This window comes from Micromonospora sp. URMC 106 (assembly GCF_051386395.1).
Classification (GTDB): Bacteria; Actinomycetota; Actinomycetes; order Mycobacteriales; family Micromonosporaceae; genus Micromonospora.
In genome coordinates, this window is record NZ_JBPQTP010000043.1 from 1 (window position 1) to 49,394 (window position 49,394).

Annotated in this window: 45 protein-coding genes; 27 read left to right on the plus strand and 18 right to left on the minus strand. The window is 72.6% G+C overall.

What is annotated here, in order from left to right; all coding sequences use genetic code 11:
- Window positions 1-50: 50 nt before the first annotated feature.
- The 6 genes from ACSNOB_RS15615 (at window position 51) to ACSNOB_RS15640 (ending at window position 5,968) form a co-directional block, all read left to right on the plus strand.
- The gene (locus ACSNOB_RS15615) at window positions 51-956 is read left to right on the plus strand and encodes a carbohydrate ABC transporter permease (RefSeq protein ID WP_436687280.1); all 906 of its coding nucleotides are present in this window, start codon (window positions 51-53) and stop codon (window positions 954-956) included.
- A complete protein-coding gene (locus tag ACSNOB_RS15620) occupies window positions 953-1,855 on the plus strand; it encodes a carbohydrate ABC transporter permease (RefSeq protein WP_436687281.1) in 903 nt (300 codons plus the stop codon). Before ACSNOB_RS15615 ends, ACSNOB_RS15620 begins: the two co-directional genes overlap by 4 nt.
- Complete coding sequence (locus ACSNOB_RS15625) at window positions 1,852-2,856, plus strand: hydroxyacid dehydrogenase (RefSeq protein ID WP_436687282.1); 1,005 nt, start codon at window positions 1,852-1,854, stop codon at window positions 2,854-2,856. Before ACSNOB_RS15620 ends, ACSNOB_RS15625 begins: the two co-directional genes overlap by 4 nt.
- A gap of 55 nt (window positions 2,857-2,911) precedes the next feature.
- Window positions 2,912-3,793 (plus strand): Gfo/Idh/MocA family protein, encoded by an 882-nt coding sequence (locus ACSNOB_RS15630; RefSeq protein ID WP_436687283.1) that lies wholly within the window; start codon window positions 2,912-2,914, stop codon window positions 3,791-3,793.
- A 94-nt stretch (window positions 3,794-3,887) separates the two neighbouring features.
- Window positions 3,888-4,904 (plus strand): NAD-dependent epimerase/dehydratase family protein, encoded by a 1,017-nt coding sequence (locus tag ACSNOB_RS15635; protein ID WP_436687321.1) that lies wholly within the window; start codon window positions 3,888-3,890, stop codon window positions 4,902-4,904.
- Window positions 4,905-4,912: 8 nt separating this feature from the next.
- On the plus strand, window positions 4,913-5,968 hold the full coding sequence (locus tag ACSNOB_RS15640) for a dihydrodipicolinate synthase family protein (RefSeq protein ID WP_436687284.1): 1,056 nt from the start codon (window positions 4,913-4,915) through the stop codon (window positions 5,966-5,968).
- Between the two features lie 91 nt (window positions 5,969-6,059).
- Here ACSNOB_RS15640 and ACSNOB_RS15645 read toward each other — a convergent pair whose 3' ends face one another.
- Window positions 6,060-7,280, minus strand: a complete 1,221-nt coding sequence (locus ACSNOB_RS15645) for a hypothetical protein (RefSeq protein WP_436687285.1) — start codon at window positions 7,278-7,280, stop codon at window positions 6,060-6,062.
- Between the two features lie 81 nt (window positions 7,281-7,361).
- Between ACSNOB_RS15645 and ACSNOB_RS15650 the strand changes: the two genes are divergently transcribed.
- The 4 genes from ACSNOB_RS15650 to ACSNOB_RS15665 are packed head-to-tail and all read left to right on the plus strand — an operon-like array spanning window position 7,362 to window position 10,901.
- Window positions 7,362-8,534 carry a DegT/DnrJ/EryC1/StrS family aminotransferase gene (locus tag ACSNOB_RS15650; protein WP_436687286.1) on the plus strand — a complete coding sequence of 391 codons (1,173 nt, stop codon included), beginning with the start codon at window positions 7,362-7,364 and terminating at the stop codon, window positions 8,532-8,534.
- Window positions 8,531-9,427 (plus strand): dihydrodipicolinate synthase family protein, encoded by an 897-nt coding sequence (locus ACSNOB_RS15655; protein WP_436687287.1) that lies wholly within the window; start codon window positions 8,531-8,533, stop codon window positions 9,425-9,427. The genes ACSNOB_RS15650 and ACSNOB_RS15655 overlap by 4 nt, the downstream gene beginning before the upstream one ends.
- The gene (locus tag ACSNOB_RS15660; protein WP_436687288.1) at window positions 9,424-10,164 is read left to right on the plus strand and encodes an amidohydrolase family protein; all 741 of its coding nucleotides are present in this window, start codon (window positions 9,424-9,426) and stop codon (window positions 10,162-10,164) included. Before ACSNOB_RS15655 ends, ACSNOB_RS15660 begins: the two co-directional genes overlap by 4 nt.
- Window positions 10,161-10,901, plus strand: coding sequence for an amidohydrolase family protein (locus ACSNOB_RS15665; RefSeq protein WP_436687289.1), 741 nt, complete (start codon window positions 10,161-10,163; stop codon window positions 10,899-10,901). Before ACSNOB_RS15660 ends, ACSNOB_RS15665 begins: the two co-directional genes overlap by 4 nt.
- 87 nt (window positions 10,902-10,988) lie before the next feature.
- Here ACSNOB_RS15665 and ACSNOB_RS15670 read toward each other — a convergent pair whose 3' ends face one another.
- The 4 genes from ACSNOB_RS15670 to ACSNOB_RS15685 form a co-directional block, all read right to left on the minus strand.
- A complete protein-coding gene (locus ACSNOB_RS15670) occupies window positions 10,989-11,279 on the minus strand; it encodes a hypothetical protein (protein WP_436687290.1) in 291 nt (96 codons plus the stop codon).
- A 200-nt stretch (window positions 11,280-11,479) separates the two neighbouring features.
- Complete coding sequence (gene recD2, locus ACSNOB_RS15675) at window positions 11,480-13,684, minus strand: SF1B family DNA helicase RecD2 (protein WP_436687291.1); 2,205 nt, start codon at window positions 13,682-13,684, stop codon at window positions 11,480-11,482.
- A gap of 98 nt (window positions 13,685-13,782) precedes the next feature.
- Complete coding sequence (locus ACSNOB_RS15680; protein WP_436687292.1) at window positions 13,783-14,067, minus strand: DUF3817 domain-containing protein; 285 nt, start codon at window positions 14,065-14,067, stop codon at window positions 13,783-13,785.
- Window positions 14,064-14,528, minus strand: coding sequence for a DUF2269 family protein (locus tag ACSNOB_RS15685; RefSeq protein WP_436687293.1), 465 nt, complete (start codon window positions 14,526-14,528; stop codon window positions 14,064-14,066). Before ACSNOB_RS15685 ends, ACSNOB_RS15680 begins: the two co-directional genes overlap by 4 nt.
- Window positions 14,529-14,609: 81 nt before the next feature.
- Between ACSNOB_RS15685 and ACSNOB_RS15690 the strand changes: the two genes are divergently transcribed.
- The 5 genes from ACSNOB_RS15690 (at window position 14,610) to ACSNOB_RS15710 (ending at window position 17,259) form a co-directional block, all read left to right on the plus strand.
- On the plus strand, window positions 14,610-14,951 hold the full coding sequence (locus ACSNOB_RS15690; protein ID WP_393106745.1) for a helix-turn-helix transcriptional regulator: 342 nt from the start codon (window positions 14,610-14,612) through the stop codon (window positions 14,949-14,951).
- Window positions 14,948-15,652: a permease prefix domain 1-containing protein gene (locus ACSNOB_RS15695; RefSeq protein ID WP_436687294.1), complete on the plus strand. Its 705-nt coding sequence runs from the start codon at window positions 14,948-14,950 to the stop codon at window positions 15,650-15,652. The genes ACSNOB_RS15690 and ACSNOB_RS15695 overlap by 4 nt, the downstream gene beginning before the upstream one ends.
- Before the next feature lie 53 nt (window positions 15,653-15,705).
- On the plus strand, window positions 15,706-16,254 hold the full coding sequence (locus ACSNOB_RS15700; protein WP_436687295.1) for an Imm21 family immunity protein: 549 nt from the start codon (window positions 15,706-15,708) through the stop codon (window positions 16,252-16,254).
- Between the two features lie 85 nt (window positions 16,255-16,339).
- The gene (locus ACSNOB_RS15705) at window positions 16,340-16,774 is read left to right on the plus strand and encodes a VOC family protein (RefSeq protein WP_436687296.1); all 435 of its coding nucleotides are present in this window, start codon (window positions 16,340-16,342) and stop codon (window positions 16,772-16,774) included.
- A gap of 131 nt (window positions 16,775-16,905) precedes the next feature.
- Complete coding sequence (locus ACSNOB_RS15710; RefSeq protein ID WP_436687297.1) at window positions 16,906-17,259, plus strand: hypothetical protein; 354 nt, start codon at window positions 16,906-16,908, stop codon at window positions 17,257-17,259.
- 57 nt (window positions 17,260-17,316) lie between these two features.
- On the opposite strand, the gene ACSNOB_RS15715 is transcribed toward ACSNOB_RS15710, so the two are convergent.
- Window positions 17,317-18,450, minus strand: a complete 1,134-nt coding sequence (locus ACSNOB_RS15715; protein ID WP_436687298.1) for a citrate synthase — start codon at window positions 18,448-18,450, stop codon at window positions 17,317-17,319.
- 68 nt (window positions 18,451-18,518) lie between these two features.
- Here ACSNOB_RS15715 and ACSNOB_RS15720 point away from each other — a divergent pair, with 68 nt between their 5' ends.
- Window positions 18,519-19,718, plus strand: coding sequence for a citrate/2-methylcitrate synthase (locus tag ACSNOB_RS15720; protein WP_436687299.1), 1,200 nt, complete (start codon window positions 18,519-18,521; stop codon window positions 19,716-19,718).
- 48 nt (window positions 19,719-19,766) lie between these two features.
- Here the strand turns inward: ACSNOB_RS15720 and ACSNOB_RS15725 are convergent, their stop codons facing one another.
- Window positions 19,767-21,587, minus strand: coding sequence for a YncE family protein (locus ACSNOB_RS15725; RefSeq protein WP_436687300.1), 1,821 nt, complete (start codon window positions 21,585-21,587; stop codon window positions 19,767-19,769).
- A gap of 179 nt (window positions 21,588-21,766) precedes the next feature.
- Complete coding sequence (locus ACSNOB_RS15730) at window positions 21,767-22,756, minus strand: helix-turn-helix transcriptional regulator (RefSeq protein ID WP_436687301.1); 990 nt, start codon at window positions 22,754-22,756, stop codon at window positions 21,767-21,769.
- Between the two features lie 78 nt (window positions 22,757-22,834).
- Here ACSNOB_RS15730 and ACSNOB_RS15735 point away from each other — a divergent pair, with 78 nt between their 5' ends.
- The 3 genes from ACSNOB_RS15735 (at window position 22,835) to ACSNOB_RS15745 (ending at window position 25,913) form a co-directional block, all read left to right on the plus strand.
- Window positions 22,835-24,049, plus strand: coding sequence for an epoxide hydrolase family protein (locus ACSNOB_RS15735; RefSeq protein ID WP_436687322.1), 1,215 nt, complete (start codon window positions 22,835-22,837; stop codon window positions 24,047-24,049).
- A gap of 1 nt (window position 24,050) precedes the next feature.
- Complete coding sequence (locus tag ACSNOB_RS15740; RefSeq protein WP_436687302.1) at window positions 24,051-25,166, plus strand: winged helix DNA-binding domain-containing protein; 1,116 nt, start codon at window positions 24,051-24,053, stop codon at window positions 25,164-25,166.
- A 180-nt stretch (window positions 25,167-25,346) separates the two neighbouring features.
- Window positions 25,347-25,913: a hypothetical protein gene (locus ACSNOB_RS15745; RefSeq protein WP_436687303.1), complete on the plus strand. Its 567-nt coding sequence runs from the start codon at window positions 25,347-25,349 to the stop codon at window positions 25,911-25,913.
- 102 nt (window positions 25,914-26,015) lie between these two features.
- On the opposite strand, the gene ACSNOB_RS15750 is transcribed toward ACSNOB_RS15745, so the two are convergent.
- The gene (locus ACSNOB_RS15750; protein WP_436687304.1) at window positions 26,016-26,759 is read right to left on the minus strand and encodes an N-acetyltransferase; all 744 of its coding nucleotides are present in this window, start codon (window positions 26,757-26,759) and stop codon (window positions 26,016-26,018) included.
- Between the two features lie 102 nt (window positions 26,760-26,861).
- Window positions 26,862-28,685: an AMP-dependent synthetase/ligase gene (locus ACSNOB_RS15755; RefSeq protein ID WP_436687305.1), complete on the minus strand. Its 1,824-nt coding sequence runs from the start codon at window positions 28,683-28,685 to the stop codon at window positions 26,862-26,864.
- Window positions 28,686-28,951: 266 nt separating this feature from the next.
- On the opposite strand from ACSNOB_RS15755, the gene ACSNOB_RS15760 reads away from it, so the two are divergent.
- On the plus strand, window positions 28,952-29,203 hold the full coding sequence (locus ACSNOB_RS15760; RefSeq protein ID WP_436687306.1) for a hypothetical protein: 252 nt from the start codon (window positions 28,952-28,954) through the stop codon (window positions 29,201-29,203).
- Between the two features lie 76 nt (window positions 29,204-29,279).
- Window positions 29,280-29,696 carry a TraR/DksA family transcriptional regulator gene (locus ACSNOB_RS15765; RefSeq protein WP_436687307.1) on the plus strand — a complete coding sequence of 139 codons (417 nt, stop codon included), beginning with the start codon at window positions 29,280-29,282 and terminating at the stop codon, window positions 29,694-29,696.
- A 25-nt stretch (window positions 29,697-29,721) separates the two neighbouring features.
- Here the strand turns inward: ACSNOB_RS15765 and ACSNOB_RS15770 are convergent, their stop codons facing one another.
- Together ACSNOB_RS15770 and ACSNOB_RS15775 are read right to left on the minus strand one after the other, a co-directional pair.
- Window positions 29,722-30,342 (minus strand): hypothetical protein, encoded by a 621-nt coding sequence (locus ACSNOB_RS15770; RefSeq protein ID WP_436687308.1) that lies wholly within the window; start codon window positions 30,340-30,342, stop codon window positions 29,722-29,724.
- Between the two features lie 124 nt (window positions 30,343-30,466).
- Window positions 30,467-31,729 carry an NAD(P)/FAD-dependent oxidoreductase gene (locus ACSNOB_RS15775; RefSeq protein WP_436687309.1) on the minus strand — a complete coding sequence of 421 codons (1,263 nt, stop codon included), beginning with the start codon at window positions 31,727-31,729 and terminating at the stop codon, window positions 30,467-30,469.
- Between the two features lie 135 nt (window positions 31,730-31,864).
- Between ACSNOB_RS15775 and ACSNOB_RS15780 the strand changes: the two genes are divergently transcribed.
- From ACSNOB_RS15780 to ACSNOB_RS15795, 4 genes are all read left to right on the plus strand, one after another.
- A complete protein-coding gene (locus ACSNOB_RS15780; protein ID WP_436687310.1) occupies window positions 31,865-33,442 on the plus strand; it encodes a helix-turn-helix domain-containing protein in 1,578 nt (525 codons plus the stop codon).
- A 256-nt stretch (window positions 33,443-33,698) separates the two neighbouring features.
- On the plus strand, window positions 33,699-35,282 hold the full coding sequence (locus ACSNOB_RS15785; protein WP_436687311.1) for a DHA2 family efflux MFS transporter permease subunit: 1,584 nt from the start codon (window positions 33,699-33,701) through the stop codon (window positions 35,280-35,282).
- Between the two features lie 79 nt (window positions 35,283-35,361).
- Window positions 35,362-35,664 carry a GNAT family N-acetyltransferase gene (locus ACSNOB_RS15790; protein WP_436687312.1) on the plus strand — a complete coding sequence of 101 codons (303 nt, stop codon included), beginning with the start codon at window positions 35,362-35,364 and terminating at the stop codon, window positions 35,662-35,664.
- Between the two features lie 796 nt (window positions 35,665-36,460).
- A complete protein-coding gene (locus ACSNOB_RS15795; RefSeq protein ID WP_436687313.1) occupies window positions 36,461-37,696 on the plus strand; it encodes a sialidase family protein in 1,236 nt (411 codons plus the stop codon).
- Window positions 37,697-38,029: 333 nt separating this feature from the next.
- Here ACSNOB_RS15795 and ACSNOB_RS15800 read toward each other — a convergent pair whose 3' ends face one another.
- Complete coding sequence (locus tag ACSNOB_RS15800; RefSeq protein WP_436687314.1) at window positions 38,030-40,021, minus strand: beta-galactosidase; 1,992 nt, start codon at window positions 40,019-40,021, stop codon at window positions 38,030-38,032.
- Window positions 40,022-40,284: 263 nt separating this feature from the next.
- Here ACSNOB_RS15800 and ACSNOB_RS15805 point away from each other — a divergent pair, with 263 nt between their 5' ends.
- Window positions 40,285-42,216, plus strand: a complete 1,932-nt coding sequence (locus tag ACSNOB_RS15805) for an exo-alpha-sialidase (protein WP_436687315.1) — start codon at window positions 40,285-40,287, stop codon at window positions 42,214-42,216.
- Window positions 42,217-42,321: 105 nt separating this feature from the next.
- Complete coding sequence (locus tag ACSNOB_RS15810) at window positions 42,322-43,311, plus strand: acetylxylan esterase (RefSeq protein ID WP_436687323.1); 990 nt, start codon at window positions 42,322-42,324, stop codon at window positions 43,309-43,311.
- Between the two features lie 89 nt (window positions 43,312-43,400).
- Here the strand turns inward: ACSNOB_RS15810 and ACSNOB_RS15815 are convergent, their stop codons facing one another.
- From ACSNOB_RS15815 to ACSNOB_RS15835, 5 genes are read right to left on the minus strand one after another with little or no spacing between them, the layout of a single operon-like run.
- Window positions 43,401-44,336, minus strand: a complete 936-nt coding sequence (locus ACSNOB_RS15815) for a dihydrodipicolinate synthase family protein (RefSeq protein ID WP_436687316.1) — start codon at window positions 44,334-44,336, stop codon at window positions 43,401-43,403.
- A gap of 58 nt (window positions 44,337-44,394) precedes the next feature.
- Window positions 44,395-45,348, minus strand: a complete 954-nt coding sequence (locus tag ACSNOB_RS15820; RefSeq protein WP_436687317.1) for a dihydrodipicolinate synthase family protein — start codon at window positions 45,346-45,348, stop codon at window positions 44,395-44,397.
- Window positions 45,345-46,382 (minus strand): oligopeptide/dipeptide ABC transporter ATP-binding protein, encoded by a 1,038-nt coding sequence (locus ACSNOB_RS15825; protein WP_436687318.1) that lies wholly within the window; start codon window positions 46,380-46,382, stop codon window positions 45,345-45,347. The genes ACSNOB_RS15820 and ACSNOB_RS15825 overlap by 4 nt, the downstream gene beginning before the upstream one ends.
- Entirely contained in the window at window positions 46,379-48,370 is a 1,992-nt protein-coding gene (locus ACSNOB_RS15830) for a dipeptide/oligopeptide/nickel ABC transporter permease/ATP-binding protein (RefSeq protein ID WP_436687319.1), read from the minus strand. Before ACSNOB_RS15830 ends, ACSNOB_RS15825 begins: the two co-directional genes overlap by 4 nt.
- Entirely contained in the window at window positions 48,370-49,329 is a 960-nt protein-coding gene (locus ACSNOB_RS15835) for an ABC transporter permease (protein ID WP_436687320.1), read from the minus strand. Before ACSNOB_RS15835 ends, ACSNOB_RS15830 begins: the two co-directional genes overlap by 1 nt.
- Between the last annotated feature and the right edge of the window lie 65 nt (window positions 49,330-49,394).

Here is a 49,394-nt window from a genome sequence, read left to right on the forward strand (position 1 = left end):
CCCCCCCCCCCCCCCCCCCCCCCCCCCCCCCCGCCGAGAAAGGTTGTCAGATGGTTGCACTACCGGGGAGCCGCCGCCAGCGCGTACGCGTGCGCCGTCCCTCCGCCCGCGAGGCCGGCACGGCGCTGCTGTTCGTCCTGCCGTTCCTGCTGCTCTTCGTCGTCTTCCGGTTCGGGCCGGCGATCGCCGGGGTGGTCCTCGGCTTCACCGACTACACCGTCGGCGGCGACACGGGCTTCGTCGGGCTGGAGAACTTCCGCCGGCTCGTCGACGACCCCACGTTCTGGTCGGCGCTGCGGGTGACGGTGCTGTTCACCGTGTTGTCCGTACCGCTGTCGATGCTGGCCTCGCTCGGCATGGCGCTGCTGACCCGCCGGGCCTTCCGTGGCGCGAAGCTCTTCCGGTCCATCTTCTTCCTGCCGGTGGTGACCAGCCTGGTCCTGGCCGGCGTGGTCTTCACCTGGGTCTTCGCCGAGGACGGGCCGTGGTCGCGGGCGATGGGCGCGATCGGGCTGCCGGCCGGCTCCTGGCTCGCCGACAGCGTGCTGGTGGTCCCCGCGCTGGTGCTGGTCTCGGTCTGGTCCCGCTTCGGCTACGGCATGCTCATCCTGCTCGCCCGGTTGCAGGACATCCCGGCGGAGCTGGAGGAGGCCGCGCTGACCGACGGCGCCTCCGCCTGGCAGCGCTTCCGGTACGTGACGCTGCCCCAGCTGCGGCCCGCGCTGTTCTTCGTGGCCATCATCGAGACCACCGTGTCGGTCCAGGTCTTCGACATGATCTACGTGATGACCGGCGGTGGCCCGGTCCGCTCCAGCTACAGCATCGTCTACCTCCTCTACGACCAGGGCTTCAAGTACTTCGACCTGGGCTACGCCAGCGCCATCGGGGTCGCCCTGTTCGTCATGACGATCATCGTGGCGCTGATCCAGCGGTTGACCCTCGGGAGGGAAGAATGACGGACACGATCACGGCGCCGGCCACCGCCGTCCCCGCTGCGCCGACGGCGCCCAGGGGCTCCCGGCGGCCGTACCGACCCGGCAGGGCCAGCCGGGGCTGGTTGGTCGGACGCACCGCGCTGCTGCTGGTCGGCGCGGCGGTCACGCTGTTCCCCTTCTACGCGATGGTCGTGCTGTCGTTCAAGCCGACCGGGCCCGTGACGTTCCCCGACAGCCTGCTGCCCTGGCCGTTCTCCACCGAGGCGTACGACCAGGTGATCGGCGCCAAGAGCGTGCTGCGCTGGATGTGGAACACCGTCGTCTACTCGGTGGTGTCGGTCGTGGGCGTGCTGCTGTTCGCCTCGATGGCCGGCTACGCCTTCGCCAAGAAGCGCTTCCCGGGCAAGGAGACCATGTTCTGGTCGTTCCTGGCGATGCTGATGGTGCCGTACCACGTCACGATGATCCCGACGTTCATCATCATCAGCGAGCTCAACGGCGTCGACACCTACTGGGGCATGATCGTGCCGACCCTGGCCAACGCCCAGGCGGTGTTCCTCATGCGACAGTTCATCGCGTCGCTGCCCGACTCGCTGTTCGAGGCGGCCCGCCTCGACGGCTGCTCCGAGTGGCGGGTGTACGTCTCGATCGTGCTGCCGCTGATCAAGCCGATCCTCGCCACGCTCGGCGTGTTCGTCTTCCTGTGGCACTGGAACGACTTCCTGTGGCCGCTCATCGTCGGGCAGAGCCTCGACATGCGTACCCTCACCACCGGCATCGCCTCGCTGCAGCAGGAGAACGTGGCGCTGAACATGTTGCTCGCCGGGTCCGTGGTGGCGTTCGTGCCGATCTTCATGGCGTACCTGATCGGGCAGCGCTACTTCCAGGAGGGCGTCTCCACCACGGGTATCAAGGGGTGAGCGTCATCGCGGTGGCGGCGTCGCCGGAGGTCCGCGAGCTGTTCTTCGACGCCGACGCCTGGGCGGCGCTGCGCCGGCTGGGGGAGGTGCGGCTGCCGACGGCCGGCGCCGACGTCGGCGACGAGGCCACCCTGGCCCGGCTGCTCGCCGACGCCGACGTCGTCGTCACCGGCTGGGGGTGCGCGCCGCTGTCGGCGGCGGTGCTCGCCGCCGCCCCCCGGCTGCGGCTGCTCGCGCACACCGGGGCCAGCGTCAAACCGTTCGTCACCGCCGAGAGCTTCGCCCGGGGCGTGCGCGTCACCCAGGCCGGCGGCGCGATGGCGTACGCGGTGGGGGAGCAGGCTCTCGCGCTGACCCTCGCCCTGCTGCACGGGCTGCACCGCTTCGACCACGCGCTGCGGACCGGGGTCGACTGGGCGACCGCGAAGGCCGCGCCGCCCCGGCGGGAGCTGCGCGGGGCGACGGTCGGGGTCGTCGGCGCGTCCCGGACCGGCCGGGCCTACCTCGGCCTCGTCCGGGCGCTCGGCGCGCGGGTGCTGGTGGCCGACCCGTACCTCTCCGACGCCGACGCCGAGGTGCTCGGCGTCGAACGGGTCGGCCTGGACGACCTGCTCGCCCGCAGCCTCGTGGTGTCCCTGCACGCGCCGGTGCTGCCGCAGACGGTCGGGATGATCGGCGCGCGCGAGCTGGCCCTGCTGCCCGACGGCGCGCTGCTGGTCAACACCGCCCGCTCGGCCCTGGTGGACGAGGCCGCGCTGCTGGCGGTGCTGCGCACCGGGCGGATCGACGCCGCGCTGGACGTGTTCGACGCCGAGCCGCTGCCGGTGGACCACGCGTTGCGCCGGCTGCCGAACGTGCTGCTCACCCCGCACGAGGCGGCGGGGACTCTCGGGTCGCGGCGGCGCGCCGCCGGCATCGTCGTCGCCGAGATCGACCGGTTCCTCCGCGGGGAGCCGTTGCGCCACGAGGTGCGACCGGAGGACCTCGATCGCACCGGCTGAGCGGCGCTGACCTGCCCTGGCGCGGCGGGAGGCCGGATGAGTAGCCTCTGCGCTCATGCGCATCGCCCTCGCCGGACTGGCCACCAGTCACCCCTACACCGACGCCCGCACCCTGCGCGACGACGCGGAGCTGGTCGTGTGGGAGCCCGATCCGCAGCGGTTGGCGCGGTTCCGGGCCGAGCAACCGGACGCGGTCGTGGCGCCGGACCTGGCCGCGCTGCTGGCGACCGGCCCGGACGGTGTGGTGCTCACCGTCCCCACCTCGGACGTGCCGGACGCGCTGGCCCAGGTGCTGCAGCACAAGCTGCCCTGCTTCGTCAACAAGCCGGCCGCCGCCACCGCCGGGCAGCTCGAGCGGTTGGAGCGCGTCGTGGCGCGGGCGCCCGAGCTGGTGCTGACCTCGTCGGTGCTGCGCTTCGCGCCGGAGTTCGTCGCCTTCGACGTGCCGCGCGAGGAGGTGCTGTCGGTGCGCGCCACCGTCCGGCACGACGTCGGTCTCTGGGCCACCGGCTACAACCCGTGGCAGGACGATCCGGCGGTCGGCGGGGGCACCCTGGTCATGATGGGCCTGCACGGGGTCGAGTTGCTGGTCGCGCTGCTCGGGCCGGCGGTGCGGCTGGTCGGGGCCGCCCGCACCGTGCGCCGGCACCGGGGGCTGCGCTCCGAGGACACCGGGCTGCTGGCCGTGCAGTGGGACGACGGGGTGCCCGGCACGGTCGAGGTGCTCGGGGTCAGCGAGGGCGAGGCGTACGAGGTCACGGTGCACACCGCCGCGGGGGAGCGCCGGGTGGTGCTGCGCGGCGGGGCCGATGAGCTGGGCTACCGGGCCACCATCGACGCCTTCGTGGGCATGGTGCGGGGCGCGCCGAGCCCGGTGCCGTGGGCGCAGACCCGCGCGGTCCTGGACGTCCTCGCCTCGGCGCGCGCCATGGCCTGATCCCCGCCGGCCCGATCCGCGCGTCGGGTGCCTTGACGCCCCTCCGGTCGGAGGTTACGGTCATGACCGTTACTTCGGAAGGGGCGTGACTGGCATGCGTACGGTGGCGGAACTGGAGGAGCGGCTCTCGCGCCCGCGGGACGTCCTGGTGGACGACCTGCGCAAGCTCGACGGGGACATCCTGATCCTCGGGGCGGGCGGCAAGCTGGGGCCCAGCCTGGTCCGGCTGGCGCTGCGCGGCGTCGCCGCGGCGGGCACCGGCGCCCGCGTGATCGCCGTGTCCCGCTTCTCCGAGGCGGGGCTCGCCGACGCGCTGCGCGACGAGGGCGCCGTGGTGGTCGAGGCCGACGTCACCGACGACGCCGCCCTGGCCGCGCTGCCCGACGCGGCGAACGTGGTCTTCCTGGTCGGGGCGAAGTTCGGCACCTCCGGCCGGGAGCACGCCACCTGGGCCACCAACGCCTACCTGCCCGGGCGGGTCGCGCAGCGCTTCGCCGGCTCGCGCCTCGTGGCCCTGAGCACCGGCAACGTCTACCCGCTGGTCCCGGTGACCTCCGGCGGCTGCGTCGAGCGGACCCCGGTCCAGCCGGTCGGCGAGTACGCCATGTCCTGCCTGGGCCGCGAACGCATCCTCACCCACTTCGCGCTGCGCGACGACACCCCGCTGGCCCTGATCCGGCTCAACTACGCCGTCGAGATGCGCTACGGCGTCCTCGTCGACATCGCCCGCGCCGTGCACGCCGGCGACCCCGTGGACCTCACCATGGGGCACGCCAACATCGTCTGGCAGGGCTACGCCAACGAGGTCACCCTGCGGGCCCTGCACCACACGCGGACACCGCCGTTCGTGTTGAACCTGACCGGGCCGGAGCTGGTCTCGGTCCGTCAGGTCGCCACCGCGCTCGCCGCCCGGCTGGGCCGCGAGCCGGTCTTCACCGGCACCGAGGCGCCGACCGCGCTGCTGTCCAACGCCCAGCTCTGCCACCGGCTCTTCGGCTACCCCGACGTGCCGGTCGCCGAGCTGATCGACCTGACGGCGGACTGGGTCGCCGACGGCCAACCCCTGCTCGGCAAGCCGACCGGTTTCCAGCGCCGCGACGGCAACTTCTAGGAGAGACCGTGTTGACCGCATCGAGCACCCGACAGACCACGGCCCTGGCCCGGTTCCGGCGCGGCTGCGTCATCCCCGCGCACCCGCTCGCCCTGGACGCCGACCGACGGCTCGACGAGCGTCGGCAGCGCGCGCTGACCCGCTACTACCTGGCCTCCGGCGCGGGCGGCATCGCCGTCGGCGTGCACACCACCCAGTTCGCCATCCACGACCCGAAGGTCGGCCTGCTCGCCCCGGTGCTGGAGTTGGCCGCCGAGACCGCGGCCGGCTCGGACGCCGTGCTGGTCGCCGGCGCCTGCGGGGACACCGCCCAGGCGGTCGCCGAGGCGGAACTGGCCGCCTCGCTCGGCTACCACATGGTGCTGCTGTCGCCGTACGCGCCGCTCGACGAGGACGCCCTCGTTGAGCGGGCCCGCGCGGTCGGCGAGGTGCTGCCGGTGATCGGCTTCTACCTGCAACCGGCTGTCGGCGGCCGGGAGCTGTCCCGGGGCTTCTGGGCCCGGCTGGCCGCCCTCGAGTCGGTGGTCGGGATCAAGGTGGCGCCCTTCGACCGCTACCGCACCCTCGACGTGCTGCACGGCGTGTGCGCGGCCGGCCGCAACGGCGACCTCGCCCTCTACACCGGTAACGACGACCACATCCTCGCCGACCTCGTGGCCCCGCACCGGGTCATCGTGGACGGCCGGCCCGTCGAGGTCGAGTTCGTCGGTGGGCTGCTCGGCCAGTGGGCGGTCTGGGCGAACACCGCGGTGACGCTGCTCGACGACGCTCACCGGGCCCGCGCCGGCGACGACGCCGCGCTGCGCCGGCTGCTCACCCTCGACGGCCACCTCACCGACGCCAACGCCGCCATCTTCGACGCCGCCAACGGCTACCACGGCTGCATCCCGGGCATCCACGAGGTGCTGCGGCGGCAGGGCCTGCTGGCCGGCCGGTGGTGCCTGGACCCGGCCGAGGAACTCTCCCCGGGGCAGTTGGCCGAGCTCGACCGGGTGCACCGGGCGTACCCGCACCTGCGCGACGACGACTTCGTGGCCGCGCACCTGGACGAGTGGCTGGCCTGACCGGTCCCGACAACCTCGCGGGGTCGGCGGCGCGGCAGGTCTCCGCCGCCGGCCCCGAAACCGCCCGCCCGGCACAGGGGCGGGCGAGCGGTCAGAGCGTCAGGCGGTAGAGGGTCAGCGGGCGGCCGCTGGCGCCGGAGGCGAGGTTGCCGGTCCGCTCCGCCAGGCCGGCCAGCTCCAGGCGGTGCAGCATGCGCCGGGCGGTGCGCTGCTGCACGCTGAGCTGGTCGGCGACCTCCCGGCTGGTCAGCGGCTCGTCGCCGACCGCCGTGCGCACCTCGCGCAGCCGCAGCAGGGTGGGCACCGACAGGCCGACCCGCTGGGCGATGACCGCCAGGTTCACCTCGGCCGGCGGCGGGGCCGGCGCGGTCGACTCCAGCACGATGTCGGTCTCGCCGCGCAGCGACAGCACGGCCGTGGTGGCGCCGACCCGGCGGGCCCGGCTCAGGGCGCGGCGGGCCAGGTTCTCCGCCTCGGCGGCGCTGCGGCCCAGCCCGAACCCGATCTGCACGGTGTCGTGCCGGTCGGCGAGGCGGCGCAGCATCGGCAGCGCGGTGAAGCCGCCGGTGGCGTCGTGCAGCGGCCCGCGGGTGGTGACGATGAGGTACGTGTCGGGGGCGAACCGCGCGACGGTGCCGCCGAGCCCGGCCACCTCCTTGAGCAGCCCCTCGTCGCCGTCCGACAGGTTGGCCAGCCCGAGCGCGATCTGGGCGTCCTCCTGCGCCTGGCTGCCGACGTGCAGCATCAGCTGGCGCAGCGCGGTGCGCACCGAGTGGTTCGACGGGGCGAGGCGGAACGCCGGCATCTCGTGGCGCAGCACCTCGTACACCGAGCTGATGCAGGTGACGGCGACGTCCGCGCCGGACTTGCGCTGGCGGCGGTGGAAGGCGACCACGTCGTCGGAGCTCAGCCCGCTGCGGTACGGCAGCGACCGGACCCGGTCCACCGGCAGGTCGGCCTCGCCGAAGGTGCCGGCCACATCGGCGCCGGTGACGGTGTCGATCGACATGCGGGTGACGTCGTGCCCGTCGCGCAGCAGCCGCACGGCGGCCTGGAGCAGGGTCGCGCCGGTGTAGTCGACGAAGACCGCCGGCCGGTGCAGCAGGTTCGCCTCCCGGGCCAGGGTGTACGGCACGACGCCGGTGAACAGCCACGCCTCCACCTGACCGGCGTGCGCCTCCACGATCGCCGGGGCCTGCGACTCGTGGTCGTAGTGCAGCCGCCGGGCGTTGACGCCGGGCTGCTCCTCGCAGGTGGCGGCCACGTCGTCGACCAGGTCGTGCGGACCGACGACCCCGATCTCAATGGTCACCGCTGCCTCCTGTCGGGGTTGCGTTGTGCGCAGCACAAGATTACGGTCAGGCCCGGTATTACTGTAGCCCTGGGAGGGTGCGTGTCGTTTCCGAGCATGGCCGACGCCAGCGGCCGGACGATCGGCGCGGAGGAGCTGGCCGCGGTCAGCCGGGTGCTCCAGTCGGGCATGCTCAGCTCGGTCTGGGGCGCGGAGGTCCGCGCCCTGGAGCGCGAGATGGCTGACCGCCACGGAGTGTCGCACGCCGTGGCCGCCAGTTCCGGAACCGCAGCCCTGCACCTGGCCGTCGCGGCCGTCGCGCCCGACCCGGGCGACGAGATCATCACGTCTCCGATCAGCGACTTCGGCACGGTCGCGCCCATTCTCGCGCAGAACGCCGTGCCGGTGTTCGCCGACGTCGATCCGTACACCGGCAACCTGGACCCGGCGGCCGTCGCCGCCGCGATCGGGCCGCGCACCAGGGCGATCCTCGCGGTGCACCTGTTCGGCGCCGCCGCCGACCTGCGCGCCGTCGCCGACTCCGCCGGCGTGCCGCTGATCGAGGACTGCGCCCAGGCGTGGCTCACCCGCTACCCCGACGGCACCCTCGCCGGCACGGCCGGCGCGATCGGCTGCTTCAGCCTGCAGCAGTGGAAGCACATCACCTGCGGCGACGGGGGCCTCGCCGTCACCGACGACGCGGTGCTGGCCCGCCGGATGCGGCTCTTCGCCGACAAGGGCTGGCCGCGCGACGAGGCCCGCCGGCACGTCGGCCTCGGCCTGAACTACCGGATGACCGAACTCGCCGGCGCCGTCGCCCGCGCCCAACTGGCGAAGCTGCCCGGGGTGCTGGCCGACCGGCGGCGCACCGCCCGACGGCTGGCCGCCGCGCTGGCCGACCTGCCCGGCGTCCACCTGCCGGCGGATCCCGACGCACACGCCTGGTGGCTGTTCCCGATCGTGCTCGACCCGCCGCTGACCAACCACGAGGTGGCCGGGAAGCTCGCCGCCGCCGGCATCCCCGCCCGCGCCGGCTACCTCGACCAGCCGCTGCACTGCGCGCCGGCGCTGACCGAGGCCCCCGTCTACGGCACCTCCCGGTTCCCGCTCACCGTGCCGCCCGCCGACCGGCTGCCGACGTACGGGCCCGGCGCGTTCCCGGTCGCCGAACGGCTCATCGCGCAGACCCTGCTGGTGATCGACTGGAACGAGCGGTACACCGACGCGCACGTCGACGAGATCGCTGACGCCGTCCGCGCGGCGGTGGCCCCGTGATCGCGCCGGCCGCCGCGGCCCTGCGCGACCGGCTGCGCTGGCGGCTGGTCGCCGCCACCGCCACCCCGATGGACACCGACCGGGTCGTCGACGCCGCGGTGCTCGACCGGTACCTGCGCGGCCTGGTCGCCGACGGCGCGGACGCCCTCGCCGTGTGCGCCCACACCGGCCGCGGCCCCCACCTCGACCCGGCGACCCGCGACCTGGTCGTCCGCCACGCCGTCGACACCGGCGTCCCCGTGGTCGTCGGCGTGGGCGGCCGGCCGGGCGAGCACACCGACGACGTGGCGGCGCAGGCCGCCCGCGCCGCCGACCTCGGCGCGGCCGGCGTCCTCGTCTTCCCCGTCGACGGTGACGCGCTCGCCCACCACGACGCCGTCTGGCGCGCCGCCGGCCTGCCGATGCTCGCCTTCGACCTCTACACCCGGCCGTACGCCGCGTCGAGGCTGGCCGCCCTGCTGGCGCATCCCGGCGTCGCCGGGGTGAAGGTGGCCCGGCTGCACGACGCGCTCGCCTGCCAGGCCGCCCTGGCGGCGGCGCACCGCGCCGACCGCCTCGCCGTCACCGGCGAGGACCGGATGTTCGGGCCGTCGCTGATGTGGGGGGCGCAGGCCGCCCTGGTCGGCCTCGCCGCCGCCGCCGTGCCGGTCACCGCCGCGGTCCTGCGGGCGTACGCCGACGGCAAGCACGACGACTTCGTCGCCGCCTCCGCCCGCCTCGACCGGCTCGCCGAGGTCACCTTCACCGACCCGATGGAGGGGTACGTGCAGCGGATGCTCCACATCGCCGCCGACGAGGGCCGCATCCCCGCCAGCCACGCCGTCGACGCGTACGGCCCGGCGCTGCCCGACGGCGACCGCGACCGGGTGCTCACGGTGGCGAGGCAGCGGTGAGCGCCAACCCGTTCGTCGCGGCCGACCTGCCGCCGGTCACCTTCGACGTCGACGTCCTCGTCGGCCGGTACGCCGACCGGCCCGGCCCCACCGGCGAGCCCCGGCACGTCGCGGCCACCCTGGGCGCGAACGGCATCGCGCGGGCGGCCGTGGCCAGCCTGCGGGCGGCCCTGTTCGACGTGCCCAGCGGCAACGACGAGGCCGCCGCCCTGGCCGGCCCCACCGTCCTGCCGGTCGGCGCGCTCGACCTGCGGGATCCGCTCGGCGCCGAGCGGGAGGTCGTCCGCCTCGCCGAGCGTGGTTTCCGGGCGGTGCGCCTCTTCCCCGACGAGCAACGCGTCGAGCCGGACTTCCCGTCCGTGCGGCACGTCGCCCGCCGCGCCGCCGAGGCCGGTCTGGTCATCCTGGCCGGCGGGGACGTCCGCCGGTTCTGGCGGCCGCTGCGCGGCGCGACCGTGGTCTTCCTCGACACGCACTTCTACCACCTGGGCGACTTCGTGGTGGCGGCCCGCGACGAGCCCGGCTTCCACACCTCCACCCGGCTGCTCAACTCGCCCGACGCGCTGGAGACCGTCGCCGCCCACGTCGGCGTCGAGCGCCTGCTCTACGGCTCCCGCACCCCGTTCTACGAGCCGGTCGTGCCGCGACTGCGGCTGTCCCGCGGCGGCCTCGGGCCGGCCGAGGTGGCGGCCGTGGCGGGCGGCAACGCCCGCCGGATCCTGGAGGGCCAGGCATGATCATCGACGTGCACGCCCACTGGGGGCCGTGGTTCTTCAGCATGGACGTCGGGTCGGTCGCCACCAACCTCGCGGTGATGGACCGCTACGGCATCGACCTCGCCGTCGTCTCCGCCACCGAGGCGGTCATCTACGACGTCGCCGCCGGCAACCGGGCGATGGCCCGGGTCCTGGAGGCCAACGACCGGCTGCTCGGCTACCTGACGGTCAACCCGCGCCGGCTCGGCGACGCCGAACGGGACCTGCGCGAACTGCTCCCCACCGGCCGGTTCGTCGGCGTCAAGATCCACACCGACTACACCGGCTCGCCGGCGAACTCCCCGCAGGCCCGGGCGGCGCTGGAACTCGTCGCCGCGCACGACCTGCCCGCCCTCGTGCACACGTGGGACGCGACGCCGCTCGACCTCGCCCAGGCCGTCGCGGACATCCCCGGGCTGCGGGCCATCGCCGGACACATGGGCGCGAACGGCTGGCGGCACGCCATCGAGGCGGCCAACTCGGTGGACCGGCTCTGGCTGGAGCCGTGCTTCTCGCACACCGAGGCGGGCCGCTTCGCCGCCGTGGCGGCGGCCGTCGACCCGCGGCGGCTGCTCTTCGGCACCGACGCCACCCTCATCGACCCGGCCGCGGCCTTCGGGGCGGTGCTCGCCGCCGACCTCGACGCGGAGCTGGCCGAGCGGGTCGCGTGGCGTAACGCCGCCGAACTGTTCCGCCTCGACGTGTCCCGAGGTGCGTAGATCCAGCGTCCGGGTCCCTGATGGCGCGCTCAACCGCAGGTGGCGAGGCAGCGGCCGCACCGTCTGACGACGAAGCCTCGGCCCGAGCTACCGGGCCCGCTTGTCCTCGACGGGTACGACGTCGAGCTCGTGGCCGTCCTTGTCTCGCTTGCGGCGTCCGTGCAGACCTACGGCCAGATCGCTGGTGTCGGAGACCTCGTCGGGTCCTACGTAGGTGAGCACGTCGTTGTGGTGGCCGTAGACCACCCATCCGGGACCGGGATCGAGGGTGATGGTGCCGAAGTCTCCGGCAGGTGAGCCGGCGTAGACGGGGCTGTACTCCCGCAGGATGTCGACGGCCTGGGCGGCGAGGTCAACACCGGGTTCGGGGTCCGGCAACACGACGCAGGTGCCGTGGGCGAATGCGACCCAGGACTTGCTCTCCCCGCGGATGATGCGACGCCAGGTTCCGGCCAGATCGTGCTCCGACTGAGCAAGGCGTCTGCGCAGATGGGCGGAGGCTGACAGCGGGGCAGGCCGTCGCCAGGTCGTCGGGCGCCGAGTCGCGCCGACTGACGATCGCCAGGTGGACAGGGCGCTCAGGCGAGGCGGTGGTCGAGGGCGGTGTGGCGGCGTCCGGCGCCGACGGTGCGGACGGCGGCGGCGAGGGCACGGCGGGACCCGACGAGGACGACGAGCTGCTTGGCGCGGGTGACGGCGGTGTAGAGCAGGTTGCGTTGCAGCATCATCCAGGCGCTGGTGGTCAGGGGGATGACCACGGCGGGGTACTCGGAGCCCTGCGAGCGGTGGATCGTCATGGCGTACGCGTGGGCGAGTTCGTCGAGTTCGTCGAAGTCGTAGTCGATGTTCTCGTCCTCGTCGGTGCGTACGGTGAGGGTCTGCTCCTCGGGGGTCAGGGCGGTGACGATGCCGACGGTGCCGTTGAAGACGCCGGCCTGGCCCTTGTCGTAGTTGTTGCGGATCTGGGTGACCTTGTCGCCGACGCGGAACACCCGCCCGCCCGCGCGGCGCTCGGGTTGCCCGTCGCGGGCCGGGGTGAGGCGCTGTTGCAGCAGCGTGTTCAGGGCCGCGGCGCCGGCGGGACCGCGGTGCATGGGGGTGAGGACCTGGACGTCGCGGCGCGGGTCGAGGCCGAAGCGGGCGGGGATGCGGGCGCAGGCGACGTCGACGGTCAGGGTCGCGGTGGCCTCGGTGTCGTCGCAGGCGAACAGGAAGAAGTCGTTCAGGCCCTGGAGCAGGGGCGGCTTGCCGGCGTTGATGCGGTGGGCGTTGCTGACGACCCCGGACTCCGCGGCCTGGCGGAAGATCTGCGTCAGCCGGACGCGGGGGATGGCCGGGGCGGCGAGCAGGTCACGCAGGACCTCGCCGGCGCCGACGGAGGGGAGTTGGTCGACGTCGCCGACGAGCAGCAGGTGCGCGCCGGGCGGGACGGCCTTGACGAGCTTGTTGGCCAGGATGAGGTCGAGCATGGACGCCTCGTCGACGACGAGGAGGTCGACGTCGAGGGGATTGTCCCGGTCGTGGCTGGCCTCTCCGCCGGGGCGTAGCTGCAGCAGCCGGTGCACGGTGGCCGCGGGATGCCCGGTCAGCTCGGACAGTCGCTTGGCGGCGCGGCCGGTCGGCGCGACGAGGGTGACCTTGGCCTTCTTCGCGGCGGCGAGTTCGACGACGGAGCGGACGGTGAAGCTCTTGCCGCAGCCGGGTCCGCCGGTGAGCACGGCGACCCTGGAGGTGAGGGCGAGCCGGACCGCCTGTTCCTGCTCGGGGGCGAGCTCGGTGCCGGTGCGGGCCTTCAACCAGGCCAGCGCCTTTCCCCAGTCGACGCCGTTGAAGTGGGGCAGCCGGTCGGCGCGGTCGCGCAGCAGCCGTAGCAGCGAGCCGGCCAGGGACTGCTCGGCGCGGTGGAACGGCACCAGGTACACCGCCGACGTCGGTTCGCCGTCCGGTCCGGGCAGCGTCTCGCGGACCACGCCCTCTTCGCTGACGAGCTCGTCGAGGCAGGCGGTGACGAGGTCGCCGGGCACGTTGAGGATCTTGGTGGCGTCGGCGACGAGTTGGGCGTCGGGCAGGTAGCAGTGGCCGTTGTCGGTGGCCTCGGACAGGGTGTACTGCAGGCCGGCCTTGACCCGCTGGGGGCTGTCGTGCGGGATTCCGACGGCCTGGGCGATGGTGTCGGCGGTCTTGAAGCCGATGCCCCACACGTCGGCCGCCAGCCGGTACGGCTCGTTGCGCACCACGGTGATGGAGGCGTCGCCGTACTGCTTGAAGATCCGCACGGCCAGTGAGGTGGACACGCCGACGCCCTGGAGGAAGACCATCACCTCCTTGATGGCCTTCTGCTCCTCCCACGCCGCGGTGATCTTCGCGGTGCGTTTCGGCCCCAGGCCGGGCACCTCGACCAGGCGGGCGGGTTCGGTCTCGATGACGTTCAGGGTGTCGAGGCCGAAGTGGGCGACGATCCGCTCGGCGAAGACGGGGCCGATGCCCTTGACCAGTCCCGAGCCGAGATAGCGCCGGATGCCCTGGATCGTGGCCGGCAGGACGGTGGTGTAGGAGTGGACCTCGAACTGCCGGCCGTACTGCGGGTGTGACGACCATCGGCCGGACAGGCGCAGGCTCTCGCCGGGCTGGGCTCCGAGCAGCGCCCCGACCACGGTGAGCAGGTCGCCGCCGCGGTCGGTGGACACCCGGGCGACGGTGTAGCCGGTCTCCTCGTTGACGTAGGTCAACCGTTCGAGCACCGCGTCCAGCACGGCCGGCGGCGGGGGAGTGGGGGCAGGCACCCGCCCATCCTGCCTGTCGCCGGCGCGGCGCTGTCATCAGCCCGACCGGGCGCCACGTCCGTAGCTGTCGTCCGGTGCGCGGCCCGGCTGCGCCCTTGTCATCTCGGATCCGTGTCGCTGGTGGCCGGCGCGGGGGAGCGCTGGATGCGTCGAAGGGCGAGCAGCCCGCCGACGCCGGGGATGGCGGCGAGCCAGCGGGCGCCGGGGGTGGCGGCTTCGGTCAGCCAGGTGCAGGCGATGACGGCGAGGTAGGAGGCGCCGTGCACGGGGCCGCCCAGGGCGCTGATCGCCTCGGCGTGCACGGTGGCCAGGTTGGCCAGCAGGATGACCAGGGAGATCGCCTCGGCCGCGGCCACGATCCGCAGGGTGCGCACGTCGGTCACACTCCCGTCGTGGAGCCGGGACGGACGATCATCAGGACGACCACGATCGCCCAGAGCACGTTGAACATCCCGGTGGTCATGGCCAGCCGGCTCGCCGCCGCCCGCGTTCCGCTGTCGACGGTCGCGTGGTCGGCCGGGGCCAGTAGGCGCCGTTGGCCGGGGAGGATGACCAGCGCCAGGAGGGCGGCGGCGATCGCGGTGAGCGCGATCGAGGTGAGGAGCCAGGCGTCGGTCAGGACGCCGAGTTGCGCGCCGGTGGCGAGCCCGAAGGCGGGGACGAGCACGCCGACGACCGTGTAGGCGCGGCAGGTGCGGTGCAGGAACGCGGCGATCTGGGGCGCTCGCCCGCCGGGATCGCCTCCGCCGCCGGCGTAGCGCGGGAAGAGCGAGGCGGCCACGGCGATCGGCCCGATCGCCAGGATCGCCGCCAGGACGTGCACCGACAGCAGCAGCTTGGTCACCGGTTCCCCTTAGGTTGGTGCCCTACATATTGGCTACCAATGGATAGCACACCTACGGCAGGAAGGGTAGGCTGCCTACCGATGAAGGACGACGCCGTTCGCGGGCACCTGGACGCGCTGCTACTGGCCGCGCTGGAGCAGGGGCCGCTGCACGGCTACGCGATCATCGCGGCCGTCCGGGACCGCAGCGGCGGAGCCCTGGAGCTGCGTACGGGCACCATGTATCCGGCCCTGCACCGGCTGGAACGGCTCGGGTTGCTGCGCAGCGACTGGCAGTCCGTCGGCGAGCGCCGCCGTCGCTGCTACGAGTTGACCGACGCCGGCCGGGGAGCCCTGGTCGACAAGCGCACGGCCTGGCGCGAACTCACCTCCGCGATCGGGGCCGTCCTGGAGCCCTCGCCGACGCCGAGGCCGGCCACGTGACGGCCCTCGACCGCCGCGCCGAGCCCGGACGCGACCCGATCGAGGAGCATCTCGCGGCCCTGGCGGCCGCGCTGCACGGCCCGGCCCGCGCCAAGGCCCGGATGCTGACCGAGGCGCGCGACGGCCTCACCGACGCCGCGGCGGCACTCGCCTGCGGTGCGACCCCCGACGACCGTGCCGCTCGTCAAGCGGTACGCGACTTCGGCAGTGTCGACGAGGTCGCGCCCGCCTTCCAGCAGGAACTCACCGTCGCCCAGGCCCGCCACACCGCCCGTGCCGTCGTCCTCGCCGTCCCGTTCCTGCTGGCCTGTTGGCACCTGGTGACCGTCGTCGGCGGGGGCCAGGGCCGGCACGTGCCCCACCTCGCCCAGGTCCTGGCCGCCCACCTGGGTGGTGTGGCCGCCGCGGCCGCCCTGCTGGCCGGGGCGTCGCTGGCCGCCACCGGCGTCCTGGCCCGCCGGCTGCCCACCCCGCACCGGCTTCCGCTGATGGTCGCCTGGGCCGGCACCGCCGCCACCGTCGCGCTGGTGACCAGCGCCCTCACCCTCGCCGTCGCGGCGGCGCTGGCCGGGAACTGGGCGCTCGGCGCACTCATCGGTGTGCTGACCGTCGCCCTGCACACCAGGATCGCTGCTGCCGCCCGCGCCTGCCGCCAATGTGCCCGCGCCCCGGTCGTGGCTGCCGTCGACACGTGGTCCTGATGTCCGGCGCGCGCCGGGTGGGCGGGGGACGTCCCGATGCGATCATCAGCGGCATGTCCGACCTCCCGGAAGACCCCGCGGCGACGCACGGACCGGCCGGCCGCCTCCACTGGATCGACAGCGCCGGTGGGCCGCTGGTCGTCGTACCGGCGACGGCCCTGTCCGCGTGGCGCGGCGCGGCCGACGACTTCGACCCCGACGACCTCGACACCTGGGGCGACTACGGCCGCGCGTGCGCGGTCGAGGGGTACGCGGGCGTCGTGCAGGTGGGTGACGCCGAGGCGCTGATCCTGGCCGACGAGCCCGCCACCACCACCTACCTTCCCGAACGTCGTCTCTTCGTACGATGGATCTTCGCGGACTCCGAGGCCGAGGTCGTCCGGCTCGTTCCCGACGCGGTCGACAGGGCCGACTGGGAGGACGCCGGCAGTTGGACGACCAACGGGCCGGCCGAATTGTTCGACGCCGCCCTCAGCGGTGACGAGGCCGAGCCGACCGGTCACCTCCGTGTCGAGGTGGAGCCGGGCACCTACCGGCTCCGTACGGCATGTGTCGAGATCGGGGACACGACGACGCTGGGACTGGTCCACCTGGCCGGGTAGGCCGGGTCCGGCGAATCTCCGGGCTCAGCCCCGGCCGCCCCTTCGGCGCGCCGTGGCTGTCGGCGGGGTGCGGTACCGTCCCGCCATGGCAGCCAGGATCGACCTGACCCTCGACGGCGCGGACGCGAAGCTCCTCGGCGAGTTCTGGAAGACGGCACTCGGTTATGTGGACGAGCCGCCGCCCGCTCCCTTCAGCACCCGCGAGGAGTGGCACGCGAGTTTCGACCCGCCCGAGGACGACTCGGCGGACGACGCGGTGTGGCTGTGCGATCCCGACGGCGTCGGGCCCCGGCTCTCCATCCTCAGGGTGCCCGAGCCGAAGACGGCGAAGAACCGACTGCACATCGACGTCCGGGTGCCGGGGCATGGCAACCCCGACGAGCGGTGGGCGCGGATCAGGGCCGAGTCGGAGCGGTTGGTGAAGGCGGGCGGGTCCGTCCTGCGGGAACACGCCGGGCACCACATCGTGATGGCCGACCCGGAGGGCAACGAGTTCTGCGTCGCCGCGACCTCGGCGTGACGGCTGACCAGCGCACTCCGATCTGACACACCGCGAGCAACTGCGCGAGCATCTGGCTCGCACACCGGGCGCGCGAGCACGTGCAGGCCCGCCGGCCCCGCTTCCCACCCGACCCCCGCCTCCAGCAGGAGGTGGCCGAACGGTTCCTGACCGCGGCGCTCGGCGGTGACCTGCGCGGGTTGATGGCCGTCCTCGCCCTTGACGTCACCCTGTGGACCGACGGCGGCGGCAAGGGGCCCGCCACCAGCCTGCATCCGGTGCACGGCCGCGACGCCGTGGCACGGCTGTTCGTCGCGGTCGCCGCCGGCGTCCCGGCGGGACTCGACATCCGCTACCGGCCGGTCAACGGCGATCCCGCCGCGATCCTGTTCGAGCGCGGGGCCCGCTCGCGGTCCTCGTCCTCGACCTCGATCCCGAACAAGAAGTGGGTACGTGGCGTCTTCTCCGTCACCAACCCCGACAAGCTCTCCCGCGTCGGCGGCTGAGGCAGCCGGCCGCCGACGCGGGGGAGAGGCTCGCAGCGACCTGGCCCACGGTCCTTGTCACGGCACCGGCTGCGGAGGGGGAGGCCCCACGTAGCGCGAGTCCGGCCGGATGATCTTCGTGTCCTCGGCCTGTTCGAGTACGTTCGCGCACCACCCGATGACCCGGCTGGTGGCGAAGGTCGGCGTGAACATCTCCCGGGGCAGCCCGCACAGGTGCATGACGACACCCGCGTAGTACTCGACGTTGGTGTGCAGCTCCCGGCCGGGCTTCAGCTCCGCCAGCAACGACAGCACCCGCTCCTCGACGGCCACGGCGAAGTCCACCAGCGGCCCGCCGAGGGACTGGGCGATCCCCTTGAGCATGCGGGAGCGGGGGTCCTCCGTGCGGTAGATCGGGTGCCCGAAGCCCATGATCCGCTCGCCGTTCAGGATGCGCGCGCGCAGCCACGGGTCGGCCCGGTCGACGGAGCCGATGGCGTCGAGGGTGTCGAGGGCCCGGCTGGGAGCTCCGCCGTGCAGGGGGCCGGAGAGCGCCCCGAGGGCGCCGCCGACGCAGGCGTAGAGGTCGGCGCCGGTGGAGGCGATGACGCGGGCGGTGAAGGTCGACGCGTTGAAGCCGTGGTCGACGGTGGCGATCAGGTACCGCTCGATCGCCCGGGCGTGGAGTTCGGAGGGCTCCTCGCCAGTGATCATGTACAGGTAGTTCGCCGCGTGCGACAGGTCGTCGCGCGACCCGATCGGCTCCAGGCCCGCGCGCAGCCGGAACAACGCCGCCAGCAGGCTGGGGGTGAGGGCGCAGAGCGCCATGGCCTGGGCCCGGCGTTCGGCGGGCGTGGTGTCGTAGAGCGGGCGGGCTCCGGCGGCGAGGCCGGCGACGGCCAGCGCGGCGCGCAGCCCGCCCATCGGGTCGTGCGACGTCGAGGCGGCGGCGATGTCGGGCAGCGCGGCGGCCACCGCGGGCGGGATGTGGCGCAGCGGCGCGATCTCCTGGTGCAGCGCCTTGGGGTCGGTGGGAAGGCGGCCGTCGATGAGCAGCGCCCAGACGTCCTCGAGGGTGCGGCGCTCGGCCAGGTCGATGGCGGAGTACTGCCGGTAGTGGTAGAAGCCCTCCTGGCCGCGGACGTGGCCGATCGTGGTGTCGGTGACCGCGACGCCGGCGAGTCCGCGGGGAACGGTGATGGTGTCAGCCATGCCGGCAGCGTCACGCCCACGCATCACCCCAGTCAACATTGATCCAGTCAACATGAGAGCATGGCCACATGTCCGGGGACCAGCTGCTCACCACCGCCGAGGTGGCGCACCGCCTGCGCATCAAGCCGGAGACGATCTACGCGTACGTCAGCCGGGGGTTGCTTGCCCGGGTCAAGGTTCCCGGCGAGCGGATCAGCCGCTTCCGGCTGGCCGACGTCGAGCGGTTGGCGGCCCGCACGCAGGCGACCCGGCCGGAACGCGATGCCGCCCCGGCGATGCGGACCGCCACCACGTTGATCGCGTACGGGCGGCTGCACTACCGGGGCCTGGATGTCGCGAAGCTGGCGCCGGTGACGCCGTTCGAGGAGGTCGCGCACTGGCTGTGGACGGGACAGCGGCACCGGAAGGCGTTCACGGCGTCCGCGGAGACCGTCGAGACGGCGAGGCGGGCGAGCGGGCACCTGCCCGCCCAGGCCCGGCTCTTCGACCGGCTGCCGGTGGTCGTCGCCGTCGCGGCCGCGATGGACCCGCTGCGCTTCGACCTGGCGCCGGCCACCGTGACGGCGCTCGCGCCCGCGTTGCTCGCCACGATGGTCGACTCGCTGCCCCTCGCGGGCGAGGCACCCGCCGACGACGCCCTGGCGACCCGGCTGTGGTCCCGGTTGACGGGCCTGCCGGCCTCCGCGGCGGGTCTGCGGGCGCTCAACGCCGCACTCGTCCTCCTCGCCGACCACGACCTGGCCGCGTCGACCATCGCGGCGCGCGTGGCGGCGTCGACCCGGGCGAACCCGTACGCGGCGGTGCTGGCCGGCCTCGGCGCGCTGGACGGGCCGATGCACGGCGCGGTCGGCGGCAGTGTCCACCGGTTGATCGAGGCCGCGCGGCGCGACGGGGCGCCGGCCGCGATCGCCGAGTGGCTGCGGACCGGCGGGCTGCCCGGCTTCGGGCATTCGCTGTATCCCGAGGGCGACCCGCGCGGGGCGACCCTCCTCGGTCTCGTCGCGGAGTTGCCGGTCGGGGACGAGCTGCGGCGGACCGTCGACGACCTGCTCGCCACGGCGGCGCGGCGCGACGCCCTGCCCAATGTCGACTTCGCCCTCGCCGCGTTGGCGCACGCGACCGGCATGGGGCCGGGTGCCGCGGAGGTGATCTTCGCGGTCGCCCGCACGGCGGGCTGGATCGCGCACGTCGTCGAGGAGTACGCCCAGCCGAGCAACCGGTTCCGGTGGAGCAGCGGCTACACCGGGCCGGCTCCCGAGCCGGCGTGAACTCCGACGGGTGGGACGGGCACGCCCGCCCCACCCGCGTTCGGCGGACTACTTCCTGGGCAACGGGAAGCGGGCCAGGTCCGTGCCGTGCATGCCCCAGGTCGACCTGCCGTCCGGGGTGAAGTGGAACGACGGGTTGTTGTACCAGCCGCGCGGCACGTTGTCGTAGAGCGTCGTCACCGCGCCGCCCGGGACGGTCGGCAGCTCGCTGATGTCGTTCGTCCAGTGCACCCAGGAGAACACCCGGCCGTCGACCCCGTTGAACTGGCCGTACCCGCCGAGGTCGCCCGCCATCACGATGGCGCGGGTGTGCAGGTCGTAGGCGAACCAGGCCCCGCGCGGCCGCCGGCCCATGGCGTAGAGCAGGTTGCCCACCACGTGCAGGCTCTCGTACGACTGCCAGTCCGGCTTGATCTCCTCGCGCCACAGCAGCGTACGGGTGACGATGTCGACGGCCGCCACCTGCGCGACCTTGCGGATCGGGCCGGTGGTGCCCTCGCCGTAGGTGTCGCCGGCGATGTAGGCGGTGGTGCCCTGCACCACCACGTCCATGACGCTCTGCTCGGGCAGGAACTCGCGGTGCGAGTCGAAGGCGTTGGTGGCGAGGTCGACGAAGGTCAGCGCGCCGGTGTGCTTGGTGGTCTGCGGGCTGGACGCCACGATGAGCTGGTTGCGCGGCTGGTCCACGACGATCCGCTTGGTGCGCAGCTGCTCGTTGCCGAGCAGGCCCAGCACCCTGATCCCGTAGTCGTCCGGGTCGACCGCCACGATCTGCGTGCTCGGGTACAGGCCCGCGTAGACCACGCCGGCCTTGCCCTCGGCCATCGTCTTGACCTCGCCGTTGATGTCGAACCGGCCGCTGGTGCCGGCCTCGGTGCGGTGCACCGTCATCGCGTAGTGGCCGCCGACCCAGATCGTGCCCCGGGTGTGCCGCATCATCGACTGGATGGTCTCCGGGTAGCCGAAGCCCCGGGTGGCGGTCTGCCACACGCTGGCGGTGCCACCCGGCGTCGTCCTCCAGACGTGCCCCAGCCCGCTGACGCCGAGCAGCGCGCCGCCGGGCAGCGGGGCCAGAAGCATGTTCTCCACGTTGGCGAGGGGCTGACCGACCTTCACCAGGCCGTCGGCGGTGACCTCGTACAGGTTGGTGGTGAGCCGGGTCAGCGCGTACACCTTGCCGTCGCTGCCGACGGTGACCTGGTCGACGTAGCGGTCCTCGGCGGGGATGTCCCGGGAGACCCGGTGGGAGCCGTCGCGGTGGAAGGAGATCAGCTGCCGGCCGCTGGCGACGTAGACGACGCCGTCGGAGACCGTCATGTCGAGGATGCCGACCGGCGAGGAGCTCAGGTGCGGGGTCAGGTTGGTGGCGGCGCCGCCGGCCTTCGGCCAGGCCAGCAGCGTGCCGGGCGCGGCCGACCCACCGTAGACGTACTCGTCGTCGACCGCCACGGCCGCCGCGTACTGGGAGGTGGAGATGCGGCCGTACGTCTCGACGGTCGCGTCGGCCAGGCGGATCCGCTTGACGGTGCAGTCCGGGTACGTGCCGATGTAGAGGTGCTCGCCGTGCACGACCATGTCGTAGTACCAGGTGGTGCTGCCCCCGGCGCGGGCCCAGGCCACCAGCTCCCTGGTCTGCGGGTCGAACCGGTGGACGTACGCGCTGCCGGCGGGGCCGATGTAGACGTAGCGGCCGTCGGCGGCGAGCTTCTGCCCGCCGTTGCTGGCGATGGTGAGGTCGTCGATGCCGCGCATCTCGCCGGTGTTGACGTCGAACTCGCCCAGCCGCATCTTCCCCTCCGGGGTGTTGAAGCGGGAGGTGATGAAGACGCTGTCGCCGATGACGGCGGCACCGCGGACGGCGGCTGTCAAAGAGGCCGGACCGAAACTCGTCGGGGTTAGCTCATTGTCGTCCTGCGCGAGCGCCGGCGCGGCGACCGCCCCGTGGCCCACTGCCAGTGCGGCACCGGTGAGGCAACTGCTTGTCAGGAGTGAGCGACGGCTGATGGGCATGGCGGGCTCCGATCGTCGATGCCATTACGGCCCGGACCCTAATCATGCCGAGGTGGGGCGTCAAGGATCGGCCGGCGCGGTCGGACGCTCCGGCGGCAGCGGTCACCGAGGGCGCGGATCGCGTCCACGAGTTCCGGCGGACCGGTCACGGTGAAGTCGACGCCGACCGAGGTGACCATCCAGGCCAGGTCCGCCGCCGACTCGGCGCCCAGGTGCAGCAGACACGATCCATCGTCGACGGGCTCGACCGCGCCCATCCCCGGCCACACCAGGTCGGCCACGGCGGTCGCCGGCTGGTGCAGGGTGACGGTCGCCCGCACGGCCCACGGCCCGGTGGACAGTTGCCGCGACAGGTACGCGGTCACGTCGCCGTCGGGTGGATCCCTGGGGGTGAACCGGGGCCCCGTCGGGACGCGGGCGCGCAGCCGGTCCACGCGGAAGGTGCGCCAGTCCTCCCGATCGGTGTCCCAGGCGACGAGATACCAGTGCCGCCCCCAGTTGACCAGGGCGTGCGGCTCCACGTCACGTACCGTCTCCGCGCCCTGGTGGCTGGTGTAGTCGAACCGGAGGCGCTCGCGCCGACCCTTGGCCTCGGAGATCGTGAGCAGCACGTCCGGGTCGACCCGGGGGCCGCCCACGGGAGCCGCGACGGTCGCCTGTTGCAGCGTGGTGACCCGGTGCCGCAGCCGGGACGGCAGCACCTGCTCCAGCTTGCCCAGCGCGCGCAGCGAGGTCTCCTCGATGCCGGTCACCGAGCTGGCGGTGGCGGTACGCAGGCCGATGACGACCGCGACGGCTTCGTCGTCGTCGAGCAGCAGGGGCGGCATGGCCGCGCCGGCGCCCAGCCGGTAGCCGGCGCTGCCCCGGGTCGCGTGCACCGGGTAGCCCAACTCGCGCAGCCGCTCGACGTCCCGGCGCACGGTACGGGTCGTCACGCCGAGCCGGTCGGCGAGATCGGCACCGGGCCAGTGCCGGCGTGTCTGCAACAGAGACAGCAGTCTCAGCAGCCGGGCCGAGTTCGTCAGCATGGGCACAGGATGCCAGTCCGGTTAGGAACGGTCCTGACCTAACCGGCTCCTAGCGTGGGGGCCGTGACCGATTCCGAGATTCGCCCATTCCGCATCGACGTCCCGCAGGATCAGTGGGACGACCTGACCGTTCGGCTGGCCAACACCCGCTGGCCGGTCCTGCCCGACGTCGGCTGGACGCGCGGCGTGCCCGTCGCGTACCTGCGGAAGCTGGCCGAGCACTGGCGCACCGGCTACGACTGGCGGGCACACGAGGCGGAGCTGAACAAGATCCCGCAGTTCGTCACCGAGATCGACGGGCAGCTCATCCACTTCCTGCACGTACGCTCGCCCGAGCCGGACGCGACGCCGCTCATGCTCCTGCACGGGTGGCCGGGCTCGATCGTGGAGTTCCTCGACGTCATCGGCCCGCTGACCGACCCGCGTGGACACGGTGGCGACCCGGCCGACGCGTTCCACCTCGTCGTCCCGTCGCTGCCCGGGTTCGGGTTCTCCACGCCGCTGGCCGAGCCCGGCTGGGGCAGCGAGCGGATGGCCACCGCGATGGTGCTCCTCATGAGCCGGCTCGGCTACGAGCGGTACGGCGTGCAGGGCGGCGACACCGGCTCCTACGTCGCCCCCGCCATGGGCCGGCAGGCCCCGGACCGGGTACTCGGCGTCCACGTCAACGCCCTGGTCACCTACCCGATCGGCGTCGAGGGCGAGCAGGAAGGGCTCACCGACGCCGAGCGCCGACGCGTCGCGGCGATGGAGAGCTACAACGACGGCTACCTCCACATCCAGGCCAAGTCGCCGCACACGCTGGCGTACGGGCTGCAGGACTCACCAGTCGCGCAGCTCGCCTGGATCGTCGAGATGTTCCACCGGATGACCGACCGCCCCGCCGACGCGGCCCTGGAGGCCGTCGTCGACCGGGACCGGCTGCTGACCAACGTCAGCCTGTACTGGCTCACCGGCGCGGGAGGATCGTCCGCGCAGGTCTACTACGAGGACATCACCGCGAACGCGTGGACGGACGACGCGGGCCAGCGGGGCGACGCGGGACAGTGGGGGGACCCGGGCCCCGACGACGGGAGCGACGCCGCCGGCGACTGGGCGGCCGGTGCCCGCGGCACCGTGCCCACCGGCGTCCTGGTGTCGACCACGAAGGACATCACGGTCCGTCGGTTCGCCGAGCGCGAGCACAACGTGGTGCACTGGTCGGAGTACGACCGGGGCGGGCACTTCTTCGCCCTGGAACAGCCCCGGCTGTTCACCGCCGACGTGCGCGACTTCTTCCGCAAGGTCCGCTGAGGTGGGCGCCCGCCGGCCGGGTTCCCCGGCGTCGAGCGAGGTCCTCGGCCGGCGGGCCCTGAACCGGGCCACGCTGTGCCGGCAGTTGCTGCTGGGACGCGGCACGACCGGGGTGGTGGAGACGGTCGAGGCGATCGGCGGCCTCAACGCCCAGCACACCGGCGACCCGTACCTGGCCCTCCACTCGCGGATGGCTGGGTTCACGCTCGCCGACCTGACCGCGGCGGTCGAGGACGGTCGCCTGGTGCGCGCGTGCCTGCTGCGCGCCACCCAGCACCTGGTCAGCGCCCGCGACTTCCGATGGCTGCGCCCGATCCTGAGCCCGCTGCTGGCCCGGGTGCAGCGCAACGCGTTCGGCCGGCGTACGGCGGGCGTCGACCTGACCGAACTGGTCGCCGACGCCCGGGCGATCCTGGCCGGCCGTACGTTGAGCCGCCCGGAACTCGGACGGCGCCTCGCGCAGCGCCGACCGGGCGCCGACCCCACCGCACTCGCGTGGTCCGCGCAGTACCTGCTTCCACTGCTGCACCCCGCGCCCAGCGGCATCTGGGGCAATCGCGGCGCCACCCCGCTCGCCCTCGCCGAAGAGCGCCTCGGCGCGTTGGAGCCGCCCGACCCGAGGCGGCTGGTGTCGCGCTACCTGGCCGCGTTCGGGCCGGCCACGACGGCGGACCTGCGAGCCTGGTCTGGCGTCAGCGGGCTGCCGCAGGTCGTCGCCGACATGGCCGGCGAGCTGCGCGCCTTCCGCGACGAGTCGGGCCGCCAGGTGTACGACCTTCCCGACGCGCCCCGGCCCGACCCCGACACGCCGGCGCCCGTACGCCTGCTCGCCGGCTTCGACAACCTGCTGCTCGCCCACGCGGACCGCACCCGGATCATGACCGACGAGACCCGGCGCCGGGTGTGCGTGGGTGACCTGGTCCGACCCACCGTCCTGGTCGACGGGATCGTGTCCGGCACCTGGGAGCTGGACCGACGCGCCGGGCTCGTCACCGTCGCGCCGTTCACCCGGCTGAGTCCCGCCGACACCGACGCGGTCGTCGCCGAGGGCCACCGGATGCTCCGGCTCACCGCGCCTGACGCCGCGCCGCACGACGTGCGTGTCCGGCCGGCCTGACCTCGGGGATCGCGATCCTCGGTCGCGGGTGCGCGCGACGCCCCCATCGTCTGCCCGGCGCCGACGCGAAACGTGGGCGCCCGGCCGCCAAGCCGCCCCGACCACCCTGACGTATCGTTCGGCCCGACTGCCCCTGGAGCGGCTCTGGATCGTTTGTGTTGAACCGGCTTTGAGTCGAGGTTGACCAAGGGGGACACGGTGCGTGACCGAGGACACCGCCCAATCTGGCTGCTGGCAGGGCTGCTGCTCAGCCTCAGCCAGGTCGGCGGTGCCTGCACGCACCCTCCCCGCCCCGATTATCAAATCGGCTTGGTGCGGATTGGCGATCGGCTGGCCGTTTACGCTCCCATTTGTGCCGGCGACACGATCACCGCGGTGCAGGTGCACCAGATGCCCGATGTAGGCAAGAGCGGTGACGTGGTGCTGATCTGGGACGCCGAGGGCCCGATCGGAGCGGACGCCCGAGCGGGTCTCATCGTCCTCGGTGAGGGTTTCCGCACGGTTCGGCAGGCGCCACCGGCGCAGTTCGACCGTACGCTGTCGGTGGCGGTCGACACGGCCGCCGAGCGACGCTACTCCGCAGCCATGACCGTGCCGAAGGAGCCGGCGCAGTTTTCGGCCGGTACGCCCGTGACCGACATGTCGTTCGACACCGAAGACGGCCGCGTCAGCTACGACACGCTCCGAGCCCACTTCGAATCCGAGGTCACGAACTGCGGCTCACGGTCGCGGGCCAGCCGCCAGTGAGCTGACAGCCGGCGGCGACGGGCTGCGACCTCCCGTGGGTCACCCGCTCGGCGTCGTACCGGCACTTCGGCGCGGCGTGACCGGTGGCGGGTGCGTCGCGGCCTACAGGCGGTGCCGGACCCAGACGTTGGGCTCGACGTAGACGGCGTGGTCGTGCGTCACGTCGCAGTGCACGGGCACGAGGGCTCCCGGCACGTGGACCGGTCCGCTGGTGTCGAACGGCAGGCCCGTCCAGCGGCGCCAGTCGGCGAGCGTCCCCGTGATCGTCATCGAGCGGGGAGCCACGCGTTCGATGCGTCCGCCCGCGCGGACGTGCACCCGCAGCCACGGGTCGACCGGCAGGCCGTCCTCGCGCACCTGCGCCGCGTACTCGGTCATCGGCAGGTCGGGCTGGGTGTGCTTGCCGCTCGGGCGGACCGGCGCGACGAGCGTGTCGTAGCCCCGCTTCGCGACGGCCTCCCGCATGGCGGCGAGCATCAGGGCCGACAGGCCGCTGCCCCGCCGGTCCGGGCGGATGCAGATCTCCAACGCCGAGACGATGTTCGGGGTGGCGCCGGTGAGACGGTTGATGGTGGCCCGCTGGACCACCCGGTCCCAGCCGCCGTCGGGCAGCTCCGCCTCCGTCCAGCGCAGCGGCACGGCGTACGCCCGCGCGACGGCGCGTCCGGGCTCGGCGGAGTCGACGGCGGCGAACACGAACTCGGGATACAGGTCGTTGGCGACGTTGTAGTACACGCCGCCCATCGGATCCCAGAGCATGAACTGCGGCCATGCCCCGTCGAAGCCCTCGTCGAGCAGCGGTGCCAGGTCCGGGCGGTCCGCCAGGGTCACGATGTCCAAAGCCACGGCGGAACCGTAGACGCCCCGGCCGGGACGGCGCACGTCATATTCCGGGAGGACGGGCCGTCGGGTCGGTGCGGCAGCGACACCGTGCCGCGCCGGACGGCGTCAGCGGTCGCGGTAGAGCGCCTCGATGTCGGTAGCGTAGCGCTCCTGCACCACCGCCCGCCGCACCTTCAACGTGGGGGTGAGTTCGCCGTCGGCCTCGGTGAGGTCACGGGGCAGGATGCGGAACTTCTTGATCCCCTCGGCGTGGGACACCGAGCGGTTGGCCCGGTCGACGGCGTGCTGGACCGCCGCCCGCAGCTCGGGGGACTCCCGCAGGTCCGACACCGACGCCTCCGGGCGGCCGTGCGCGGCCCGCCAGCGGGGCCACGCCTGCGGGTCGATGGTGACCAGCGCGACGAGGTACGGCCGTTCGTCGCCGATCAGCACGCACTGGCTGACCAGCGGGTCCGCGCGTACCTGGTCCTCGATCGGGGCGGGGGCGATGTTCTTGCCGGCCGCCGTGACGATGATGTCCTTCTTGCGCCCGGTGACCCGCAGGTAGCCGTCGTCGTCGAGTTCGCCGAGGTCGCCGGTGCGCAACCAACCGTCGGTGAACGTCTCGCGGGTGGCCTCCGCGTTGTTCCAGTACCCGGGGAAGACCACCGGGCCCCGGGCCAGGATCTCCCCGTCCTCGGCGATCGCGATCTCGACTCCGGGCAGGGGACGGCCCACCGTGCCGATCCGCATGGCCGTCGGCGTGTTGGCCGTGAGGGCGGGCGAGGTCTCGGTCAGCCCGTATCCCTCGATCACGGTGAGGCCGGAGCCGCGGAAGAAGTGCGCGAGGCGTTGCCCCAGCGGTGCTCCGCCGACGATCGCCACCCGGCAGCGTCCACCCAGCGCCGCCCGCAGTTTGCGGTAGACCAGCAGGTCGAACACGAGACGCGCCAGCCGCAGCAGGGGCCGAGGTCCGCCGCGGGTGTCCAGCGCGCGGCTGTACCGCACCGCCACCCGGTCGGCGATCGTGAACAGCCAGCCCCGGTGCTCGTCGGCCGCCTTGCGTCTCGCCCGGTCGTAGATCTTCTCGAACACCCGCGGCACGGCCAGGACGAACGTGGGACGGTACCGGCGCAGCTGGTCCAGCACGCCGCCGATGTCGGCGCTGTGCACCATGGTGGCGCGGGTCTGCACCATGCCGACCTGGATCATCCGGGCGAAGGCGTGGGCCAGCGGCAGGAACAGCACCGTCGACGCCGCCGGATGGAACAACTGCGACAGGACGGCGGTCGCGTTGCCGACGTCCAGGGCGATGTTGGCGTGCGTCAGGACGCAACCCTTCGGCCGTCCGGTCGTGCCGCTGGTGTACACGATCGTGGCGATGTCCCCGGCCGACACCCGCCTGCGCCGGGCCTCCACCTGTCCGACGTCGACGGCGCGGCCGGTGCCGGCCAGTCTGATCAGGTCTCCGGCGTCGATCTGCCACGCGTGCGCCAACGCCGGCAGGGAGTCGCGCAGGCCGTCCAGCACCGCGGCGTGCTCGGCCGTCTCCACCACGCACGCGACCGCCCCCGAGTCGGAGAGGATCCAGGCCAACTGGTCCGCGCTCGACGTGTCGTACACGGGAACCGTCACCGCGCCGACGGACCACAGCGCGTAGTCCACCAGGGTCCACTCGTATCGGGTGCGGCTCATCAATCCGACCCGGTCGCCCGGCTGGACACCGGCCGCCACCAGACCGCGGGCCACCGCCTGCACGTCGTCGCGGAACTGTCGGCAGGTCACCGTGCTCGGGCCACGCCCGGACCGGCGGGTCGGCCAGGACCGGGGATCGGGGTCCGACCGGACGAACTGCGCCTGGTCCGGGTCACGTTCGGCGTTCTGCCACACCACCTCGGCCAAGCCGACCTCGACGTCGGTGACGACCGGCGCAACCGCCATCTCCCGCACGTTCGTCCCACCTACCGTCGGTCACGTCGCTGAGAGTTCGATGATGAGACGTCCACCGGCGTCGGGTCGCGCGAACGGCGAAACCCGGCCGCCCGGCCCCGTGGCGTGATAGCCGAGGGCGCGGCGGCGCAGGGCGGCCGACCACTGCGCCCGGTCGTAGGTCAACCCCTTCCGGGCCGGCGACTGCGCGCCCGGCCTGGTGGCCGCCCTGTGGCCGCTGCCGCAGGTGGTGGCCGTTCCCCGGGCGGTCGGTCTATGGTGGCGCCGTGATCATCTGCGGCCCGTCCCGGCAGCACCGCTCCGCGGTGCTGCGCGACGCTGCCGCAGGCCCGCGTCCGGTCCACGCCACGGCGGCGTCGATGGACGCGCGGACTCACCTCGTCGCGGGCACGATCCTGCGTCACCTCGTCGTGCCGGCGGTCGCCCGCGCCCGTCGGGGCGCCGTCGCGCCGATCGTCGCGCCGCCGACCCGGCGGGCGCCCGGTCAGCGCCGCCCGCCGCCACCCGGCCGACACTGACATGTCCGGCACCGGCGGGCGGAGCGCATCAGCGCTCCGCCCCTTCTTTTCACCCGAGCAGGAAGGAACCCCGATCGTGTACGTCGCGAGCAGGCAGGACGAGTTGGGCGTGCTGCGGATCGTCCTGGAGGAGCAGTACGAGCGGCACAGCACGCAGTTGGCGCTGCTGGACCGGCAGGCCCGCCGGGCGCGCGCCGACGTGGCGGCCGCCTCCGCGTTGACCGCCGCCACGCGGCGGGCCCTGGGCGACATCGCCCGGGCACTGCACTACCTGGAACAGGGCCACTACGGCACCTGCGAGGCGTGCACGCGCGACATCCCCATCGAGGAACTCGCGCACCGGCCGTCCGCGCGGTTCTGCGCCGCCTGCCAGCCGGAACCGCGCCAGCAGGCCGCCCACGGCACGCGCACCGCGCCCGCCGCCCGCGTACCGCTCGAAGACAAGTGGCCGAAGGCCGGAGCGCCCTCCTGGCGGCGGGTCAACGGCCGGTAGAGCACGCAACCGCACGGCGCGGTACCTAGCCGGCCTCCGCCGCGACCTCCACGAACCGGGCGACCCGCAGCAGGTCCCGCGCGCGGTCGTAGCCCGCCGGGTCGTCGCGCCACACCTCGGGGCGGATGCGCTCGTCGAGCGCGTCGACGGCGGCGGCCAGGAGCTGCCGCTGGGCCGGTGTCAACGGTCCTCCCGCCGCCACGCAGGCGCGGACGCAGAAGTCCACCCACGTCCCGACCTGGTCGAGTGACGGCCGCAGGGCCGGCCGGCGCTCGCGCTGCCAGACCGTCAGCGCGTGGAGCGCGGCCTGCCGGGGCGCGCCGTACCAGTAACCACACACGTGGTGCGGATTCGGATCCTCCGGGCGCGGGCTGCGCTGCCCACGGCGCTTGGCCGCGCCACGGGCGGCGGCATAGCGACGGAACTCGGCCCGCCTGGCGAGTCGGCTCGCGGCGAGGACGTCGAGCGCGCGGAGCAGGGCCGCCTCGTCCCGCTGGAACGGCCCGGCCTGCTCCTCCAGGAAGCTCAGCGTGGCGTAAAAGCCGATGGGCCGGTACAGCTGCACGCAGGAGCGCAGCGCCGACACCCGATGCCGGTGGGGCAGGGCCGGATCGCGCACCTGGCGGGCGTAGGCGCTGAAACTCACCCCGGCGAGGCTATCGACAAAGGTGCCGGCCCGCCGACCGTGGATCCTGGTCGGGGGGCCGGCGTCGTCCTGATGGCGGAGGTCACGGCCCGGTGGGCCGCTCGTGAGGCTTGGGCGGCGCCCGTCAGCGCAGCGGGTCGAAGGGAAGCAGCTCCACGGGCTGCCCGCCGCCGGTGATCTGCTCGGCGAGCAGCTCGCCGGTGAGCGGGCCGAGGGTGATGCCCCACATGCCGTGCCCGCCGGCGGCGAAGACACGCGGCGACCTGGTCCGCCCGATCAGGGGCAGCCCGTCGGGGGTGCAGGGCCGCGCGCCCACCCACTCGTCGGCGCGGGCGTCCAGGTCGGCGCCCCGCAGCAGGGGTCGCGCGGCCTCGGCGATGGCCGAGATGCGGCGGCGGTCCAGCGGCGCCTCGGCGCTGCGGAACTCCATCATCCCGGCGACGCGCAGCCGGTCGCCCAGCGGCGTGCAGGCGACGCGCTGCGCGGGGAAGTAGACCGGGCCGGACGGCATGTGCTCGATGGCCACGCTGAAGCTGTACCCGCGGCCGGCCTGCACGACGGTCCGGACGCCGAAGCGCCGCCCCAGCTCCCCGAGCCAGGTGCCGGTCGCGAGCACCACCGCGTCGTAGCGCTCGTCCGTGCCGGCGGAGGTCACCACCCGGACCCCGCCGGCCTCGTCGCGGACGTCGACGACGTCGGCGCCGGCGACGATCGACGCGCCGCGGGCGCGGACGGAATCGGCGAGCGCGTGCACGTACTGCCCGGGGTTGATGTACCGCTGGTCGTGCAGGCGGATGGCGGCGCCGACGTTGTCCGACAGCGAGGGCTCCACCTCGCGCGCCTCGGCCCCCGTCAGGACGTCGAACTCGATCTCCTGGCCCGCGGAGTGGATGTGCGCCAGCTCGTCCAGCAGCACCGACCGTTCGGCCTCCGTCCGGTACGCCGCGATGAACGACTTCGCCTCGTGCGTCATCGCCCCGACCCCGCCGGCGGCCAGCGCGTCGAACGACGCCAACGCGCGCCGGTTCATCGGGATGAACGCCCGCATCGCGGTGCGCCACTTCGACGGGGTGCTGTGCCGGGCGAAGCCGGTCAGGAACCGCAGCAGCCGGGCGTCGGCGCGCGGCGGCACGTAGACCGGCGACGACGGGCTCAGCACGGCGCGCAGCCCGTAGCGCAGCACCGCCGGCTCGGGCAGGGGAGTGGTGATGCCCGGGGTGAGCCAGCCGGCGTTGCCCCACGACGCGCCCGCCGCCACGCCCGTACGGTCGAGCACGGTGACCTGGACGCCCCGCTCCTGCAGGAACCAGGCGGTGGCCAGCCCGACCATCCCCGCGCCGATGACGGCGACGTGTCGGGGGGCGGGCACGGACTCGATGGGGGGCATGGTCGTTTTCTCCTTCAGGGCAACCGGGATCGCGCCAATCCTGGCCCCGCCGGCGCCGGTACGTCATTGTTTTGCCAGGCCAAGGCTTGTCTCGTCGATTGGTCGAAGCGAACAAGGGCAGGGCACAATCTGGTCGTGATCACCGTGGCTGGCGTGGTGGACGCGGTCGGCGCCGCGTTGCTCAAGGTCGTCGTCGCCGCCGGTGAGGCGGAGGTCCGCGACGTGACCCTCGCCGAGGTCGACGACGCCACGAGCGGCCAGAGCGGCGACCTCGTCCTCGGCGCGGGCATCGGCACACCGGAGCAGGCGCTCGCCGTCGTCGCGCGCTACGCGCAGGCCGGGGCCGCCGGCCTCGTCCTCAAGCCTCCGCTGGCCGCGCATCCCGCCGTGCGGGCGGCGGCCGCCGAGCGCCACCTGACCCTGGTCGAGCTGCAGAGCCACGGTTCGTGGGCCCAGCTCGTCTGGCTGCTGCGCGGGGTGATCGACCGGGCCGTCGCGCCCGGCCCGGCCGACACCGGCGAGTCCGGGGTGTACGACGAGCTGTTCGCCCTCGCCGACGCGACCGCCGCCGTCGTCGACGCGCCGGTGACGATCGAGGACGCCCAGTCCCGGGTGCTCGCGTACTCGTCACGTCAGGACCGCGCCGACCCGGCGCGCGTCTCGACGATCGTCGGGCGCCGCGCCCCCGGCAACGTGATCGCCCACTTCCGGTCGCGGGGCGTCTTCCGCAAGCTCGCGACGGGCAGCGAACTGATCTTCGTGCCGCAGGGGCCGGACGGCACGCTGCCCCGGCTCATCATCCCGATCCGGGCCGGCGGTGAGCTGCTCGGCTCGATCTGGGCAGTCGTCGACGGCCCGGTGCCCGACGAGCGCCTGCGTGACCTTCAGGGCACGGCGTCCGTGCTGGCGTTGCACCTGCTCCGCCTACGGGTGCAGGCCGACGTCACGCGCCGGGTGTCGGCCGAGCGTCTGCGCGCCGCCCTGCGCGCCCCCGGCCGGATGGGCCAGGAGGAACTGGCCCTGCCCCGGGGGCCGTGGCGGGTCGTCGCGCTCGGCGCGCACGGCGGGACGGGCGAGCTGGTGGACAACCTGGCCCTGTGGGAGTCGATCACCCGCCGGCACGGCTGGCGCCAGCCACTGATCGCGGACGTCGGGGACGTCCTGTTCGCGGTCCTGGTGGAGGAGGGGGACTCGCCCGGATCCCGGCGGTGGATGGAGCGGCTGATTCGCGACATCGCCGTGCACGACCCGGGGCTGTGCGCGGCGTCCGGCGGTGTCGCCCGGAGCCTGACGGACCTGCCCCGGTCGCGGGGCGAGGCGGCGGAACTGCTCGCGCTGCCCGGCTCGACCCGGCAGCGGGGCCCGGTGCTGCGCTTCGAGGACCAGTGGGCGGAGGTGGTCGTGCACCGCGTGGTCAGCGCGGTGCCGAGCGCGGACCTGATGGTCGGCGGGCCGCTGCCCGACCTTGTCGCCCACGACCGCCGGCACGGCACCGACTACGTCGCCACGGTCGCGGCCTGGCTGGAGCAGCAGGGCGACCCCAAGAAGGCCGCCCGGCAGCTGCACGTGCATCCCAACACGCTGCGGTACCGCATGCGCCGGCTCGCCGAGGTCGTCGCCGTCGACCTCGAGTCGCCGCGCGCGCGGCTGGCGTTGCAGCTTCAGCTCGCGGCGCTGGGGCCCGCGCCGGCCGCGCCCCGCCCGCCGGCGTAGCGGTAGGCCGGCGCGTACCGTCGGTAACCGCGCCGAAGGGCTCTGCGGAGCGCCTTCAATCGCCGGAAGTGGGCCTTTCGGCGGAACTTGTGGGGAGTGACGTCGGCCTCTACCGCCGGAAATCCGGAAGCCGAATGTCACTGCGGGTCGTTAGTCTGCGCGCGGACATCGCTGCGCTCGTGACAGCGCGCGCCGGGTTCACCGGACCGGCGACCGGCCAGCTCCCGCTGGCCCCAACGGGGATTCAGGAGATTTAGTGACACAGAAAACCATCGCGACCTCAGACAAGCTCGACGGCGCGGTACTGAAGGTGGCAGGGGTCGTCGTCCTCGGCGCGATCATGTCGATCCTGGACGTGACGGTCGTCAGCGTCGCCCTGCCGACCTTCCAGCGCGAATTCGACGCGACCTACGCCCAGGTCGCCTGGACGATGACCGCCTACACGCTCGCGCTGGCCACGGTGATCCCGCTCAGCGGCTGGGCCGCCGACCGGTTCGGCACCAAACGCCTCTACATGGTCGCGCTGGCCCTGTTCACGATCGGGTCGGTGCTGTGTGCCACAGCCGACACGATCGGGCAGCTGATCGCCTACCGCGTGCTGCAGGGCCTCGGCGGCGGCATGCTCATGCCGATCGGCATGACGATCATGACCCGGGCCGCCGGACCCCACCGGATCGGCCGGTTGATGGCCGTCCTCGGCATCCCGATGCTGCTGGGGCCCATCGGAGGCCCGATCCTCGGCGGCTGGTTGATCGACACGGCGAGCTGGCACTGGATCTTCCTGATCAACCTGCCGATCGGCGCCATCGCGCTCGTCTACGCCGCGCTGGCCCTGCCGAAGGACGCCCCCGAGCCGTCCGAGTCGTTCGACTTCGTCGGCATGCTGATGCTCTCGCCGGGCCTGGCCCTGTTCCTCTACGGCGTCTCCACGCTGCCCGAGGCCGGCACCTTCGCCGACCCCGAGGTGTGGGCGCCCATGCTGGTCGGCGGAGCGCTCGTCATCGCGTTCGTCCTCTACTCGTTCAAGCCCCGGCACCCCCTGCTCGACCTGCGGCTGTTCGCCAATCGCAACCTGACCATCGCGTCGGTGACCATGTTCGTGTTCATCATCGCGTTCATGGGCGCCGGCATTCTGTTCCCGAGCTATTTCCTGCTGGTCCGCGGTGAGTCGACGCTGGCCGCCGGCTTGCTCATCGCGCCGCAGGGCATCGGCGCGATGATGACGATGCCGGTGGCCGGGATGCTCGCCGACAAGGTGCCCGTCGGTCGCACCGTGCCGTTCGCGCTGGTGCTCATCGCCGCCGGGTTCTTCACCTTCACCCAGCTCGACGCGGACACGTCGTACTGGCTGCTCTGCGGGTCGCTGTTCGTCATGGGCCTCGGCATGGGCGGCACCATGATGCCGATCATGACCTCGGCGCTGAAGACCCTGAACGCCCAGGAGGTCGCCCGCGGCTCCACGCTGGTCAACATCCTCCAGCAGATCGGCGGATCCGTCGGCGCCGCGGTGATGTCGGTGATCCTCACCAACGAGATGAACAACTCGCGACCGATCCCTGGTGTGACCGACCCGAACGGCGAGCCGGTCACCGAGGCCGGCCTCGCCACCGCCATCCAGCAGCAGCCGGAACTGGCCCAGCAGTTCCCCGTCGAGCCGTCGCTCATCGACCGGGGCCTCGACTTCGCCGCCGGTGCGTTCTCGAACACGTTCTGGATCGCGTTCGCGCTGGTGGTGGCCACGTTCATTCCGGCCGCGTTCCTGCCCCGTCGGCGCGAGCCGTCGCACCTGCTCGACGACCAGCAGGGGGAGCAGGAGAAGGTGCCCGTCCTGCTCCACTGACGCGAAGGTCGGGGCCGCCGGGGGACAGCCCCCGGCGGCCCCGACCGGCCAGCGCGGTGGCCCGTGGTTGGATGGCCTAGTGCAGTTCACCGTGACAGACGCGCCGGAGCGGGAGCGTTTCGAGGCGCGGGACGAGACCGGAGCGCTCGCCGGCATCGTCACCTACCAACTGACCGGCAACATCGTCGCCTACACCCACACCGAGGTCCTGGCGGAGTTCGAGGGCCAGGGAGTGGGGTCGACCCTGGCCCGCGCGGTGATGGACGATGCCCGCGCCAGAGGCCGGACGGTGGTGCCGATCTGCCCGTTCCTCAGCGGATGGCTGGGCAAGCACCCCGAGTACGACGCCATCGTGGCCCGCTCGACGCGCAAGGTGAAATAGCGGCTCCCGGACCGGCGGCCAGCCGGGTGCCGGCGCGAGCTGCGTAACGCAGTCGGCGAATTGCGCACGGCCGGCATGATGCTCTGGCTTCCGGCGCAGACCCGTCCTGGCTGCCTGCCATAGCGGCAATGGTTTCGCGGCGGTGCGGCGGCTGACCGCAGCCGGACAGTGGCAGCCGGCTGACCGATACGTCTGGATCGTGGCGGACGCCGGCTGCGAATAGCCCCCGGGCTGGACGCAACTGCTGACCGGTCTGCCGGCGCTGGGCCTGGTCCGGCTGCGCACGAGTCTCTTTTTTCGGCAGCGGCCGCAGTGGCGCCGTCGCGCGTTGGCAGACATGGGATGTTGTCTACTGCTGTCGACCGCTTGCCGCAGCAGATCGACCGTTCGTCGCGTAGCGCATGGCCTTGGCCGCCTTCTCGGCCTTAGTGTTCAGATAGGACGTCCTATGTCCTCACCTGATCGCTAGGTTGCCCGCTCCAGTAAGGAGGCGCGCGCGGCTGACGAACTGCTACGACGAGGCGCCGCTGGAGGCGCGGCACGCAGCCGTCGCCCACCCGCTCGCCGAGCCTCGGGACTTCGACCTCGCGAACCTGGTGCCGAGCATCTCGCGGGTTCGACCCAGGACATACTGCCGGCCAAACCCGAACTCGTGCCGGAACCCGTGCGCGTCTGGGTTCCGCACGAGGGCAGCCTCCTGACCTGGTGGCCCTACTCCGCAGCGGCACCGAGACACCGCGGCGCCGCTGGTCCTTCTCACCGTCCCAGGTCCCATCCCGCGAAGGAAGGTGGCATCGTGTCAACCATCACCGGCAAGCCCCCCGCGCCCCGGACGGCGATCGCCGTCGGGTGCGCCGCCCTGCTCACAAGCCTGGCCGGCGCCAGCGTCCCGTCAGCTGCGGCGGCGCCGGCCCAGACCGATCAGGGCTCACGCTGCGAAGAGTCTGTGCCCTTCACCGCCGGAGCCGACGGGTACAAGGGTTTCCGTATCCCCGCGATCGTAGCCACCCGGTCCGGCACCCTGCTGGCCTTCGCGGAGGGGCGGCTCGCCTCGCTCAGCGATGCCGGCGACATCGATCTCGTGCTGAAGCGGTCGACCGACGGAGGATGCACCTGGGGACCCCTGCAGGTCGTACACGACAGCGGCCCCAACACGGCGGGCAACCCCGCCCCGGTCGTGACCGCGACCGGCCGGGTCGTGCTGCTGTCGACGTACAACGGCGGGACCGCCTCCGAGGCTGCGATCATGCGCGGCGAGGTGCCGGCCGAGCAGAGCCGTCGGGTCTTCGTCCAGCACAGCGACGACGACGGGGCGAACTGGTCCGCGCCACGCGAAATCACCGCGCAGGCCAAGGCGGAGAACTGGCGTTGGTACGCCACCGGACCGGGCCACGCGATCCGGCTTGCCCTCGGCGCGCACCGGGACCGGCTCGTGGTCCCGGCCAACCATTCGACCGCACCGCCCGCCGGCTCCGCCGACCTCGGCACAGAGGCGAAGTACTACGGCGGGCACCTGCTCTACAGCGACGACGCAGGCGAGAGTTGGCGGATCGGATCCGTCGACGACAACCCGAACGGGTACGTCAACGTCAACGAGTCCACCGTGGCCGAACTGCCCGACGGGCGCCTCTACGTGAACACCCGTGAGCACAATGGCAGCGCGCCGGGCAACCGCGCCGACGCCTACAGCCGCGACGGCGGCGAGACCCTGGAGCTTCCGCACCGTCCGCAGGCCACGCTCGTGGCGCCGGTCGTGCAGGGCAGCGTCCTGCAGCTGACCGGTGCGAGTAACCAGCTGCTCTTCTCCGGCCCCGCGGACCCGAGCGCCCGCGCGGCGCTGACCCTGCGGGTGAGTACCGATCACGGCGCGACCTGGCGGCCGGCCCTGGCGTTGTCCGGACTCCCCGCCGCCTACTCAGACCTGGTCCAGCTCGGCGCCAACACGGTCGGCGTGCTCTACGAGACGGGCAACTTCGGGGCGAACGAGACGATCGCCTTCCGGCGGGTCCCGGTCACTCAGCTTCGGCCGTGACCGCCGGCCGCGAACCTACGGCACCAGATCGCCGCAACCGGTGATCCCGGCACGGGTGCCGCCGCGCGAAGCGGCGGCACCCGTGCGCCCGTCGTCACGGCGAATCCTTCGTGATGCTCCAGCCGCCGCCCACCAGACCCGCCCCGGTCACGTACGACGCGTCGGCGCTGGCCAGGAGGACCACCGCGGCGGACACCTCCGCGGATCACCGAGGATGGTCGCCGCCGCGGTTCGCTGCCTCGGCCGCATGCCCGGCGCGCGCGGCGTCGACGCCATGGGCGGCGCCGGTGACCGTGGCGACTCGCCCCGCGAGACGGGCCGGGAACCGCCCCGTCACCTCCGTAGCACCGCGACGCCGCGGGGAGCGAGCGTCACGGCGTCGGCCGCACGCGTGCGGCCGCCGAGTAGATCGACCGCCGGCGCGGGCAGTGCGACCGTCGCGGTCTCGGCGCTGTGGTTGAGCAGCAGGAGGTACGACCGGTCCGGGCCGTGCCGAACCACCGCCTGCAGCCCTGCGGGCAGGTCGGGTAGCACGGGCTGCACGTCCGCTACGCCACGGATGCGGTCGAACAGCGCGCGCATCGTCGACGGCTCGGGCCGGGTGGCCAGGTACCAGGCCACACCCGCGCCGTACGGGTGGCGGGTGATCGCCGGCCGGCCGGCCAGCTCGCCGTCGGCGAAGGTGGCCACCACCTCTGCTCCCTCGGTCTCGATCCATTCCGACCACACGGTGCCGCTGTGTCGCTCTCCCGCGAAGTCCAACTCGATCGTGTCGCCCGCCGGCAGCGGCCAGAACTCGTCGATGCGCAGCCCCAGCAGGTCCCGCAACGGGGCGGGGTATCCGCCCAGGTACGCGCGGTCGGACTCGTCCACGATGCCGGAGAAGAACGACACCACCAGGTGCCCGCCGCCCTCGACGTAGCGACGCAGGCGGGCGGCCACCTCGGTGGACATGAGGTACAGGTTCGGCACCACGACGAGCCGGTAGCCGGACAGGTCCGCGGTCGGCGGCACGACGTCGCAGGTGACGTGGGCGTCGAACAACGGCGCGTAGTGCGCCCGGTGGGCCTCCAGCAGGTCGAGCACGGCCGGGTGGGCGTCCGACTCCAGCGCCCACCAGTTGGCCCAGTCGTGCAGCAGCGCGACGTCGGCGTGCACGCGCGTGCCGGCCAGCTCGGCGACTCCCGCGATCTCCCGTCCGAGCGCCCGAATCTCGCGATGGGCGCGGGTCTCGGTACCGCCGTGCGGCACCATCGCCGAGTGGAACTTCTCGGCGCCGCCGACGGCCTGGCGCCACTGGAAGAAGAGCACGGCGTCCGCGCCCTGGGCCACCGCCTGCCAGCTCCACAACCGCATGAGCCCCGGCGGCTTCGGCGCGTTGCGCTCGCGCCAGTTGACCGCGCTGGGTGCCTGCTCCATCAGCAGCCAGGGCTGACCGCGACGCGCCGAGCGGATCAGGTCATAGCCGAACGCGGCCTCCACGTGCGCCCGCGGGTGGTACGGGTCGGGATAACTGTCGAGGCTGACGACATCCTGCTCGGCGGCCCACCGGTAGGAGTCGATCGGCTTGTGGACCAGGCCGATGAAGTTCGTCGTCACCGGTGCGTCCGGGGCGAAGCGGCGCACGATGTCACGCTCGACGAGATAGCAGGCGAGGATCGCGTCGTTGCTGAACCGGGCGAAGTCCAGCTTCTGGGCGGGGTTGGAGAAGGTCGGCGCGGTGCGCGGGGGCAGGACGTCGGCCCAGTCGTCGTAGCGCTGCGACCAGAACGTCGTCGACCACGCCTCGTTGAGGGCGCCGATGTCGCCGTACCGCTCGCGCAGCCAGCGCCGGAAGTCCTCGGCGGACACGTCGCAGTAGCAGGCCCGCACGTGGCAGCCGTATTCGTTGCCGATGTGCCACAGCTTCAGTGCCGGGTGCCCGGCATAGCGACGGGCCAGGCGCTCGACCAGCCGCCCGGCGTACTCGCGGTAGACCGGGCTGGACGGGCAGTACTGTTGTCGCCCGCCCGGCCAGAGCCGCACCCCGTCGATTCGTTCCGGCAGCACCTCGGGGTGGAGCCGGGACAGCCAGGGTGGTGGGGAAGCGGTCATGGTGGCGGGGCTGGCTCCGATGCCAGCCTCGGCCAGGTTGTCCATCACCCGGTCGAACCAGCCGAACTCGTATGTGTCGGGACGTGGTTGCACGCTCGCCCAGGAGAAGATGCCGACGGAGACGAGCGACACGCCGGCATCGACCATGAGCTTCATGTCCTCGACCCACACGTCCTCGGGCCACTGCTCGGGGTTGTAGTCCCCGCCGAACGCGATCTTCGGCATGGTCATGCCACACCCTTCCTCTCGGTGAGTTCGGCCGGCAGTTCGCGCTGGCGGCGCGCGGCCATGACATGGGATGTCCTGGTTGTCGGGGACAGTATGGCGACCATGAGTTGGCGTCAAGAGATGCTTGTCGCCGTCTCGGTGCCGCGCGTATTGTCCTGGCCATGACATCCCACGTCCTATGTGTCCAACCCGGCTGACGCGTTCAATCGCCTGAAGCCATCGCGTGGACAGACGGGGCGCACGACTCTCACGGAGGGTGCGACGAGATGAACGACGGGTTCTTCCCGGAGGCTCCGACCGACTCACGCCGCCGTTACCGTGGCCTCGCGGCGGTTCTGATCCTGGCCGGCGTCGTCCTCAGCATGATCGGCGGCCCCGCGAGCGCCGAGCCCGCCTCGACGGACACGAGCACGACAGCCAACGCAAGCCAGACCAGCGAGCCGTACGTCGCCGAGCAGGTGCTCTACCAACGAGGGGACTTCGGATACGCCTGTTTCCGCATCCCGGCCGTGGTGCGAGCAAAGAACGGGATGATCCTGGCCTTCGCCGAGGGACGGGTGAAGGACTGCGGCGACGACGAGGACATCGACCTCGTGCTGCGCCGCTCCGCCGACGGAGGCCGGACCTGGGGGCCACTGCAGGTGGTCTCCGAGGGCAACGGCGAGACCCACGGCAACCCGGTGCCGATCGTCGACCAAACCACCGGTCGCGTGGTGGTGGTGAGCACGCACAACGGTCCGGAGCCGTGTTCCAACGGCTGTGACCGCGACCCGTGGGTGCAGTTCAGTGACGACGACGGGGCAACGTGGTCGACCGCCCGCGAGATGAGCGAGGGCAAGCGTCCGGAGTGGAACTTCTGGTACGCCACCGGCCCGATGCACGGGATCCAGCTTCAGCGGGGAGCGCACGCGGGCCGGCTGGTGGTCGGGGCGAGCTTCGAGGCCTGGGACCGGGTCGGCAAACACGTCTACGGCACGCATCTGCTCTACAGCGACGACAACGGGGTGACCTGGAACATCGGTGCGGAGACGTTCCGCGACGACGGTGCGGTCATCGCGCAGGAGGTCACCGTCGTCGAGCTCACCGACGGGCGGATCTACGCGTCGGCCCGGGAGCGCGGCACCGATCCGGGCGACCGGGCATACGCGTTCAGCAGCGACGGCGGCGAGACATGGGACGCGCCCTTCCGCACCATGCCGGCGCTCGCGACGACCGACGTCCAGGGCTCCCTGCTGCGATTCGGCGATGACCGCATCCTCTTCTCCTCGCCGCTGCACCCCAGCGCCCGCGAGGCGATGGGCGTCCGCTCGTCGTACGACGAGGGGCGCAGCTTCGAGACCTGGAACGAGGGCAAGGTCTTCTACTGGGGTCCCTCGGCCTACTCCGACATGGTGCGCCTCGACGGTGACGAGGCGGCGCTGATGTACGAGGCCGGCGCAGTCAACCCGTACGAGACGATCCGGTTCGCCCGGTTCAACGAGGCGTACCTGGATACCCCGAACGGCACTCCGCCGCGCATTCCCGCCCCGCCGGCGCCCGGAGCGCAGACGCCGGACGAGTCGCCGTACCACAACGCCGCCTACGTCCGGGGTGGCGCCCAGGTCACCGCTGGCCGGTTCGGCAACGGGCTGGCACTTGATCGAGTCGACGACCGGGTGGAGGTGCCGTTCGACCGGTCGATCGACCTCGGCGCGCACGACTTCACGCTGAGCACGTGGATCCGGTACTCGGACAAGGCCGGCGCGCACTCCGTCCTGTGGTTCTATCGGGTGGACTCCGGCACCAACCCGCCTGCGCTATGGCTGCGGGCCGAGCCGGCGAGCGGCCGTATTCGCGCGATCCTCGCGGTGGGCCGGTACGACGTCACCGTGCAGTCGCGGAGCGCGTACAACGACGGGCAGTGGCACTTCGTCGTGCTCCAACGGGCGGGCGGGCAGCTCAGGCTGCTGGTGGATGGCGTCGAGGTTTCGTCGGCGGTGGCGCCGGCCGGCTCGGTGACCCTGGGCCAGGAGTTCGGCGTCCACGGGCTTCACATCGGACAGCGCCTGGACGGCGTGGACCGCTTCCGCGGCACGCTGGACGAGGTACGCGTCTACCGGCGAGCCCTCTCCGCCACCGAGCTGGCCCTGATCCAGGAGCGGAACCTCCCGATCGGCGGCCGACTCGGGCTCAGGCTGCCGCTGGAGACCGTCCGCTGACCGACAGCCGTCGTCGGGAAGTGGCGCCCACCGGGCCCGCGGTGGGCGCCACTTCCGAGGAGCCCGGCAACTGTGGCACGCCCGCACATCGAAGGGAAGGACTGCATGCTCGTCGACTGGCCACTCGACCGTCTCCGCGACTACCTGCCCGCCCGCGACGAGCCCACCGATTTCGACGACTTCTGGGCCAGCACCGTCAAGGAGGCGCGAGCCGCGCGGTGGCCCGCCCGGTTCGTTCCCTACGATGCTGGCCTGTCCACCGTCGAGGTGTACGACGTCACGTTCCCCGGATTCGCCGGCCAGCCGGTGCGTGGCTGGTTCCTGCTGCCGCGGCACGCGAGCGGCCGACTGCCCTGCGTGGTCGAGTACATCGGGTACGGCGGCGGGCGCGGTCTGCCGCACGACTGGCTGACCTGGAGTGCCGCCGGTTACGCCCACCTCGTCATGGACACCCGGGGGCAGGGCAGCAACGGCAAGCTCGTGGGCGACACCCCGGACCCCGACCCGGTCGGCCCGCCCCAGGCACCCGGCTTCCTGACCCGCGGCATCGCCGACCCGCATCACTACTACTACCGCCGGGTCTTCACCGACGGTGTCCGCGCGGTCGACGCGGCGCGCGCGCACCCCAGGGTCGACCCGGCCCGGGTGGTGGTCACCGGGGGCAGCCAGGGCGGGGGGATCGCCCTCGCCGTGGTCGGCCTGGTCGACGGGCTCGCCGCCGCCATGCCCGACGTGCCGTTCCTGTGCCACTACCGGCGCGCCGTCGAGATCACCGACGCCCTTCCGTACGGCGAGTTGGTGTCGTACCTGAAGACCCGCCGCGGTGACGTCGAGCAGGTGTTCGCGACGCTGCGCTACTTCGACGGGATGAACTTCGCCGCTCGCGCCAGCGCTCCGGCGCTCTTCTCGGTCGCGCTGATGGACGACGTCTGTCCTCCCTCGACGGTGTTCGCCGCCTACAATCACTACGCGTCGGGCGGCAAGGACATCGCGGTGTGGCCGTACAACGGACACGAAGGTGGCGCAGGCATGCAGCGTGCGGAGCAGATCAGGTGGCTGCGGAACGTGCTGGCCGGCGCCGACGCCGCCCGCTGACGATCCCTCGGGCTTGCCGGCTGCGGGGCAGCTCGGCGTTGTCGACCTCATCCCTGGCCGCCCTGACCCGGCGATGACGTCCACCGACGCTACCCGGACAGGAAGAGCTCCGGCAGGCGGTCGCGCACGATCGGACGTAGCCGCTCGGCGGCGGACTCGGCGACGGAGGCGTAGGGCCAGCGGACCCGGGTGCCGATCTCGGCCCAGTCGCCGAGATGAGCGAGGAACTTGTCCAGCGCCGGGTTCCCGAAGCCCTGCCGCGCGAGCGGGTCGACGTGGTCGGCCAGGAAACGCTGAATCCGGCGCTCCACATCGAGCCCACGCCCGGAGTCCTCGACCATCATCCGCTGCCAGGCGACGGCTCCGGTCGGACTGAGGGCGGCGACATTCGAGTAGGAGCCCGCGGCGCCATGCCGAAGGCCGGTCGCCAGGCGATGCCCCGGGACGAAGATGGCCAGGTCGCCCGCATGCTCCCGCATCGCTGCGTACCACGCGGCGTCGCCGCCGGCGACCTTGATGCCGATGAGGCTCGGCACCTCCCGGCGAATGGCGGCATAGCTGTCGGCGGCAACCTGGGTCTTCGCGTGCGGCGGGTTGTACAGGACGAGCGGGACCGGGTTGGCGGCCGAGGCGATTTCGACCAGGAACCGGATCACCTCGGTACGCGACAGTGGCAGCCAGTCCGGCAGCGTCACCTGCACGGCGCTCGGCGCGAACGCCCGCGCCCGGTGGACCCGGTCCAGGCAGGTTTGGGCGCTCATGTGGCTGGCACCGATCTGGAAGGGAACCCGGTGGCGCCCGCACCTGTCGGCGACAAGCTCGTTGATCCGGTCGTACTCCTCCTCACCGAGCGTGTGGAACTCGCCCGCGGTGCCGTGCGCGTAGACGCCATCGAGCCCGGCGCCGACGAGGACGTCGAGAGCGTGCGCCAGCCGGTCCCAGTCGATCGTGTCGTCGGCATGCAACGGCAGGAGCAGCGTCCCCCACGTACCTCGTAGATCTGCCGATCTCAGTGCCGGCGCCACGTCTGGTGACTCGTCCGTTGCGGTGTGCCCCGATGTCCGCGGTCGCCGTCTCCCGGTCTCACATCAGGCCGCCTGCGCTCAGGTATTTTCCGACCCGGGCGATCTCGTCCTCGTTCAGCGGGATCTGCGGCACCGCCGTTGTCGGATGGTCGATGATTCCGCGCAGGTACAGTGCGGCCTTGAACGCTCCCAGCGCGGACGAACCCAGCCCCATCCGCGGTCTGCCGACGTTGACGAGTTCGAAGAGGTGCAGCAGCCGCTCCTGTTCGGCTCGCGCGGCCTGCCAGTCGCCGTCCGATGCCGCGCGGAACAGCCGGGCGTAGCCGTGTGGGTCGACGTTGCCCAGGCCCGGCACCACGCCGTCGGCACCCATCCACAGCGCGGAGTCGACGGTGAGTTCGGAGCCGGTCAGCACACTGAACGAGGCGATGTCCCGACGGTCCCGTCGCCCGAGGATCACCCCGCGCATCGCGCCTTCGTCACCACTGGAGTCCTTGACTCCGGCCAGCACGCCGTCGCTGGCGAGTTCGAGCAGTAGGTCGGCGCCGAGCTTGCTGTGCACCGAGACCGGCAGGTCGTAGGCGTACAACGGCAGGCCCGCGCGCGCCGCGATGGTGCGGAAGTGCAGCTCGATCTCTGCGGGGTGCGTGCGGGTGTAGAAGGGCGCGGTGGCCACGAGCCCGTCCACGCCCGCCTCGACGGCCACCCGCGCATGATCCAGCACACGCAGGGCGGTCATGTCGATGACGCCGGCGAGCACGGGAACCTGGCCCGCGACGTGCCGCGTGACGGTGTCGAGCACGATCTTGCGGTGGCCGTCCGGGAGGAAGGCCACCTCGGAGGTGGAGCCGAGGACGAACAGCCCATCCACCCCGCCGTCGAGCAGGTGGTCCACCAACCGGGTCAACGATGCGGTGTCGACCTCGTAGTCCGGGGTCAGTGGGGTGGACACCGGAGGGATGACGCCGGTCAGTGCGGCCGACCGCTGTGGCGACAGTTCGTGGGTGATCATGCAGTCTCCTGGGCTTGGCTGGTCAGTTCGAGGTCGGTCGCGCCGTCGCGGATCGGGTGGTGGCAGCGGAACAGGTGATCGTCGGGCCGGACGACGGTGTCGGTCCGCGCTGCCGGCATCTGCCTGGCGCACTGCTCGTCGGCCTTCCAGCAGCGGGTACGGAAGGGGCATCCGCTGGGCGGTCGGGTGGCGGAGGGAACCGGTCCGGCCAGCGGGATCGGGTCGATCGGGAAGAGCAGACCGGGAGTGGCGGAGAAGAGTGCCCGGGTGTACGGGTGGCGGGCCCGGCCGGGCACGGCCTCGGCCGGGGTCTGCTCGACGATCCGCCCGAGATACATCGTCACGACCCGGTCGCTCATTCGCCGCACCGTCTGGATGTCGTGCGAGACGAAGACCATCGCCAGGTTGAGCTGTTCCTTCAGGTCGAGGAGCAGGTTCAGGATCTGCGCGCGCACCGAGACGTCGAGCGCGCTGGTCGGCTCGTCGGCGATCAGCAGCTGCGGCCGTAGCGCCAACGCGCGGGCCACCGCGACCCGCTGGCGTTGACCGCCGGACACCTGGCTCGGCAGCAGGTCGGCGACGCTCGGCGGCAGGCCCACCAGGTCGAGCAGCTCACGTACCCGCTCGTCGCGCTGGTGGGGGGTGCCCACCCGGTGCACGTCGAGTGGGTCGCGTAGCACCTGCCGGATGGGCAGTCGGCGGTTGAGCGCCGTCGAGGGGTCCTGGAAGACCATCCCGGTGCTGGAGCCGATCGCCGCGCGGCGCGCCGAGTGCGGCATCGACCAGAGGTCCTGGCCGCGAAACCGCACCGTGCCCGTGGTGGGCTTCTCCAGCCCGACGAGGACCTTCGCGAGCGTCGACTTGCCGCAGCCGGATTCGCCCACGACGCCCACCGTCTCACCGGCCTCGATGGCGAGATCCGCGGCGGTCAGCGCGTAGACGTGATCGCGGCGGAACAGCCCGCCGGAGCGCGCCTTGTACGTCACGTGCACGTCGGTGAGTTCGACGAGGCTCTGGGTGCCTGGCGCAGTCATCGTGCCTCCGCTGGGCTGGCCGGTGCGGCGTTCGCGCCGGGGGCGAGGGCGGACGCCGTGACGTCGATCGCCGGGTGGTGGCAGGCCACCTCGTGGTGGCGCTGCCCCGCCAGCCGTGGCGTCCGGGTTCGGCAGATCTCGGTGACCATGGGGCAGCGGTCGGCGAAGCGGCACCCGCTGGGGAAGTCGGCCGGGGCTGGTACGACGCCGCGGATCTGGGTCAGCCGCGCCGCGCCGGATTCCAGCGACAGCACCGAGCCGAGCAGCCCGCGTGCGTAGTGGTGTGCGGGTGCGCCGACCAGGGTCGCCGTGACGCCGGTTTCCACGATCTGACCGCCGTACATGACGACGACGCGGTCGGTCACGTCGGCGACCAGGGCGAGGTCGTGCGAGACCAGGATCAGAGCGAAGCCGAGCTCGGCGCGCAGCCGGAGCAGTAGCTGGATCACCTGCGCCTGCACGGTCACGTCCAGCGCCGTGGTGGGTTCGTCAGCGATGATCAGCTTGGGTTCGCGCGAGAGGGCCATCGCGATCAGGACCCGCTGCCGCTGCCCGCCGGACAGTTCGTGGGGGTAGGCCGCCAGGGTGCGCGCGGGATCGAGGCCCACCAGCTTCAGCAGCTCCGTCGGGCTCCGCCGTCCGCCCCGGCGGACGACCTGTTTGAGCTGCGCCTTGACGGTCATCGCGGGGTTGAGCGATGACAGTGCGTCCTGGTAGATCATCGCCATGTCGTGGCCGAGCAGCCGGCGGCGGGCGGCCCGGGGAAGCGTGAGCAGGTTCCTGCCTTCGAAGAGGATCCGGCCGCCGATGCGGGCACCGCGCGGCTGCAGGCCCATGACGGTCAGCGCGGTCAGCGACTTGCCGCAGCCGGATTCGCCGACGAGGCCGAGCACCTCGCCGGGGCGCACGTCGAAGGTGATGCCGTCGACGACGTCCACGCCGTCGTGCCGGCCTTCGAAGCCGATGGTGAGGTTCTGGACCTGCAGGATCGGCTCGCCCTGCGGCAGCGGGCGGGCCCGTTCGGCCAGACGTTGCGCGGCTTTCGCCAGCCCCGGCAGTTCGGTGATCTCACCGGATCCGGGGGTTGCCTGCTCAAGCGCGTCGACGTCCTTCGCCTTCTTGACCGGGTCGGCGCGGCGGGCGGTGGGTGCGGCCCAGGCGTCGGAGACGCCCTCGGCGAGGATGTTGAGCGTGAGGACGGTGATCAGGATCAGCAGGCCGGGGAAGACCGTGGCCCACCAGCCGCCGAGCAGGACCATGTTCCGGCCGTCGGCGATGACGCTGCCCCACGAAGGGTCCGGTGGGCGTACCCCGGCGCCGATGAACGACAGTGACGCCTCGAAGACGATCGCGTCGGCCACCATGACCGTGCAGAAGACCAGGATGGGTGCGGCGCAGTTGATCGCCACGTGCTTGAGCAGGATGTGTGGGGTGCGGGCGCCGATGATGCGTTCGGCGGCGACGTAGTCCTCGCCGTACTGCGCGAGCACGTTCGCGCGTACCACGCGGGCGACGGACGGCATGTAGAGGAATGCGATGGCCAGCACCAGCACCGGGATGCTGCCACCGAAGACGGCGACCAGCACGGCGGCGAGCGCGATGCCCGGAAACGCCATGACGACGTCGAGGCTGCGCATGATCGCCTCGTCGACGGCCTTGCGCGACGTGGCCGCGACGGCGCCGATCACCGCGCCGGACACCAGCGCGATGGCGGTCGCGCCGAGCCCGATGAGCAGTGACCACCGTGCGCCGTAGAGCAGTCGGGTGAAGATGTCGCGGTTCGCGCTGTCCAGGCCCATCCAGTGCGCCGTGCTGGGCCCGCCGCCGGCGGCCTGCTGCACGTACGGTGAGTGCGGGGCGAGGACGGGGGCGAGGAGCGCGGCGAGGGCGATCACGGCGAGAACGGCGATGGAGATCCACGAGGGCACGCCGAGCCGCCGGAAGCCGATTCCCGGTCGGGATAGTCTCCTCGCGAGTCCGCTTCGCATCACGCTGCGCTCCTGATTCTCGGGTTGATCAGCAGGTAGAGGACGTCCACGACGAGGTTCACCACGACGAAGCCGGTGGCGATGGTGAGTACCACGCCCTGCACCACGGCGGGGTCCCCGTCGCGGACGCCGTTGATCATGAGCTGTCCCATGCCGGGCAGCGAGTAGATGGTCTCGATGACCACCGCGCCACCGAGCAGGTAACCGATGCGCAGGCCCAGCACCGTCAGCGGGTTGATCAACGCGTTGCGCAGGACGTTGCGTCCGATCACGACGATCGGCGGCAGGCCGCTGCCGATCGCGGTGCGGACGTAGTCCTTGTCCAACTCCTCGACCATCGACGTGCGGATGATCCGGGTCAGCTGGGCGGCGACGGGCAGCGACAGGGAGAGCGCCGGCAGCGTCATCGACCGCAGCCAGCCGCTGAACGAGTCGCCGGGATTGATGTAGCCGCTGGTCGGGAACCAGCCACGGTCGACCGCCAGCCACTGGATCATCAGCAGGGCCAGCCAGAACGCCGGCGCGGCGACGCCGATCAGCGACACCAGCCGGATGAGCTGGTCGGGCCAGCGGTCGCGGAAGATCGCCGCGGTGACGCCGAAGATCAGGGCCAGGGTCACGGCGACCGACAGGCCGAGGAAGGTCAGTTGCAGCGTGAGCGGGAGCGCGGTCACGACCGAGTCGAGCACCGGCGCCTTGGTGAGGACGCTGGTGCCCATGTCGCCGTGGAGCAGGTCGCCGACGAAGCGCGCATAGCGCACCGGCAACGGATCGAGCAGGCCGTTCTCCACCTGGAACTGGTGAATCTGTTCCGCCGTCGGGTTGGCGCCCTGGAAGTAGGCGTACTCCGGTTTGTTGTTGGAGAACCGCATGATGATGAACACGAAGAGGATGACACCCAGCAGCAGCGGGATCAGGATGAGTGTCCGGCGGACCAGCATTCTGGCGACGACTGCCACTGGTTGACCTCCTGGTGCGGGGTCCGGCTGATGGGCGGTGGGGTGGGGGGGGGGGGGGGGGGGGG

Bases quoted from the DNA above. Each gene is read 5' to 3' on its own strand.
- ACSNOB_RS15800 (WP_436687314.1), bottom strand. From the start codon at position 40,021: ATGACCATGCCGAAGATCGCGTTCGGCGGGGACTACAACCCCGAGCAG.
- ACSNOB_RS15805 (WP_436687315.1), top strand. From the start codon at position 40,285: ATGAACGACGGGTTCTTCCCGGAGGCTCCGACCGACTCACGCCGCCGT.
- ACSNOB_RS15810 (WP_436687323.1), top strand. From the start codon at position 42,322: ATGCTCGTCGACTGGCCACTCGACCGTCTCCGCGACTACCTGCCCGCC.
- ACSNOB_RS15620 (WP_436687281.1), top strand. From the start codon at position 953: ATGACGGACACGATCACGGCGCCGGCCACCGCCGTCCCCGCTGCGCCG.
- ACSNOB_RS15820 (WP_436687317.1), bottom strand. From the start codon at position 45,348: ATGATCACCCACGAACTGTCGCCACAGCGGTCGGCCGCACTGACCGGC.
- ACSNOB_RS15615 (WP_436687280.1), top strand. From the start codon at position 51: ATGGTTGCACTACCGGGGAGCCGCCGCCAGCGCGTACGCGTGCGCCGT.
- ACSNOB_RS15630 (WP_436687283.1), top strand. From the start codon at position 2,912: ATGCGCATCGCCCTCGCCGGACTGGCCACCAGTCACCCCTACACCGAC.
- ACSNOB_RS15635 (WP_436687321.1), top strand. From the start codon at position 3,888: ATGCGTACGGTGGCGGAACTGGAGGAGCGGCTCTCGCGCCCGCGGGAC.
- ACSNOB_RS15730 (WP_436687301.1), bottom strand. From the start codon at position 22,756: ATGCTGACGAACTCGGCCCGGCTGCTGAGACTGCTGTCTCTGTTGCAG.
- ACSNOB_RS15830 (WP_436687319.1), bottom strand. From the start codon at position 48,370: ATGCGAAGCGGACTCGCGAGGAGACTATCCCGACCGGGAATCGGCTTC.
- ACSNOB_RS15705 (WP_436687296.1), top strand. From the start codon at position 16,340: ATGGCAGCCAGGATCGACCTGACCCTCGACGGCGCGGACGCGAAGCTC.
- ACSNOB_RS15720 (WP_436687299.1), top strand. From the start codon at position 18,519: ATGTCCGGGGACCAGCTGCTCACCACCGCCGAGGTGGCGCACCGCCTG.
- ACSNOB_RS15715 (WP_436687298.1), bottom strand. From the start codon at position 18,450: ATGGCTGACACCATCACCGTTCCCCGCGGACTCGCCGGCGTCGCGGTC.
- ACSNOB_RS15700 (WP_436687295.1), top strand. From the start codon at position 15,706: ATGTCCGACCTCCCGGAAGACCCCGCGGCGACGCACGGACCGGCCGGC.
- ACSNOB_RS15825 (WP_436687318.1), bottom strand. From the start codon at position 46,382: ATGACTGCGCCAGGCACCCAGAGCCTCGTCGAACTCACCGACGTGCAC.
- ACSNOB_RS15690 (WP_393106745.1), top strand. From the start codon at position 14,610: ATGAAGGACGACGCCGTTCGCGGGCACCTGGACGCGCTGCTACTGGCC.
- ACSNOB_RS15665 (WP_436687289.1), top strand. From the start codon at position 10,161: ATGATCATCGACGTGCACGCCCACTGGGGGCCGTGGTTCTTCAGCATG.
- ACSNOB_RS15775 (WP_436687309.1), bottom strand. From the start codon at position 31,729: ATGCCCCCCATCGAGTCCGTGCCCGCCCCCCGACACGTCGCCGTCATC.